Origin of the sequence: Plantactinospora veratri, assembly GCF_036421995.1 — a bacterium.
GTDB lineage: Bacteria > Actinomycetota > Actinomycetes > Mycobacteriales > Micromonosporaceae > Plantactinospora > Plantactinospora veratri.
In genome coordinates this window covers 173,015-230,685 of the sequence record NZ_JAZGQL010000007.1, presented here as the reverse complement: position 1 = coordinate 230,685, position 57,671 = coordinate 173,015, and the positions used below count along the sequence as shown (strand labels likewise).

Annotated in this window: 40 protein-coding genes and 5 pseudogenes (1 of these 45 cut by a window edge); 21 read left to right on the top strand and 24 right to left on the bottom strand. The window is 73.6% G+C overall.

What is annotated here, in order from left to right; translation table 11 throughout:
• Positions 1-338: 338 nt before the first annotated feature.
• From V1634_RS11710 to V1634_RS11680, 7 genes are all read left to right on the top strand, one after another.
• Positions 339-650, top strand: a complete 312-nt coding sequence (locus V1634_RS11710; RefSeq protein ID WP_107257386.1) for a hypothetical protein — start codon at positions 339-341, stop codon at positions 648-650.
• A gap of 15 nt (positions 651-665) precedes the next feature.
• The gene (locus V1634_RS11705; RefSeq protein ID WP_331207775.1) at positions 666-1,028 is read left to right on the top strand and encodes a hypothetical protein; all 363 of its coding nucleotides are present in this window, start codon (positions 666-668) and stop codon (positions 1,026-1,028) included.
• A gap of 90 nt (positions 1,029-1,118) precedes the next feature.
• A complete protein-coding gene (locus V1634_RS11700) occupies positions 1,119-4,601 on the top strand; it encodes an ATP-binding protein (RefSeq protein ID WP_331207774.1) in 3,483 nt (1,160 codons plus the stop codon).
• Positions 4,602-4,603: 2 nt separating this feature from the next.
• The gene (locus tag V1634_RS11695) at positions 4,604-6,631 is read left to right on the top strand and encodes an MFS transporter (protein WP_331207773.1); all 2,028 of its coding nucleotides are present in this window, start codon (positions 4,604-4,606) and stop codon (positions 6,629-6,631) included.
• 4 nt (positions 6,632-6,635) lie between these two features.
• The gene (locus tag V1634_RS11690; RefSeq protein ID WP_331207772.1) at positions 6,636-7,181 is read left to right on the top strand and encodes a hypothetical protein; all 546 of its coding nucleotides are present in this window, start codon (positions 6,636-6,638) and stop codon (positions 7,179-7,181) included.
• 25 nt (positions 7,182-7,206) lie between these two features.
• Entirely contained in the window at positions 7,207-8,340 is a 1,134-nt protein-coding gene (locus V1634_RS11685; protein ID WP_331207771.1) for a peptidoglycan DD-metalloendopeptidase family protein, read from the top strand.
• A 16-nt stretch (positions 8,341-8,356) separates the two neighbouring features.
• Entirely contained in the window at positions 8,357-8,986 is a 630-nt protein-coding gene (locus V1634_RS11680; RefSeq protein WP_331207769.1) for a hypothetical protein, read from the top strand.
• 13 nt (positions 8,987-8,999) lie between these two features.
• On the opposite strand, the gene V1634_RS11675 is transcribed toward V1634_RS11680, so the two are convergent.
• A complete protein-coding gene (locus tag V1634_RS11675; RefSeq protein WP_331207882.1) occupies positions 9,000-9,557 on the bottom strand; it encodes a hypothetical protein in 558 nt (185 codons plus the stop codon).
• A gap of 194 nt (positions 9,558-9,751) precedes the next feature.
• Between V1634_RS11675 and V1634_RS11670 the strand changes: the two genes are divergently transcribed.
• Both V1634_RS11670 and V1634_RS11665 read left to right on the top strand, forming a co-directional pair.
• Positions 9,752-12,589, top strand: a complete 2,838-nt coding sequence (locus V1634_RS11670; RefSeq protein ID WP_407951760.1) for an FtsK/SpoIIIE domain-containing protein — start codon at positions 9,752-9,754, stop codon at positions 12,587-12,589.
• A complete protein-coding gene (locus V1634_RS11665; protein WP_407951759.1) occupies positions 12,586-13,026 on the top strand; it encodes a hypothetical protein in 441 nt (146 codons plus the stop codon). The genes V1634_RS11670 and V1634_RS11665 overlap by 4 nt, the downstream gene beginning before the upstream one ends.
• A 106-nt stretch (positions 13,027-13,132) precedes the next feature.
• Here the strand turns inward: V1634_RS11665 and folE are convergent, their stop codons facing one another.
• The 4 genes from folE to V1634_RS11645 all read right to left on the bottom strand — a co-directional run bounded on the left by folE (position 13,133) and on the right by V1634_RS11645 (position 17,146).
• On the bottom strand, positions 13,133-13,801 hold the full coding sequence (gene folE, locus V1634_RS11660; RefSeq protein WP_331207880.1) for a GTP cyclohydrolase I FolE: 669 nt from the start codon (positions 13,799-13,801) through the stop codon (positions 13,133-13,135).
• Positions 13,802-13,842: 41 nt separating this feature from the next.
• The gene (gene ftsH / locus V1634_RS11655) at positions 13,843-15,867 is read right to left on the bottom strand and encodes an ATP-dependent zinc metalloprotease FtsH (protein WP_331207768.1); all 2,025 of its coding nucleotides are present in this window, start codon (positions 15,865-15,867) and stop codon (positions 13,843-13,845) included.
• Between the two features lie 473 nt (positions 15,868-16,340).
• Positions 16,341-16,916 (bottom strand): hypoxanthine phosphoribosyltransferase, encoded by a 576-nt coding sequence (gene hpt / locus V1634_RS11650; protein ID WP_107257371.1) that lies wholly within the window; start codon positions 16,914-16,916, stop codon positions 16,341-16,343.
• Between the two features lie 98 nt (positions 16,917-17,014).
• On the bottom strand, positions 17,015-17,146 hold the full coding sequence (locus tag V1634_RS11645; protein WP_331207767.1) for a hypothetical protein: 132 nt from the start codon (positions 17,144-17,146) through the stop codon (positions 17,015-17,017).
• A 183-nt stretch (positions 17,147-17,329) separates the two neighbouring features.
• Here V1634_RS11645 and V1634_RS11640 point away from each other — a divergent pair, with 183 nt between their 5' ends.
• Positions 17,330-18,316 (top strand): GlxA family transcriptional regulator, encoded by a 987-nt coding sequence (locus V1634_RS11640; protein WP_331207766.1) that lies wholly within the window; start codon positions 17,330-17,332, stop codon positions 18,314-18,316.
• Between the two features lie 30 nt (positions 18,317-18,346).
• On the opposite strand, the gene V1634_RS11635 is transcribed toward V1634_RS11640, so the two are convergent.
• The 6 genes and pseudogenes from V1634_RS11635 to dacB all read right to left on the bottom strand — a co-directional run bounded on the left by V1634_RS11635 (position 18,347) and on the right by dacB (position 24,629).
• Positions 18,347-19,204, bottom strand: a complete 858-nt coding sequence (locus tag V1634_RS11635; protein WP_331207765.1) for a hypothetical protein — start codon at positions 19,202-19,204, stop codon at positions 18,347-18,349.
• Positions 19,205-19,267: 63 nt separating this feature from the next.
• Positions 19,268-20,914, bottom strand: a complete 1,647-nt coding sequence (locus V1634_RS11630; RefSeq protein WP_331207764.1) for a gamma-glutamyltransferase family protein — start codon at positions 20,912-20,914, stop codon at positions 19,268-19,270.
• A gap of 9 nt (positions 20,915-20,923) precedes the next feature.
• Positions 20,924-21,142 (bottom strand): annotated as a pseudogene (locus V1634_RS35450) (TilS substrate-binding domain-containing protein); the annotation flags it as partial.
• A 101-nt stretch (positions 21,143-21,243) separates the two neighbouring features.
• Positions 21,244-21,973 (bottom strand): annotated as a pseudogene (gene tilS / locus V1634_RS11625) (tRNA lysidine(34) synthetase TilS); the annotation flags it as partial.
• Between the two features lie 7 nt (positions 21,974-21,980).
• Positions 21,981-23,051 (bottom strand): zinc-dependent metalloprotease, encoded by a 1,071-nt coding sequence (locus tag V1634_RS11620; protein WP_331207762.1) that lies wholly within the window; start codon positions 23,049-23,051, stop codon positions 21,981-21,983.
• A 96-nt stretch (positions 23,052-23,147) separates the two neighbouring features.
• On the bottom strand, positions 23,148-24,629 hold the full coding sequence (gene dacB, locus V1634_RS11615) for a D-alanyl-D-alanine carboxypeptidase/D-alanyl-D-alanine endopeptidase (protein WP_331207879.1): 1,482 nt from the start codon (positions 24,627-24,629) through the stop codon (positions 23,148-23,150).
• A gap of 678 nt (positions 24,630-25,307) precedes the next feature.
• Between dacB and V1634_RS11610 the strand changes: the two genes are divergently transcribed.
• Complete coding sequence (locus tag V1634_RS11610; protein ID WP_107257365.1) at positions 25,308-25,814, top strand: inorganic diphosphatase; 507 nt, start codon at positions 25,308-25,310, stop codon at positions 25,812-25,814.
• A gap of 147 nt (positions 25,815-25,961) precedes the next feature.
• Here V1634_RS11610 and eccD read toward each other — a convergent pair whose 3' ends face one another.
• Positions 25,962-27,389: a type VII secretion integral membrane protein EccD gene (gene eccD, locus V1634_RS11605; RefSeq protein WP_331207761.1), complete on the bottom strand. Its 1,428-nt coding sequence runs from the start codon at positions 27,387-27,389 to the stop codon at positions 25,962-25,964.
• Between the two features lie 315 nt (positions 27,390-27,704).
• Between eccD and eccCa the strand changes: the two genes are divergently transcribed.
• Together eccCa and mycP are read left to right on the top strand one after the other, a co-directional pair.
• On the top strand, positions 27,705-31,685 hold the full coding sequence (gene eccCa, locus V1634_RS11600) for a type VII secretion protein EccCa (RefSeq protein WP_331207760.1): 3,981 nt from the start codon (positions 27,705-27,707) through the stop codon (positions 31,683-31,685).
• A 298-nt stretch (positions 31,686-31,983) separates the two neighbouring features.
• Positions 31,984-33,162, top strand: a complete 1,179-nt coding sequence (gene mycP, locus V1634_RS11595) for a type VII secretion-associated serine protease mycosin (RefSeq protein ID WP_407951770.1) — start codon at positions 31,984-31,986, stop codon at positions 33,160-33,162.
• A 104-nt stretch (positions 33,163-33,266) separates the two neighbouring features.
• Here the strand turns inward: mycP and V1634_RS11590 are convergent, their stop codons facing one another.
• The 6 genes from V1634_RS11590 to V1634_RS11565 form a co-directional block, all read right to left on the bottom strand.
• Positions 33,267-34,445: a MarP family serine protease gene (locus tag V1634_RS11590; RefSeq protein ID WP_331207758.1), complete on the bottom strand. Its 1,179-nt coding sequence runs from the start codon at positions 34,443-34,445 to the stop codon at positions 33,267-33,269.
• Between the two features lie 202 nt (positions 34,446-34,647).
• Positions 34,648-35,364, bottom strand: a complete 717-nt coding sequence (locus V1634_RS11585) for an NUDIX hydrolase (RefSeq protein WP_331207757.1) — start codon at positions 35,362-35,364, stop codon at positions 34,648-34,650.
• A complete protein-coding gene (locus tag V1634_RS11580; protein WP_331207756.1) occupies positions 35,361-36,005 on the bottom strand; it encodes a TlpA family protein disulfide reductase in 645 nt (214 codons plus the stop codon). The genes V1634_RS11585 and V1634_RS11580 overlap by 4 nt, the downstream gene beginning before the upstream one ends.
• Positions 36,002-36,862, bottom strand: coding sequence for an endonuclease III (gene nth / locus V1634_RS11575; protein ID WP_407951758.1), 861 nt, complete (start codon positions 36,860-36,862; stop codon positions 36,002-36,004). The genes V1634_RS11580 and nth overlap by 4 nt, the downstream gene beginning before the upstream one ends.
• 211 nt (positions 36,863-37,073) lie before the next feature.
• Positions 37,074-38,273 carry a CapA family protein gene (locus tag V1634_RS11570; protein ID WP_407951757.1) on the bottom strand — a complete coding sequence of 400 codons (1,200 nt, stop codon included), beginning with the start codon at positions 38,271-38,273 and terminating at the stop codon, positions 37,074-37,076.
• A gap of 220 nt (positions 38,274-38,493) precedes the next feature.
• Positions 38,494-39,171, bottom strand: coding sequence for an adenosylcobinamide amidohydrolase (locus V1634_RS11565; protein WP_331207755.1), 678 nt, complete (start codon positions 39,169-39,171; stop codon positions 38,494-38,496).
• A 255-nt stretch (positions 39,172-39,426) separates the two neighbouring features.
• Here V1634_RS11565 and V1634_RS11560 point away from each other — a divergent pair, with 255 nt between their 5' ends.
• The 8 genes and pseudogenes from V1634_RS11560 to V1634_RS11525 all read left to right on the top strand — a co-directional run bounded on the left by V1634_RS11560 (position 39,427) and on the right by V1634_RS11525 (position 49,879).
• Positions 39,427-40,104 (top strand): Crp/Fnr family transcriptional regulator, encoded by a 678-nt coding sequence (locus V1634_RS11560; RefSeq protein WP_101369128.1) that lies wholly within the window; start codon positions 39,427-39,429, stop codon positions 40,102-40,104.
• Positions 40,105-40,320: 216 nt separating this feature from the next.
• Positions 40,321-40,935, top strand: coding sequence for a TetR/AcrR family transcriptional regulator (locus V1634_RS11555; protein ID WP_331207754.1), 615 nt, complete (start codon positions 40,321-40,323; stop codon positions 40,933-40,935).
• A gap of 33 nt (positions 40,936-40,968) precedes the next feature.
• Positions 40,969-41,742 (top strand): annotated as a pseudogene (locus V1634_RS11550) (TIGR03084 family metal-binding protein); the annotation flags it as partial.
• A 164-nt stretch (positions 41,743-41,906) separates the two neighbouring features.
• Positions 41,907-43,589 (top strand): acyclic terpene utilization AtuA family protein, encoded by a 1,683-nt coding sequence (locus V1634_RS11545; RefSeq protein ID WP_407951769.1) that lies wholly within the window; start codon positions 41,907-41,909, stop codon positions 43,587-43,589.
• Entirely contained in the window at positions 43,586-44,788 is a 1,203-nt protein-coding gene (locus tag V1634_RS11540; RefSeq protein WP_331207752.1) for an acyl-CoA dehydrogenase family protein, read from the top strand. The genes V1634_RS11545 and V1634_RS11540 overlap by 4 nt, the downstream gene beginning before the upstream one ends.
• Before the next feature lie 86 nt (positions 44,789-44,874).
• Positions 44,875-46,413: an acyl-CoA carboxylase subunit beta gene (locus tag V1634_RS11535; RefSeq protein ID WP_407951768.1), complete on the top strand. Its 1,539-nt coding sequence runs from the start codon at positions 44,875-44,877 to the stop codon at positions 46,411-46,413.
• A 91-nt stretch (positions 46,414-46,504) separates the two neighbouring features.
• Complete coding sequence (locus V1634_RS11530; protein WP_331207750.1) at positions 46,505-48,598, top strand: ATP-binding protein; 2,094 nt, start codon at positions 46,505-46,507, stop codon at positions 48,596-48,598.
• Between the two features lie 63 nt (positions 48,599-48,661).
• A complete protein-coding gene (locus V1634_RS11525) occupies positions 48,662-49,879 on the top strand; it encodes an acyl-CoA dehydrogenase family protein (RefSeq protein WP_331207749.1) in 1,218 nt (405 codons plus the stop codon).
• A gap of 18 nt (positions 49,880-49,897) precedes the next feature.
• Here the strand turns inward: V1634_RS11525 and V1634_RS11520 are convergent, their stop codons facing one another.
• The 6 genes and pseudogenes from V1634_RS11520 to V1634_RS11495 form a co-directional block, all read right to left on the bottom strand.
• Entirely contained in the window at positions 49,898-51,028 is a 1,131-nt protein-coding gene (locus V1634_RS11520) for a hypothetical protein (RefSeq protein ID WP_331207748.1), read from the bottom strand.
• On the bottom strand, positions 51,025-51,966 hold the full coding sequence (locus tag V1634_RS11515; protein ID WP_331207747.1) for a transporter substrate-binding domain-containing protein: 942 nt from the start codon (positions 51,964-51,966) through the stop codon (positions 51,025-51,027). Before V1634_RS11515 ends, V1634_RS11520 begins: the two co-directional genes overlap by 4 nt.
• Positions 51,967-52,051: 85 nt before the next feature.
• Complete coding sequence (locus V1634_RS11510; protein WP_331207746.1) at positions 52,052-53,821, bottom strand: serine/threonine-protein kinase; 1,770 nt, start codon at positions 53,819-53,821, stop codon at positions 52,052-52,054.
• 31 nt (positions 53,822-53,852) lie between these two features.
• Positions 53,853-54,296 carry a hypothetical protein gene (locus tag V1634_RS11505; protein ID WP_331207745.1) on the bottom strand — a complete coding sequence of 148 codons (444 nt, stop codon included), beginning with the start codon at positions 54,294-54,296 and terminating at the stop codon, positions 53,853-53,855.
• A 201-nt stretch (positions 54,297-54,497) separates the two neighbouring features.
• A pseudogene (locus V1634_RS11500) lies at positions 54,498-56,720 on the bottom strand (adenylate/guanylate cyclase domain-containing protein); the annotation flags it as partial.
• A gap of 111 nt (positions 56,721-56,831) precedes the next feature.
• Positions 56,832-57,671, bottom strand: a pseudogene (locus V1634_RS11495) (adenylate/guanylate cyclase domain-containing protein); its annotated part runs 732 nt beyond the window's last position; the annotation flags it as partial.

The window sequence follows — 57,671 nt, the reverse complement described above, 5'->3', positions numbered from 1 at the left end:
GCCCCGGTCCCGCCGGTGGTCCTGCCGGCCCGCGCCGACCGCCCCGCCCTCGGGGATCGGCGCCGTCCCGGCGTCGGCGAGGCACGTGAAACCGGCCGGGGAGGAGCGATCGGTGGCACTCCGGGCCGCTTGTTCCAAACAGGCACGCGCCGTACGCTCGCATCAGCCAGATGCCAGAACTTAAGAGATGGGCCGAATCAGGACAAAGATGCCCACAAACCATCACCCTTTGCGGTGATTGCGAGACGCAGGGTCGATCAACACCCCACGACCGACCCGGTTGACCGGACTTGACAGCAGTGCGGAGGCGGGGCGTCACCGCACCGGGGAGGATTCCGATGTTCGCCATGGAGCTGGTGGAGACGGCATGGCCGGCTGCCACGCACGCGCTCCACACCCTCGCGTTCGTGACGGCGGCCGAGCCCGAGGGCAATATCGACACCGATGGGATCGTCGGCTTCTTCGCCACCAACATCGCGCCCATCCTGCTCGCCGTGCTCGGCGTGATCTTCATCGGCCGGGCCAGCAAGGGCGAGGTCTCGAAGGTGCTGACCAGCTCGGCGATCGCCCTGCTCGGCCTGGCCTTCATCGCCGGGGCGGCGACGCTGTTCTTCGTCGGCGAGAACCTGATCAACCTGATCTTCGAATAGACCGCGGAGCACGAGATGCGGCTGCGCACCGACGACGACATCTATCGGGCCCGCCTGGTCTACCTGGGGCCGCCCGGCTACACGCTGCCCGTCCACCTGCCTTACACGCAGTACGGGCTGTTCATGTTGCTGGTGCCGCTCTTCATGTTCATTCATTACCTCTTCACGCTCAAGGTCGAGCTGATCCCCGCCTGGGAGATCGCGCTCGCGATCGTCACCACCTCGTTCGTCTTCCGGTACGTCGACCCCGATCGGCCCGCCCGGATGGTCATCCGGACGGCACTGACCGACTGGCGGCGCACCCGCGAACCGGCGACAGAGCAGCGCGACCCCCGCCTGGTCGCGACCAGTATCCGGATCCGGGAGCAGTTGACATGACCGACCGCAGCGAGGTGACGGCGTGACCGAGCGAACCAGATTCCTCTGCCGCTCCACGGTGGAGCCCACCGGGCCGGGCGAGGCGGCGGCATGACCCGCCCCTCCCGGCCGGGCTCGTCGCACCCGGCAGGTCGCCCGGCCGACAACGCTGGTAACGGTACGCAGTCCTCCGGCTACAACCCGTCTGAGCTGGCCGAGGAGAGCGAGTACGACGCCGCGCTGCTCAGCAACACCGGGCACGGTGCCGTCGCGGTCTTCCAGGCGCCGCAGCCACCCGCCCGGAACCGCCCGGCCCGGCCCGCCGCCGCACCGCCGGCCCGGCCGCCGGCCCCGGTCGAGCACCCGGACATCGACTCCCCCTTCCTCGACCTCTTCGGTGCCGGCCCGGTCCAGCCGTCGCCGCCGAGCCCACCCGCCACGCCACCGCCCCGCCCCACACCCCGCCCGCCCTCGGCGCATCCGCGCGGGCGCTGGGGCGAGGAACCGGAGGCCGCCGTCGGCCTGCCGGCCTGGGAGCCGGACGAACTCCCGGCCGGCGGCACCGGGCAGCGGGAGATCGCAGCCGGGCAGCCCACCGCCCGGTACGCTCCGCCGGCCGCCCAGCCCGCCCTGCCGGTGCACGACGAGACCGTCGCCGACACCGGGCCCGCCGTTCGCCCGGTCGGACCCGCCAGTCTCGACCCCGGCCCGCCCGCCGGGTGGCCGGCCGACGCACCGGCTCTCCGACCCGCGCCGGGCAACACCGCCGGAGCCCTGCCCGGCGCCGCGGCCGAGGGATACCCCGGGCGGCCGAGCCCCGCGCCACAGCAGCGCGGCGGCGAGCACTCCGGTGCGCTGCCGATCGTCCGCGAGCCCGTCGAACAGCCGACCCGCCGCCACACCGAGCCGGACCGCCGGCCCGGCCGGCGACCGGAGCGGGAGACCGCACCGGTCGCCCCGAAACAGCGGCGGAGCACGCCGAAGCCGACCCGGCCGCAGCCGCTGACCAAACCCCAGCGGGTACGCGCCCCGAAGCTCCGCTTCGGCGACCGGGATCCCGCCGTCGAGCTGGCCATCACCGAGATCGCCGGCCACCTGACCTTCACCCCGAACACCGTCACCGCCTGGTACTGGCTGCCGGAGGTGCGCTGGGCCTTCCGGCCGGACGCCGAACGGGAGGCGCTGCTCTCGGCCATTTCCGAGCAGTACGCCGGCCTGGCCGGCTTCCGGCTGCACCTGCGCCGGACCACCCGGCCGTTCCCGGCGGACGAGTGGGCCCGGACGATCGACCAGCACACCCCGCACCCGCTCGCCACCGTCTCCGGCGCGCCGAGCTGGTCGGACCACCTGGTCGCCGCCCAGCGGCACCTGCTCTCGGTCAACCACGCCGAAGGGCAGACCTATCTCGGCGTCACCTTCGCCCGCCGGTCGCTCGGCAACTCGCTGGCGGAGCGGTTCCTCCGGGCCTTCGGCCGGGGCACGGCCGACGGGGAGCGCCGCAAACTGGGCCGGACGGTCGAGCAGTTCGACGAGGTGCTCGGCGCGTTCGGGATGCGGGGGCGGCAGGTCAGCGCCGAGGAGCTGGAGTGGCTGATGTACCGCTCCGTGGCGCTCTGCATGGCCCCGCCCGGCCAGCTCTCGCCGGTCACCAACGGCCGGTGGGAGCGCGGTGACCTGCTCGCCCTGACCGAGCAGGTGGAGCGCTACCGCAGCCCGTACGGGTCGACGGTGAAGCTGGTCAACCGGATGACCGGGGAGGAGCGGCACGTCGCCGTGCTGGCCGTGGGCCGGATGGAGCCGCTGGAGATCCCCGAGCGGCACGAGCCGTGGCTGCACTTCCACGAGCGGCTGCCCTGGCCGATGGAACTCTCCACCCGGGTCGACATCCTCGGCCCCGGCGACTCGTTCCGCAACCTGGAGCACCGGCTGCGGATGATCCGCTCCCAGCAGCTCGACTACGCCGAGCACGGCATCGACGCCCCGCCGGAGCTGGAGCGGCTGGCCAAGCGGGCCCTGGTGATCGGCGACGAGATGACCACCGGGCTGCCGGTGGAGTCGGCCCGGGCGCACGGCTGGCACCGGATCGCGGTCGGCGGGCGGACCCGGGAGGAGTGCCTGGAGCGGGCCCGGCGGCTGATCCAGCTCTACTCGCGGGAGCTGCGGATCTCGCTCCAGCACCCGAAGAACCAGGACTGGCTGGCCCGGGAGTTCATCCCCGGCGAACCGATCGCCAACACCGGCTACCTGCGCCGGATGCCGGTCAACCTGCTCGCCGCCGCGCTGCCGCAGGCCGCCTCCACGGTCGGCGACCGGCGCGGCGACCTGATCGGGCGGACGGCCGGCACCTGCCGCCGGCCGGTCTTCCTCGACCTGCACTTCCCGATGGAGGTGCGGGAGCGTTCCGGGCTCGCCGTCTTCGTCGCCGAGCCGGGCGGCGGCAAGTCCACCCTGCTCGGCGCGCTCGGCTACCTGGCCGCCCGGCGCGGGGTGCAGGTGACCCTGCTCGACCCGTCCGGCCCGCTGGCCCGGCTCTGCGCGATGCCGGAGCTGCGGCCGTACTCCCGGGTGCTGAACCTGACCGGCTCCGAGCACGGCACCCTGGCGCCGTACGCGCTGATCCCGACCCCGCTGCGCAGCGAGTTCGCCGCCGGCTCGGCGGGTGACCGGGAGTTCCAGATCGCCGTCTCCAACGCCCGCGCCGAGCGGCGGATGCTGGTGCAGGACATCTGCATGATGCTGGTGCCGCCGCAGGTGGCCCGGGAGGCGTCCACCGCGACGCTGTTCCGGCACGCGGTCCGGCAGGTACCGGCCGAGGAGACCTCCACCCTGGACGACGTGGTGGCCTGCCTGGCCGGGCTGGAGGACGAGGGCCGGGAGCTGGCCAACCTGCTGCTGGACACCGCCGAGATGCCGTTGGCGCTGCTCTTCTTCGGCCGCCCGCCGGAGGGGCTGCTCGGCGCCGACGCCACGCTGACCGTGATCACCATGGCCGGGCTGCGGCTGCCGGACCTGAAGATCGAGCGGGAGTACTGGTCGGCCGAGGAGGCCCTGGCGCTGCCGATGCTGCACACCGCGCACCGGCTGGCGGTACGCCGCTGCTACGGCGGCGCGATGTCGTCGCGGAAGCTGGTCGGCCTGGACGAGGCGCACTTCATGGAGGGCTGGCGCTCGGGCCGGTCGTTCCTGGTCCGACTGGCCCGGGACTCCCGGAAGTGGAACCTCGCCGCGCTGGTCTCCTCGCAGAACCCGAAGGACATCCTCGGGCTCGACGTGCAGAACCTCGTCTCCACCGTCTTCGTCGGCCGGATCGCCGAGGACGTGGACATCGCCTCCGAGGCGCTGCGGCTGCTCCGGGTACCGGTCAACGACGGCTACGAGGCGACCCTGGCCTCGCTCTCCAGCGTGGACGCGTCCTCGGCGGACCGGCTCGGCTTCCGCGAGTTCGTGATGCGTGACGTCGACGGCCGGGTGCAGAAGGTACGCGTCGACGTCTCGTACGTGCCCGGCCTGCTCGACCACCTGGACACCACCCCGGTCACGGCGAAGGCCGCCCCGGCCAACCTGCCCTCCCCCGTCGCGGACCTGGAGGCTTGACCATGAAGCTTCTTCAACCTCCACCCGAGGTCCGCCACGGCCGGCGAGCCCGCCCCGTCCGGGTTGAAGAAGGTTCGACGAGGATCGCGGCCCGGCTCGCCGCCCTGCTGCTCGCGATCGGGGTGCTGGCGACCGCCACCCTGGTCTGGCCGGTGATCGGCAACGCCTCGCCGGCCTCGGCCGCCGTGCCGGTGCCGAGCCAGGCCAAGGTCGCGCTCTGCACCACCGCCGAGTGGGAGGCGAACTTCCGGGACTGTGTCGACCGGCTCGCCAACGTCGGCCAGAACATCCGGGACTGTGTGAAGGCGCCCACCCCGAGCGCACCCGACCAGGGGCTCGGCGGTTGGTTCGCCACCCGTCCCGAGGCGAGCGGCAAGCCGGGCGTGAAGGGGATGTACACCGAGTACGGCAACGCCGGCTACAGCTACGAGACGTACGACGACTCCGGCGGCTGCGCCTCGGACGTGATCGACCCGGGCAGCAAGGTGTTCAACAAGATCGCGGACGGCGAGATCCGGATCGCCGCCGCGATCATCGGCGCCTCGAACGCGCTGCGCGAGCGGGCCTGGGATCCGAGCAGCATGTGGGACTGGGCCGACCCGCTGGTCGAGCAGGCCACCAAGGCGGTCTACGAGCGGGTCTTCAGCGTCTTCGGCATCATCACCCTCTGCGTCGTCGGGGTCTACCTGCTCTGGCGCTCCCGGCAGTCCGACATGAGCAACGCGATGACCACCGCCGGCTGGGCGGTGCTGGTGATGGTCGCGGTGACCGCGATCGCCGCCTGGCCGGTCCGGTCCGCCAACGTCGCCGACGGCACCCTGGTCACCACGCTGAACGTGGTGCACGAGGCGGTCGGCCCCCGGGACAAGAGCATCCCGGCCGACCGCTGCGGTTCGCTCAACCCGGCCGGCTGCAAGGACAACCGGCCACCGGCGCTGCGGGCCGGCGACACCGCGACCGAGACGATGCTCTACCGCAACTGGCTGCGCGGCGCGCTCGGCTCCTCGGACAGCGAGACGGCCCGCAAGTACGGCCGGGCCCTCTACGACGCCAAGGCGTTCACCTGGGAGGAGACGGCCCGGATCGCCGCCAACCCGGGCACCCGGCAGTCCACCGTCTCGGCCAAGCAGGAACAGTGGATGAAGGTCGCCGCGCAGATCCAGCAGGAGGACCCGGAGGCGTACGAATACCTGCGCGGCGCCCGCGACTCGGACCGGATCGGCGCCGGGCTGATCGCCATCCTGGCCGCGATCCTCTTCGCGATGTTCGACCTGACCGCCTCCCTGCTGGTGCTGCTCGGCTTCCTGCTCTTCCGGTGGGCGGTGATCGCCGCCCCGGTGCTCGGCACGGTCGGGCTGCTCCGCCCGGCCAGCGCCGGGCTGCGCCGGCTGGGCAACGCCGTCGTCGCCGCCGTCTTCAACATCGCCATCTTCGGCACCGGCGCGGCGATCTATCTCTTCGCCGTCGACCTGGTGATGAGCACCCCCACCATTCCCGGCTGGCTCCAGGTGGTGCTGGTCTGGCTCTGCGGCGTGGTGGGCTGGCTGCTGCTGCGGCCGTACCGCCGGATCACCCAGCTCGGCGGCAAGGACAGCACCGAGGTGATCGCCTCGGCCGGCTCCTGGCACCGCCGGTTCTTCCGGGACGTCCGGGCCGCGTCCCAGCTCGACGACCCGGACCACCGCACCGACATCCGGGTCAAGAACCGCAACGTGGTGATCCAGCAGACCAACGTGCGCCCGGAGGCCCGGCACGAGGACCCGGCGCAGACCGGTGCCGGCAGCCGCGTGGAGAGCAGCCCCGAGCGGGGCGGCGAGGCACCCGGCTCACCCCCGGCGGACGCCCCGGGTGGCGGCTCCGGCTCGCGTCCGGACCGGGCCCGGCCGTCCCGCCGCCGGCCGGCGGAGTGGACCGAGCCCGACGTACCGGTGGAGAACCCCTCCTATGTGATCTACCGGCCCGACTCCGCGCCCGCACCCGACCCGACGCCCGCCCCCCGGGCGCCCCGGATCCGTTCCGAGGCGAGGTGACGGGATGCGACGGGCCGTCGAGTTCCTCTTCACCCGGCTCCTCCGGTCCCGGCTCGGGATCGCGGTCGTCATCGCCGTGCTGGTGGTCGGGATCGTCGGCGCGGCCCGGCTGATCGCCGGCCCCGGCGACGACCGTCCCGGACTCGTCGGCGGTACGCCCGGCCCGATCAGCATCACCGACCCGGAGGCCGGTGACGACGGGCTGACCGTGACCGAGGAGCCGTCGCCGCGGACCAGTCCCGGCGCGCCCGAGCCGGTGCAGGTGGCCCGCTCGTTCGCCACCGCCTGGCTGGACCATCGGGACACCACCGCCGACGAGTGGCACGCGGGGCTGCGGCCGCTCGCCACCGAGAACCTCGCCGAGCAGTTGACCGGGGTCGACCCGGCCGCCGTACCGGCCGACCGGATCACCGGGGACCTGCTGGCCGTACCGCAGAACGACAGCCTGGTCGAGGTGGTCGTACCGGTGGACTCCGGCGAACTGCGGCTCGGCCTGGTGGCGGTGCAGGGGCGTTGGCGGGTGGACACGGTGGACTGGCAACGGCGCTGAGCGGGCGCGGGGAGGTGGGTGCGGGATGACCGACCGGGGTCCGGCCCGGCGGCCGGTACGGCGGGTCGCGCTGGCGGTGGTGCTGACCGGCGTACTCGCGCTGCTCTGCTGCGTCGGCGGCACCGGTGCGTTCCTGGTGACCATGTTCGCCTCCGAGGAGCAGAACCTGGCGGCGGTCACCTTCGGCTGCGGCGACACCGAACCGGTCAAGACCGACGGCGACCTGCCGCTGGTCGGACCGTACAAGCAGAGCCAGATGCGGAACGCGGCGATCATCATCAAGGTCGGCCGGGAGATGGGGCTGCCGCCCCGGGCCTGGGTGATCGCGGTCGCCACCGCGATGCAGGAGTCCGGCCTGACCAACCTGGGGCATCTCGGCGACCGCAACGACCACGACTCGCTCGGGCTCTTCCAGCAGCGGCCCAGCACCGGCTGGGGCACCCCGGAGCAGATCCGCAACCCGGAGTACGCGGCCCGGAAGTTCTACGAGAAGTTGAAGACCGTCCGGAACTGGCAGAGACGGTCGCTCACCCGGGCCGCCCAGGCGGTGCAGATCAGCGCCTTCCCGGACGCGTACGCCAAGCACGAGCCGCTGGCAACCGAGATCGTGAACGCGTTGACCGGCGGGGCCGCCCGGGCCGCCGGTACCGACCTCGGGCTCGGCTGCGCCGACGGGGCGGAGATCGCCGCCTCGGGCTGGACCGCCCCGATCCCCGGCGGGGTCGGCTCCGGATTCCGTACCGCCGCCCGGCCGGCGCACAACGGTGTCGACATCGGCGCGCCGAAGTACACCACGGAGATCCGGGCGGCGGCCGCCGGCCGGGTGTTGGTCTCCCGCTGCGACCCGGACCGGCGGGGCCGGTTGAGCTGCAACGTGGACGGCTTCCCGGGCAAGGGCGGTTGCGGCTGGTTCGTCGACATCCTGCACGCGGGCAACGTGATCACGCGGTACTGCCATATGGTCAGCAGACCGATGGTTTCGAAGAACGACATGGTGGAGGCCGGGCAGGTGATCGGGCGGGTCGGATCGAGCGGCAACTCCTCGGGGCCGCACCTGCACTTCGAGGTGCATCTGCGCGGCGACCGGAGCCGGCACGGCGCCATCGACCCGGTGCCGTTCATGCGGGACCGCGGCGCTCCGTTGACGGACGGCGGATGAGCCGGCGGAGCGACCCGTGAGCCACGATCCACTTCCCGATCCGTTCGCCGGCCAGCCCGACTGGGCGCCGGGGCCGCCCCGACCGATCGTGATCGCCGCCGCCGCGAACCGGGTGGACCTGCGCGGCCGCCGGGTGCTGGTCGGGCTTCCCGGGCTCGGCTGGCGCGCCGACCTGCGGGCGGACGAGCGGGTGGTGCAGGGCAGCCGCACCTACGTGCCGGTGCTGGCCGAGCACGAGTGGTACAGGGCCGAGGCGGAGCAGATCGAGGTCTTCGCCCCGCTGGTGCCGGCGGAACGGGTCTGGGTGGAGACCCTCGGCGAGGTCTCCCCGTGGGACGCCGGCACCCCGCCGATCCCCCGGCCGGCCCGGCCGGACGTCATCTCCCGGCTGGTCTCGCTGGACGCGCCGACGCACCGGGCTCCGGTGCCGGTGGTCGAGGCGGACGCGGTCGCCGGCCGCCGGGTGGTGCAGATCGCCGACGCGGTCGAGCGGCGCGACCTGCGCGCGGTCACCGAGGTCTACACCAGCGGCGACGGGGACATCTGCGTACGCGTCACCGCCGAACTCGACTGGTACCGCTGGGCGTGGAGCGGCCGGCCACCGACCACGCTGGAGGTCCCGGTGCACCTGCTCTGGATCGAGTGATCCGGCAGGCGCGTCAGGTCACCGGGTCGGCCGTGCAGACCCGCCAGCCGTCGTCCTGCTCGGTGCCGAAGCGCCACCGCTGGTGCTCGGTCTGCGACAGGTTGTCCACCAGATACGAGATCACCAGCTCCACGCCGACCTCGGCCCGCTCCCCCTGGGGGCGTACGTCCAGCGGCCCCCACTTGACCACGAAGGTGATCTGGAACTGCTGCTCCTGGGCCGTCAGGTCGGCGCGCAGCTTCCGCAGCGGGGCGAGCCCGGCCGGGTCGGCGCACTCGAACTCACCGGCGAGTACGTCGTTCTCGTCGACCAGGTAGGCCCGCAGGTAGTTGTGCACCACCACGTCGGGGGCGCTCCGGTCGGGCGCGGTGAACCGGTCGTAGGCGACGTACGCGACGGCGGCGCCGGCCAGGCAGAACAGTGCCAGTGCGCCGCCGACCACCGCCAGCACCAGGCCGAGACGCCGACGAGGTGGCGCCGGTGGCGGTGCGACCGGCTCGGGAGCGGCCTGTCCGGGCGGGGTCCGCTGGGTGGGTACCCGGGACACCTGGGAATCGGCCGGGGGATGCACTGATTCCACCCCCTGAGGCTAGCCGCTGCCGCCGCCGTACCCAATGGGCGTGAATTCCAGCTTGGTAACCAAAAGGGATCAATCGGTGACTGTCCGCCAGGTCCGGCTATCTGTGCCACGACCATCGCCGCAGGTCCGCGAAGATGCCGCCGCGCTGGGATACCGTCTCAGACCAGGACGAGGGAGTTGGTGCGGTGGACACCTGGAGGGGACCGACCGGGCACGCCGCCACGCTGCGCTGGCGGGCCGCCGCCGGCACCGCCGCCGTACTGCACCGCCGGGCCGCCGCCGCCACCGCCGCCGCGGCCACCGCCCTGGAGGCGATCCGGCCGATCCCCGCCGACCAGCGGGAGCAGCACGAACTCGCCGAACGGCTGCGCGCCGCGGCGAGCGAACTCGCCCCCGGCTGGCTGGGTGCGCCGCTGGACGCCCAGTCCGAGGACGCTCCGCTCGGCGGCCCCGCCCAGCCGGCCTTCGTGCGGATCGGCACCGCCCAGCCGCTGGACGACGCCCGCTTCCCGGTGCTGGTGCCGCTGCTCGGCACCGGGCACCTCACCGTCGACGCGGACAGCCGCGATCCCCGGGTGGCCGGGCTGCTCCGGTCCGTACTCCTCCGGCTGCTCGCCGCCGCCCCGGCCGGCTCGCTGCTGGTCCGGGGCGTCGACGCCACCGCCGGGGGCCAGCTCTTCGCACCGTTCGCCCCGCTCGCCGACGCCGGCCTGATGCCGCCGCCGGTCACCGATCGCACCGGCCTGCGGGCCGTGCTGGCCGAGGCCGAGCAGTGGGTACGCCCCACCCGGCCGGCCGCCGCCCGCTACAACCGGCACGACCGCACCCTGCTGGTGGTGGTCGGATCGCTGCCGGAGCTGACCGAGCCGAGCGACCTGGCCCGGATCGGTGCACTGGCCCGGGAGGGGCCCGAGGCGGGGCTGCACCTGGTCATCGCCGGCTGGCCACCTCCTCCGCTGACCGCCGAGACGAGCCAGGCGCCGCTCTCCCGATCCACCATGATCGCGATGCGCAACCCGTACGCGCTGGTCGGCGATCCGCCCGGTGCCTCGTTCAGCGCCCCGGTGCCGCACCTGCCGGGTACCGGCCTGAACGCGCCGGTCTTCCTCGACGAGTGCCCGCCGGTGCCGCTGCTGGACCGGGTCTGCCGGGACCTTGCCGCGCGGTTCCACGCCGACTACCGGCGTACCCTCGACGACCTGCTGCCGGAGCCGGCCGACGGATTCTGGACGGAGTCCGCCGCCGACGGGCTGAGCACCCCGGTCGGGCACGACGGCGACCGGACCGTGCCGCTCGGCTTCGACGAGCGCACCCCGCACTGGCTGGTCGGCGGCCGGGGCGGTGCCGGCAAGAGCGCGTTCCTGGTCAACGTCCTCTACGGGCTCTGCACCCGCTACCACCCCGACGAGCTGGCGCTCTATCTGATCGACTTCGCCGACGGTACGGCCTTCACCGAGTTCGTACCGGTGCCGTCGGACGGGTCCGACGGCACCGGGCCGGGCGGGCCGTGGCTGCCGCACATCCGGGCCGTCGGGGTGCAGGCCGACCGCGAGTACGGCCTCACGGTGCTCCGCGAACTCGACGCCGAACTGGACCGCCGCGGCGCGGCGGATCCGGTCGCACCGGCACGCCCGGCCGGTACGCCGCCGGTGCCCGCCCAGCGGGCCGGCGCCGACCGCCCGACCCCGCGGATCCTCTGCGTGCTGGACGGGTACCCGCTGCTGCTGGCCGAGGACGACGCGGTCGGTACCGAGGCGCTGGCCCGGCTGGAGTCGGTGGCCCGGCGGGGGCGGTCGGCCGGGGTACACCTGATCCTGACCGGCCGACCGGCGCCGGCGCTGGCCGCGCTGCGTGCCCGGCGGGACTCGTTCCTCGGGCAGTTCCCGGTCCGGGTGGCGCTGCCCGGCGGCACGGACGTGCTGGAGCCGACGAACGACTCGGCGGCGGGTCTGCCGCTGGGTACGGCGGTGGTGAACACCGCCGGTGGGTTGGGCGGGCCGCGCGGCGCGACCCGGGGGCACGAACGGACCGTCCGGTTCCCCGATCCGCACGCCGACCCCGGAATGCTCAGCGGGCTCCGGCACCGGCTCTGGGCGGACCGGCCCGCCGGGATGCCGGCACCGGCCGTCTTCACCGGTTATCTGACCCCACCGCCGCCTCCGGTCCCGGCCGACGACCCGGAGGCGACCGACGATCAGGACGCCGCCGACGGCCCGGACCGGATCGACGCCCCGGAACCCGCCGGCGAGCAGGTCCGGGCCAGCGAGCCGGACGAGGCCGTAACCGGCGGGCCAGCAGCGGCCGGCGGCCTGCGGCGGCGGGTCGCCGTGCCGGTCGGGCTGCTGGTCGACGTGTCGCCGCGCCCGGCGGAGTTGCCGCTCGACGGGACCCCGGGCCGGCACCTCGCGGTCCTGGGGTCGGATCCGACCGGCGCCGGGACACTGGCCGGCGCCGCCCGGGGGCTCGCCGCGCGGCATCCCGCCGGCAGCGTCGAGTTCGTCATCGCCGCGCCGGGCCCGGACCCGGTGGCGGAGGCGCTCGCCGCCGCGCTGTCCGGGCGGCACCCGGTGCGGCAGGTGGACGCCGCCGGGCTGGGCGGAGGGCTGGAGCTGGCCGGGCCCGGCTATCTGGTGGCCTTCGGGATGGACGAGCTGGCGGCGGCCTCCGGGCTGCCGGCCGAGCGGCTCCGGGCGATGCTGCGGGACGGGCCGGGCCGGGGCGTACACCTGCTGGGCTGGTGGCGGTCGGTGGGCCCGTTCGCCGACCTGGTCGCCGTACCGGCGGTGCCAGAACCGCCGGCCGCAGCGGTGCCCGAGGACGTCGCCGAAACGGCCGTCGCGGCTGCGGCCACCGTCGACGGGCTGCTCCTGCTCGACGTACCCGAGCCGGAGGCGGCCCGGCTGCTGGGCCGGCCCGTACGGTGGCGCCCCCGTCCCGGCCGGGCGCTGCTCTACGACCGCCGGACCGACCTGGCCAGCCTGGTCGTCCCGTACGGCCCGCCGGGCGGAGAGGCTGCGCCGTGAGCGGGGACGCCTGGCAGGAGTACCTGGCCGCCGCGCAGCGGCTGGACGCGGTACGCCGCTCCGCGGCCACCGCCGCCGCCGAGCAGGAGCGGGGCGTGCACAGCGCCCGGGAGGAGCTGGCCGGGATTCGGGCCCGGCTGGTGCCCCAGCAGTCGCGGCTGCGCGCGCTGGGTGTCGCCGAGGCCGATCTGGTGCCGTCCGAGCCGGAGGTGGCGGCGGCCGGTCTGGCGATGGCCGGCGGCCCGGAGGCGGTGCTCGCGGCGCTGCGGGACGCCCGGGCGACCGCGGACGCGGCGGACGCCGCCACCCGGCTGCCCGGTGCCGGCCCGCTGCCCCGGGGTCGGGTACTGCTCTACGGCGCGCTCGTGACGGCGTTGCTCGGCCTGCTGGCGGTGCTCTGCCTGGGCGGCGTCTACCTGGCCGGGTGGCGCGGCTAGCCACACCCTGCTGGCCGTGCCCTGCCTCGGCGGTGTGCACCCGACCGGGCGGCGCGGGGGTGGCCACACCGGCCCGGCGGCGGCCCGGGAAGGGCGGCTGGAGGGGTCAGACGGGGCGGCTGGCGTGGATCAGCGCCATCGCCTCGGCGCGGGACTTGGCGTCCCGTTGCAGCAGTCCGCGTACCGCCGAGGTGATGGTCTTGGCGCCGGCCTTCTGGATGCCGCGCATCGCCATGCACATGTGCTCGCACTCCAGCACCACGATCACGCCGCGCGGCTCCAGCTTGGTCATCAGCAGGTCGGCGACCTGCGAGGTCAGCCGCTCCTGCACCTGGGGCCGGCGGGCGTAGACCTCGACCAGTCGGGCCAGCTTGGAGAGCCCGGTGATCCGGCCGTTCTCGCCGGGGATGTAGCCGATGTGCGCCGAGCCACGGAACGGCAGCAGATGGTGCTCGCAGAGGCTCATCACGTCGATGTCCCGGACGAGTACGAGTTCCTCGTGGTTGGCCTCGAAGGAGGTGGTGAGCACCTGGGCCGGGTCGACCCGGAGCCCGGCGAAGAGTTCGGCGTACGCCCGGGCGACCCGGGCCGGCGTCTGGACCAGACCGTCCCGGTCCGGGTCCTCGCCGACGGCGATCAGGATCTCCCGGACCGCCTTCTCGATCCGGGCCAGGTCGACGGCGTCCTCGACCGGCCCGCCGCCGAGCTTGCCGTTGACCAGCCGGGCGGCGAGGTAGTCCAGCTCGTCGTCCGGCTCGGTGGCTGACGCGGACAGGCCGCCGACGTTTCCGCCGGCGGCCTGGTGATTCGCTGCGTTCAGTGTGTGCCGTCCGAGTTGGGCGTGGTGTTGTTGGTGTTGCCCCCGACGGTCGCCTGGACGCCGTCGGCCTCGGCCTGCGCCTTGAGCTTCTCCTTCTCGCCCGGGGTGAGCACCGGCGGCTCGGTCGACGGCTGCCGCTTGCCGAACCCGTTGTACGGGGCCATCGGCGGCCGCTTGACGACCCGGGCGCAGATCCGCGCCATGTCGGCCGTGGAGAGGGTCTCCTTCTCGATCAGCTCCAGCACGAGGTTGTCCAGGACGTCCCGGTATTCCACCAGGATCTCCCAGGCCTCGTCGTGGGCCAGTTCGATGAGCGACCGGATCTCGGCGTCGATCTCCGCGGCGACGGCGTCGGAGTAGTCCCGCTCGTGCCCCATGTTGCGGCCCAGGAACGGCTCGTCGCCGCTGGTGCCGTACTTGATGGCGCCGAGCTTGCTGCTCATGCCGTACTGGGTGATCATCGCTCGGGCCAGCGCGCTGGCCTTGACGATGTCGTCCGCGGCACCGGTGGTCGGCTCGTGGAAGACGAGTTCCTCGGCGGCCCGGCCGCCCAGCGCGTACGCCAGGGTGTCGATCATCTCGGCCCGGGTCTGGGTGTACTTGTCCTCGGTCGGCAGCACCAGGGTGTGCCCGAGCGAGCGGCTCCGGGAGAGGATCGTGACCTTGTGCACCGGGGCGGAGTGCGGCAGCGCCCAGGCGACCAGGGCGTGTCCGCCCTCGTGGTAGGCCGTGATCTTCTTTTCCTTGTCGCTCATCACCCGGGTCCGGCGCTGCGGGCCGGCGACCACCCGGTCGATCGACTCCTCCAGCGAGTCGTTGGAGATCGCCCGCTTGTCGCTGCGGGCGGTCAGCAGCGCCGACTCGTTGATCACGTTGGCCAGGTCGGCACCGGTGAAGCCCGGGGTACGCCGCGCCACCGCGTCGAGGTCGACGTCGGGCGAGAACGGCTTGCCCTTGGCGTGCACCCGCAGGATCGCCTTGCGGCCCTCCATGTCCGGGGTGTCGACGGCGATCTGCCGGTCGAACCGGCCGGGGCGCAGCAGCGCGGGGTCGAGGATGTCCGGCCGGTTGGTGGCGGCGATCAGGATCACGCCGCCCTTGGTGTCGAAGCCGTCCATCTCGACCAGGAGCTGGTTGAGGGTCTGCTCCCGCTCGTCGTGGCCGCCGCCCATGCCGGCGCCACGGTGCCGGCCGACCGCGTCGATCTCGTCGACGAAGACGATCGCCGGGGCGTTCGCCTTGGCCTGCTCGAAGAGGTCGCGGACCCGGCTGGCGCCGACGCCGACGAACATCTCCACGAAGTCGGAGCCGGAGATGGAGTAGAACGGCACGCCGGCCTCGCCGGCCACGGCCCGGGCCAGCAGCGTCTTACCGGTACCGGGCGGGCCGAAGAGCAGCACGCCCTTGGGGATCTTGGCGCCGAGGGCCTGGTACTTCGCCGGGTTCTGCAGGAAATCTTTGATCTCGTGCAGCTCCTCGACGGCCTCCTCCGAGCCCGCGACGTCCGCGAAGGTGGTCTTCGGGGTGTCCTTGGTGATCATCTTGGCCTTGGACTTGCCGAAGTTGAGCACCCGGGAGCCGCCACCCTGCATCTGCGACATGAAGAGCAGCAGCAGGATCACCAGGATGACGATCGGCAGCAGGTTGACCAGCAACGAGACGAAGAGGTTGTCGCCGGAGACCTCGGTGTCGATCGGGCCGCTGATCCGGCCGGCCGCCTTGGCGGCAGCCACCGAGTTCCAGACCTCGCCGCCCACCTCGTAGGGGAACTGCGCCTGGATCTTGTCCGTGTCGGTGTCACCGAACTTGGCCGAGTTCTTCAGGTCGAGCTGGAGCGTCTGCTCCTTGTCCTGGAAGATGGCCTTCTCGATGTCACCCTTGTTGAGCTGGTCGAGCACCACGTTGGTCTCGACCTTGTGATAACTCGGGCCACCGCTGAAGAATGAGCTGAGCGCTATCGCACCGATGATCACCAGGATGATCCAGACCACCGGGCGGCGGAAGAAACGCGTACGTTCCATGCTGTTGTCGAGCGCCGTAACGCCCGGACCCTCCTGATCGACGTCCTGATCGTCTGGTTGCCTTCTGCCGCCGCCGGAGCGGCGGGCCGAAGCCGCCCCCTGCGAGCCGGCCTCGACGCCGGGCGCTTGGTACCGCGCCGCGGTCATTCGACGGTACACCGTGAACGCGAGGAGCGAGCCCGCGAGCCCTGGGGTAACAGGTCCGCTTCCGCCGGGGTGCCGGGTGGCCACGGACCCGTGCCGGACGCCTGGCCCCGTACGGCCCCATCTTTCGGGTCAAACTGGGCAGGAGACCCGGCGCGGGATGCTTCCGCGCCACCACCGCATACCGTAACCGCGTTTCCTGGGAGCGCGCTGTACGTCGACTCGATATTTCGGCGACGACATTCAGGATGGTCAGGGCGTACCGGACATCGGTTCGCGTTGAAGACGGGACGAGGGGGTCGGAACCGGACCGAAAAGTCCGGGCCGGATCAGGACCGGGCGTAGACCTCCGGCTTCAGGACGCCGACGTACGGCACCTCGCGGTAGCGCTCGGCGAAGTCCAGCCCGTAGCCGACGACGAACTCGCTCGGGATGTCGAAGCCGACGTACTTCACCGGCACGGAGACCTTGATCGCGTCCGGCTTGCGGAACAGCGCCACCACCTCGACGCTGGCCGCCGAGCGGGATTCCAGATAGCGCAGCAGCCAGGAGAGGGTGAGCCCGGAGTCGACGATGTCCTCCACCACCACCACGTGCCGGCCGGCGATGTCCCGGTCCAGGTCCTTGCGGATCCGAATGGTGCCGGAGGAGGTGGTGCCCTGCCCGTACGTGGAGAGGGCCATGAACTCCAACTCGGCCGGCGGCCCGTGCCGGCCGAGTGCCCGGGCGAAGTCGGCCATGAACATGACCGCGCCCTTGAGCACGCACACCAGGATGATCCCGTCCGTCGTGCCGGCGTGGTCCGCTGCCACCTGTTTGGCCAGTTCCGCGATCTTTTCCCGAATCTGCTCCTCCGAGATGATCACGTGGTCGATGTCGGCGTCGTACCAGGAGCCCTGAGCCATGCGCCTAGCCTGCCGTACGCCGGTTCGCGCCCGTCGCCGGGGCGGCACCTTGCTGCGGTGCTCACCCCGGCTGGCCAGGCGGACTCTTGGCACGGTTCTCAGCCACGGGGCGACGACCGCCAGCCACCTTCGCTGGGTCGCCAGTCGGCCGAGTCGCGGGTGTCGGCGGTGAGGCCGAGGACGGAGGCGAGGAGCAGGACGAGGAAGAAGAGGGAGACGACGAGTTCCATGGCGGCGTGACCTCACTTTCGATGTGGCCGACCCGAGAATGTCGGGCTGACCAGGTCTTTTGGTTCGCCGCCGGTGCGCACCGGCTGTTATGAGTCAAGTCTGCGCCGCCGGGTCCGGTCCGGACAGTGGCAGCTTTGCCATGCACCATCGATTTTCTGCCAGTTCTCGGTTATCGTCGATGCATGCTTCGCAACGTGGCCGTGATCGCCCTGGACCCGGTGGCTCCCTTCGAACTCGGCGTGCTCTGCGAGGTCTTCGGGACCGACCGGGTCGCCGACGGCTTCCCCGGATACCGCTTCGACGTCTGCACCCACGACGGCAACCCCGTCCGCACCCGCTCCGGCTTCGGCCTGACCCCGAGCGCCGACCTCACCCCGGTGGAGGACGCCGACCTGGTCGCCGTGCCGGCGATGCACAGCATCGGCGCCCCGATCCCGGAGACCGTGCTGGCCGCGCTGCGCCGGGCCGCCGACCGCGGGGCGTACGTGCTCAGCGTCTGCTCCGGCGCGTTCGTGCTGGCCGCCGCCGGCCTGCTGGACGGGCGCGAGTGCACCACCCACTGGAAGTACGCCGACCGGCTCGCCGAGATGTACCCGCTGGCCAAGGTGCGGTGCAATTCGCTCTACGTGCAGGACGGCAACCTGCTCACCGGCGCCGGCACGGCGGCCGGGATCGACGCCTGCCTGCACCTGGTCCGCCAGGAACACGGCTCGGCGCTCGCCACCAAACTGGCCCGGCGGATGGTGGTGCCACCGCACCGCGACGGCGGGCAGGCGCAGTACATCGAGGCGCCGATCGCACCCACCCCGGCGGCACCCACCCTGGAGCCCGTGCTGACCTGGCTGATCGAGCACCTCGACCGTCCGGTGACCGTGGACGACCTGGCCGGACGGGCCCACATGGCACCCCGGACCTTCGCCCGGCGGTTCCGGGCCGAGACCGGCACCACGCCGCACGACTGGATCACCAACCAGCGGGTGCTGCTGGCCCGGCGGCTGCTGGAGGAGACCGAGTTGAGCATCGAGGCGGTCGCCACCCGGGCCGGCTTCGGTGACGCGGCCACCCTGCGGCACCACTTCGGCCGCCGGCTCGGCGCCACCCCGCACGCCTACCGGTCGACCTTCCGGGGCCGGCTCCCGGCGGCCGAACACGAGCCGGTCACCGTCTGAGCATCCGCCGGGCCGGGCGGTCGCGGGCGGTCAGGAGGTGGCGACGAGCCCCACGTCGATCACCGTCGGCCGGTTCACGTCCACGGTGAACGGACCGATCCGGCCGTACTGGTAGTAGGTGGTCTCCGAGTACGGCACCAGGTCCGAGTCGGTCGCGTCGCTCCCGACGTTCGGCCGGGTGAACCGCCACTTCGACTTCGAGAGCTGCACCTCGACGTAGTACCGCTTCGCCGGCACCTGGATCCGGTACGGGCCGAAGCTGTTCGACCAGCCGTAGCCGTCCTCGTCGTCCACGCTCCGCACCGAGTATTGCGTGGGGTCGACGATCGGCTCGCCGGTCTCGCGCACGCCGTCGGCGTCGACGTCGTGCCAGAACACCCCCTGGATCAGGCCCTCGCCCACGATCGTGAAGACCTGGTCGTCGGTGTTGTTGCCGGTGTTGCCCTCGCGCGGCGTGCTGACCGTCGCCCGGCCGGTGAGCGGCTGCCCGACCGTGCCGCCGTAGAGGCCGACGGTCAGCCGCACCGGGTACGCCTCGGCGCGCGGCGCGAGTTCGCGCAGGTAGACGCAGTCGGCGCCGGCCGGTGCGACGAACTCGCAGTCCCAGTCGCTGGACGTGCTCAGTTCCGACGCCTGGAACGGCACCGGCAGGGTGAGAGTGACCCGGGCGCCCCGGGCCGGCAGCGCGCCGACGTTGCGGACCACGGCGGAGACGCTGCTCCAGCCGCCGGTCGGCAGGATGTTGCGGGGCGCCTCGACCGTGACGGTCACGTCGGCGGACTTCAGCGGATTGGCCGTGGCCGGCGTGCCGACGGCACCGACGGTGACGGCGACGATCCCCAGGACGGCCAGCGAGCGTGCCGGCCAGGCGATGGACGGTCGGGGCAAGGGATCCTCCTCGGCGCACAATTGATCACCAAGGTTAGGCGATCCCGGCAAGCCCGGAACGGCTCAGTACCCGACCGCGCAGCCGTCGGCCCGGGGCTCCGAACCAGCCACGTAGCCGCCGTCGGGCAGCCGCCAGATCGCCTGGCCGTACCCGAAGGAGGACGCCTCGGGCTCGACGGTGATCTCGTGCCCCCGGGCGCGCAACCGCTCGACCACGGCCCGGCCCGCCCCACCGGCCAGTCCCGGCTCCACCAGCACCGAGCGGCCGGCGTGCCAGTACCAGCGCGGCCGGTCCAGCGCGGCCTGCGGGTCCAGCCCGTCGTCCAGGGTCGCGGAGACCACCTGCACGTGCCCCTGCGGCTGCATGTGCCCGCCCATCACCCCGAACGGGCCCACCGGCTCGCCGCCGTCCCGGCTGAGGAACCCGGGGATGATGGTGTGGAACGGGCGCTTGCCCGGCGCCACCACGTTCGGGTGGGCCGGGTCGAGGCTGAACCCGGCACCCCGGTTCTGCAACCCGAAGCCGAGCCCGGGCGGCACGACGAACGAACCGAAGCCCAGGTAGTTGGATTGGATCAGGCTCACCATCATCCCGCCCGCGTCGGCGGCGCAGAGATAGACGGTGCCGCCCCGGGCCGGGTCGCCGGGCGCCGGCGTGCCGGCCGTGTCGGTGACCAGCGCCCGGCGGGCGGCAGCGTACTCACGCGTGAGCAGTTCGGCGGTCGGCACGTGCACCCGTTCCGGGTCGGCCACGTACGCGTGCGCGTCGGCGAAGCCGAGCTTGACCGCCTCGATCTGCCAGTGCAGCCGCTCGGCCGGGTCCAGTGCGGCCAACTCCACCCCGTCGAGGATGTTCAGCGCGAGCAGCGCGGCCACGCCCTGCCCGTTCGGCGGCAGCTCCCACACCTCGTGCCCCCGATAGCCGGCCCGGACCGGATCCACCCAGGTCGAGGCGTGCCCGGCCAGGTCGTCGCCGGTGAGCCGGCCGCCGGTCCGGGCCGCGTACCCGGCCAGGCTCTCGGCGATCCGGCCGGTGTAGAAGTCCGCCGCACCGGTCGCGGCGATCCGGCGCAGCGTGCTGGCGGCGTCCGGGTTGCGCCACCACTGCCCGACCCGGGGCGCCCGTCCGCCGTCGACGGTGAAGACCCGGCCCCACTCGGCGTACTCCTCGCCGGACAGCCCGGTGTGCACCTCGACCGAGCGGGCCCAGCTCGCCGCGACCCGGGGCGAGACCGGGAAGCCGTGCTCGGCGTAGCCGACCGCGTCGGCGAAGAGCTCGGCGAAGGGCAGCCGGCCGAACCGCTCGTGCAGGTCCCGCCAGCCGGCCGGGGCACCGGGTACGGTCACCGGCAGCCAGCCGCGCGCCGGCATCGCCGGCCCGGTCGCCTGCGCGCCACCGTGTCCCGGGGTCGGCTCGGCGCCCCGCCCGCCGGTCGCGGCGAGCACCAGCTCCCGGGTCAGCCCGGCCGGTGACCGGCCGGAGGCGTTCAGCCCGTGCAACCGCTCCCCGTCCCAGACGATCGCGAAGAGGTCGCCGCCGATGTCGTTGGAGCCGGGCTGGACCACCGTGAGGGTGATCGCGGTGGCGAGCGCCGCGTCGACGGCGTTGCCGCCCCGGCGGAGTACCGCCAGTCCGGCGGCCGCGGCGAGCGGCTGACTGGTCGCGACGGCACCGTGCGGCGCGAAGAGCGGCTGTCGGGGGGAGGACATCCCCCATGTCTACTCCGCGACCAGCACCCCGCCGCGCCGGGTCGCCCGGATGCCGCCGGGCAGGTGCGTCGCGCCCTGGCCGCGCCAGGCCGTGACCAGCGCGTTCAGCGCCGCGATGTGCCGGTACGAGAGCGCGGCCGGCGGCGCGCCGAGTTCGCGGCACCACAGGTGCAGCACCCGGGTACGCACCGCCGGCGGCATCCCGGCCAGCACCGGTACGGCCAACCCGTCGGCAGCCCCGCCCACGCTCCCCGGCCCGGCCACGCTCCCCGGCCCGCCCACGCTCCCCGGCCCGGCCGCCGGGATCCGCGCCTCGGCGTAACCGGCCCGGGCCAGGTCGTCCAGTGCCGCGCCGTCCTCGGCCGCCAGCCGGGCGGTCCGGGCCAGGTTGTCCAGCACCCCCGGGCCGAGCGCCCGGACTAGCACCGGCAGCACGTCGGAGCGGACCCGGGCCCGGGCGTACCGGTCGTCGGTGTTGTGCGGGTCCTCCCACGGGGTCAGCCCGAGCAGCGCACACGCCTTGCGGGTCTGCTCGCGGGTGATCTCCAGCAGTGGACGGGCCAGCGTCACCCCGGCGTACTCCCGGGTGGCCGGCATCCCGGCGAGCCCGCGCGGGCCGGCGCCCCGGGCGAGCGCGAGCAGCACCGTCTCGGCCTGGTCGTCGCGGGTGTGCCCGAGCAGCACGGTGCCGGCGTCGTAGCGGTGGGCGGCCTCGACCAGGGCGCGGTAACGCGCCTCCCGGGCCGCCGCCTCCGGACCGCCCGGCCGGCCGGCGACCTGGACGGTCGCCACCTCGATCGGCGCGAACCCCTGCCCGCCGGCCCAGCGCGCGACGTCGGCGGCCCGACGCGCCGAACCCTCCTGGAGGCCGTGGTCGACCGTGACCAGGCCGGCCGGCACACCCAGCCGGGGCGCCACGAAGGCGGTACCGGCGGCCAGCGCGAGCGAGTCGGCACCGCCCGAGCAGGCGACCAGGACCGGCCGGTTCCGGGGTACGCCGTGCAGCGCCCGCCGGACCGCGACCCGGATCGCCGCGACCGGCGGCGGCAGGGCTGCCACGGTCGGGTCAGCCGGTGGCGGCGACCGGGCCGACCGGGCCGTGCACCCGGGCCACCCAGGCGTCCGGGTCGGCGAGCTCCTCCAGCCGGGGCAGGGTGAGCGGCGAGCTGAAGATCTTGTTGAAGCCCTCCATGCCGACCCGCTCCACCACACCGTGCACGAACTTGCGACCCTCGGCGTACTGGCGCATCTTGACGTCGACGCCGAGCAGCTTGCGGATCGCCTTCTCCAGCGGGTTGCCGGACTCGCGGCGCCGGTTGAACTTCGCCCGGATCGCCTCGACGCTCGGGATGACCTCCGGCCCGACCCCGTCCATCACGAACTCCGCGTGCCCCTCCAGCAGCGTCATCAGCGCGGTCAGCCGGTCGAGGACGGCCCGCTGGCCGGGCGTCTGCACGATGTCCAGCACGCTGGCCCGGCTCTCCGGATTGCGGACCGAGTCGGAGAGGGTGCCGACACCCCGACGGATCCGGTCGAGGAAGTTGTCCCCGCCGGCCTGGGAGGCGTCCACGAACGCCTGCACCTCGCCGAGGAAGTGCCCGCGCATCCACGGCACGGCGGTGAACTGGGTGCGGTGGGTCACCTCGTGCAGGCAGACCCAGAGCCGGAAGTCCCGGGGGTCGGCCTGGAGCTTCCGCTCGACCTCGACGATGTTCGGGGCGACCAGCAGTAGTTGGCCGGGGTCGGCGGAGAAGACCTCGTACTGGCCGAGGACCCGGCCGGAGAGATAGGCCAGCACCGTGCCGGCCTGCACCCCGGTCAGCCGGGAACCGATCGTGTCGGTGATGACCCCCGGCGGTTTGTCCCCGGAGAGGCGGTTGATCAGCGGGGTGATCACCTCACGCAGCCCGGCGATGTTGGTCGCCGCCCAGTCCCGCCGGTCCACCACCCGTACCGGTGGGTGGGCCACCTGCGAGCGCAGCCCGGTGTACGCCAACACGTGACCGGCCGCCTCGTCGGTCAGTCGACGCAGCTCGGACACCACCTCGGTCGCCTCGTCGTACGAGACCCGCGGTCCCGACTTTCCCAACGCCCCTGCGGTGGCGGCGGCCAGATCCCAGTCCACGAACTGCGCCATACCACCACCGTACCCGGGCGCTCACACCGCTACGCGGGTGAAAGGAAGGGCCCCCGCTTATCGGATTCTGTAGAAGCGGGGGCCCTTCCTAACGCGTCAGCGGCAGCCGCACCGGGCCAGCGTGGTGGCGATCCGGTCCAGTTCCCGCTGCGCCTCGTCCTGCCCCACCGGCACCTTGTTGGCGAGTACGGCGAAGGCCAGCAACCGGCCGTCGGCGGTGGTCAGCACGCCGGAGATCGCGTGCACCCCGCTCAACGTCCCGGTCTTGGCACGCACCACGCCCGCCCCGGCCTTGGTCGCCTTCGCGCCCGACCGGTCGAACCGGTCGCGCAGCGTGCCCGACCAGGCCGCCACGGGCAGCCCGGGGAAGAGGTCGGCGAGTTCCGGCCTGGTCCGCTTGGCGGCCATCGTCAGCACGTCGGTCAGCAGGCTCGGAGTGACCCGGTTGGCCCGGGACAGCCCGCTGCCGTCGGCGAGCGAACTCTCCGCCGCCGGCAGCCCGAGTTCGCCGACCATCTCGTCGACCGCCTCCGCCGCACCGACGAACGAGGCCGGCTTGTCCCGGCTCAGCGCGACCTGCCGGGCCAGCGCCTCGGCCACCACGTTGTCGCTGTCCCGGAGCATGAACTCGACCAGCCGGATCATCGGCGGTGAGGAGACCCGGCCCAGCTCGGTGCCGGCGCTCTGGCTACCGGGGCTGGCGCTCGCCGCCGCGGCCGGGGCGGTCGCGGCCGCCGCCGGCGCCTTGCCGATCACCACCGCCGAGTTCGGCAGCCCGAGCAGCTTGGCGAAGGCACGCCCGGCGGCCTCGTCCGGCTTCGCGTACCGCTCCTGGCCCCGCCCCTTGTCCTCCGGATCCTTCCGCGCGCCGTCGGTCATCAGCGGCGTGATCACCGCACCGAACCCGCCGGTGGGAATGTCCGGATCCCAGGCCGGTTCGAGGACCGGACCGGGGAAGAGGGTGTTGTCGACGATCACCTTCGTCGGGGCGGTGCCGCCGAGCGCCTTCTTGACCTGCGCGGCGAGCCGGTCGAGCCGCCCGGCGCCCGGGTACCAGCCGGTGGCGTTCACCGCCAGCGTCGGGTCACCGGCGCCGATGATCACCACTTCGCCCGGGTTCGCCCCGGCCACCGCCCGGGTGGTGATCCGGTACGCCGGGCCACGTGCCGCGAGTACGGCCGCCGCGGTGACCAGTTTGGTGGTCGACGCCGGCACGGTCGGGGTGTCCTGGCCGTTCTCGTAGAGCGCCTGCCCGGTGACCGCGTCGACGACCGAGATGTTCACCTCGTTGCCGAGCGTGGAGGAGGTCACCAGCGGGCCCAGTACGGCCCGTACGCCCTCCGGGGTGGGGGCCGGAGCGTTCGCCCCGGCGGCCGCGAGTACGGGTGGTGGCGGCGGTTCGGTCGGGTCTGCGGCGCCGGGGGTCGGCGAGGCGTCCCCGCCCAGCCAGCCGTCCACCGGGCCGGGGCGGACCACGGCCACCCCGGCGAGGGCGAGCGCCAGCACGAGGACGGTCGCGAGCACGCCGAGCAGCCTGCCCCGGCCCCGCCGTCCGGTCGGCGGTACGCCACCGGGCACCGCCCCGCCGACCGGTAGCCCCGACGGCGGGCTGCCGGGTGGCGGCGTACCCGGTGGAAGGGTTCCGTTGCCGGCAGCCGGCGCGTCGGCGCCCGGCCGGCCGGGCCAGGCCGGCGGCGCGGGCCGGTCCGACCAGGCGGAGGGCTCCACGGGCCGGTCCGACCAGGCGGACGGGTCGGTCGGAGCCTTCCCGGGGCCACCGGGCGGCACCGGCGGGACCTGCCCGGGCCGGCCGGCGGTGCCGGGCGGCGGGATCGGCAGGCTCTGCCCCGGCCAGCCGGCGGCACCCGGCGGCGGGGTCGCCCGGCCGGACCCGCCGGACGGTCCCGGTGGGGGACCCGGAGTGTGCGACGGCGGGATCGGTAGGCTGGCCGGCAGCGGCACGACGGCACGCCCCCGAACAGGCGCGGACCCGGCGGGCGGCTGCGGCCCGCTGGCGCCCGGCACCACCACCCGGCCCTGCGCCGGGTGCTCCGGCGGGTTCTCTCCGGTCAGGTCCGAGTGTGAATCTTCACTCCCCACCGGCCCCTCCTCCCCGTCGAATTCTGCCTAGGCGACACTACTTTGGTCCGAACACCGCACGGGGGCCGGCGGCAAGGTGAATCGCGAGATCACCCGCGCAGGTGCCGATCGTTGTGGTTCCGTTGGCCAGCGCCGGCAAACGAGGGAGCGTGCGAGATGGATTTCGACGTCACGGTTGAGATCCCCAAGGGTCACCGCAACAAGTACGAGGTGGACCACGCGACCGGCCGGATCCGGCTGGACCGTACCCTCTTCACGTCGACCCAGTACCCGGCGGACTACGGCTTCATCGAAGGCACGCTGGGTGAGGACGGCGACCCACTCGACGCTCTGGTGCTGGTACCCGAACCCACGTTTCCAGGTTGCCTCATCCGGTGCCGGACGATCGGCATGTTCCGGATGACGGACGAGAAGGGCGGCGACGACAAGGTCCTCTGCGTGCCGTACGAGGACCCGCGCCAGGAGCACCTGCGGGACATCCACCACCTCGGCGAGTTCGACCGGTTGGAGATCCAGCACTTCTTCGAGGTCTACAAGGACCTGGAACCAGGCAAATCGGTCGAGGGCGCCACCTGGGTCGGTCGGACCGAGGCGGAGGCGGAGATCCGGACGTCCTTCCGCCGGCACCAGGAAGCGGTCGAACGGGGCGAGTCGCCGCACTGACCCCCGGCCCGCACGGCAACCGGCCGGTGGCATCCCGTCAGGGGCCACCGGCCGATCTCGATTCCGCCAAGCCTTCGATTCGGTAGAGCCGGCCGCCCGGCTCCCGTCGGGCCGGGCGGTTCCCCGCGGGGCACGCCGGGCGGCGGGTCAGCCGAGCAGGCCCCGTGCCTGGGCGTACAGGCCGAGTACGGCGCAGGCCACCGGCACCACCGCGATCACCATCAGGGTGTCGATGATGTCGGCGGTCCGGCCCAGGTAGGGCCCCGGCTCCCGCTTCGAGTAGGTCGCACCGGCCCCGATCACCACCAGGGCGAGCACCAGGCCACCGGCGGTGAGCAGCAGCAGGCCGGTCTCCTGCATCCGGAACAGCAGGGAGATACCGAGCACCACCGCGCTGCCGATCCCGGCCGCCATCAGCGGCACCCGCTGGCGGACCGTGACGAAGAGCCGGGAGCGCAGCAGTAGCGCCGCCGCCGAGACCGCGACCATCAGCCGGCCGGAGAAGCCGCCCGCGACCACCAGCACCAGCGCCGCCACCACGGCGAGGACGGCGTGCCCCACCAGCATGCCGGTGAGCATCTCCTCGGTCCGGGCGACGGCCGCGAAGACCCGTCCCCGGTCCGGCCGCTCCCGCATGGCGCTCTGCTGCGGAGTCGACGCGGTGAAGCCCTCCGCCGCCTCGGCGCCGGTCGGCAGCGTGATCGGCGGCATCGGCAGCTTGCCGAAGCGGATCGCCAGCAGCGGCAGCATGCCGATCGCACAGACCAGCGCGGCCATCAGGATCGCCGCCGACCCGGCCGCCGAGACCACGAACCCGACCAGCGCGGTCAGCGCGCCGAGCAGCCCGACCGAGACACCGGCGGCGTAGACCCGCAGCCCGGCGGCGACCCCGACCATGCCGAGCACCGCGATCAGCAGCAGCGCGACCGAGCCGGCCAGCGCCTCCGGCGCACCGAGCCAGCGGATCCAGCCGACCACGCCCACCGGGTCGCCGGAGGCGACCAGCAGGGCGCCGCCGAAGAAGGCGAACGGCATCGCGTACCCGCCGAGGGCGGCACCGGCGGTGGCGTCCCCGTACGCCCGGGAGGCCACCACCGCACCCAACGACAGCAGTACGGCCGCGCCGAGCGCGACGAAGGCGCCCAGTTCCCACAGCGTGCCGCCGGCGATCACCGCGAAGAGGCAGACGGCGAGCAGGGCACCCGCCGCGGTCAGCGTGCCGATCCGGGTGTTCCGCCCGGACCACGCGCTGCCCCGGCGCCTCGCCCCGTCGGCGATCGCCTCGACCACGTCGTCGTACTCCAGCTCCGGCCACTGCGCCCGGGCCGGCACCAGGTGCAGCACGTCGCCGTCGCGTACGCCCTGCGGCAGCAGTGCCTTGCCGGCGGCCAGCGGTTCGCCGTCGGTGCGGCGCAGCAACCACCCGCCGTGCTTCTCGCCGTCGTCGGCCAGCCCCTCGCCGGCATGCCGGAGAACCTCGGGCAGGAGTTCGGCCAGCGGCAGGTGTTCGGGCAGCGCGACGTCCACCCGTCGTTGCGGCGCGCTGATCGTGACGCGGGCGAGCCCGGTACTCATCGACAGTCCTCCATCGAGGGGGCAACCCATGGCTGCGCGGACGACCGCACTTTACCTAGGATGGGTCACACTCGTCCGACCGAGCGCGATGACATTTGCGACGCGGGGGCGTCGGATGGCCCGCCAGGACGGCAACCAGCAACCGTCGGCGTGGCCTTAGGGGAGGTCTGGAATGGACACGGGTAGCCAGGGCCGGGGCGGCACGGACCGCGCCGGAGCAGCCCCGGAGCTCGGCGTACGGCCCGATGGCGGCCGGTCCGGGCCGGCGGGCGACGGCCGGCGGGCCAGCGCGGAGCGGGCGGCGGGAGGCGACCGGTGAGTACCGTCGTCATCAAGCGCCCACCGCGCCGTCCCGCACCGGAGATTCCCACCGGCGAACTGGCCGTCGAGGCGCCGCCCGAGATCCCGCAGGCGACCGGCGGCAAGTGGCAGCAGATCATGATGGTGCTGCCGATGCTCGGCGGCTCGGTCGCGATGGCGATGATGTTCGGCCGGGGCGGCGGCGCCTACTCGTACGTCGTCGGCGCCATGTTCGGCGTCTCCTCGCTCGCCATGGTGGCGTCCTCCTGGGGCAGCGCCTCGGGTTCGCCGAAGAAGTCGGAGATGATGCAGGCCCGCCGGGAATACCTGCGACACCTGGCAACCCTGCGGCGGCGGGTCCGGGAGACCGCGTCGAAGCAGCGGTCCGGCCTCTTCTACCGGCACCCCGACCCGGCCCAGCTCTGGTCGACTGTGGGCAGTTACCGGGTCTGGGAGCGGCGTCCCAGCGACGGCGACTTCGGCGTCGTCCGGGTCGCGGTCGGCCCGCAGACCCTGGCCACCCCGCTGGTGCCGCCGGTGACCCGGCCGCTGGAGGACCTGGAGCCGATGACCGCCGGTGCGCTGCGCCGGTTCCTCGACGCGTACTCGGTGGTGCCGGACCTGCCGGTCGCGCTCTCCATCCGGGGCTTCGCCCGGGTCTTCGTCCGCAACGCACCCCACCAGCGCGACCAGTCCCGCGAGCCGGCCGGCGGCGACCCGCAGGCGCTGGCCCGGGCGGTGCTCACCCAGCTCTCCGTCTTCCACGCCCCGGAGGAGCTGCTGATCGCGATCTGCGCCGGTCCGGAGCGCCGGGCCCGGTGGGAGTGGGTCAAGTGGCTGCCGCACGCCCACCACCCGACCGCCGTGGACGCGCTCGGCCCGGTACGCCTGGTGGCCAGCTCCGCGGTCGAGCTGGAGAAGCTCATCGACGACGTGGTCGGCAACCGGTCCCGGTTCAGCCTCTCCGGCCCGGCCACCGACGGCCCGCACGTGGTGATCGTTCTCGACGGCGGCGACCTGGCCGGCGCCGGCTACCTGGCCGGCGACAGCGGCATCGACGCGGTGACCATCGTCGACCTGGACAGCCCGCCGCCCCGGCTGCTGGACCGGGCCATGCTGGTGCTGGAGACCGACGGCGGCCGGCTGAACACCTACTCGATGGACGGGCAGGCCGAGGTCGGCACCCCCGACCGGCTCAGCGTCGAGGAGGCCGAGGCGGTCGCCCGCCGGCTCGCCCCGCTGCGGCTCGCCGCCGCCCAGAAGGGCTCCTCGGACGACTCCCTGGTCAAGGAGATGACCCTGGGCGAGCTGCTCGGGGTCGGCGATCCGGAGAACTTCAGCACCGTGCAGGGCTGGGCACCCCGGCCCAACCGGGACAAGCTGCGGGTGCCGATCGGCGTCGGCGGCGACGGCGGCGTGGTCGACCTCGACCTCAAAGAGTCCGCACAGGACGGTATGGGCCCGCACGGCCTGCTCATCGGCGCCACCGGTTCCGGCAAGTCCGAGCTGCTGCGTACCCTCGTGCTCGGATTGGCGGCGACGCACTCGTCCGAGGCGCTCAACTTCGTACTGGTCGACTTCAAGGGCGGCGCGACCTTCGCCTCGCTGGACCGGCTGCCACACACCGCCGCCGTGATCACCAACCTCGCCGACGAGCTGCCGCTGGTCGACCGGATGGTCGACGCCATCAACGGCGAGATGATCCGCCGGCAGGAACTGCTCCGCAAGGCCGGCAACTACGCCAACCTGAAGGACTACGACAAGGCCCGCTCCGGCGGTGCGGCGCTGGCACCGCTCCCCTCGCTGCTGATCATCTGTGACGAGTTCTCCGAGCTGCTCAGCGCCAAGCCCGACTTCATCGACCTCTTCGTGCAGATCGGCCGGCTGGGCCGGTCGCTCGGGGTGCACCTGCTGCTCGCCTCGCAGCGGCTGGAGGAGGGGCGGCTGCGGGGGCTGGACACGCACCTGTCGTACCGGATCGGTCTGCGGACCTTCTCCGCGCTGGAGTCCCGGGCGGTGCTGGGCGTGCCGGACGCGTACGAGCTGCCCCGGGCGCCGGGACACGGCTACCTGAAGTTCGGCACCGAGCCACTGGTCCGGTTCAAGGCGGCGTACGTCTCCGGGCCGTACCAGAAGGCCACCACGGGCGGGCCGGGCGCGCAGGGGTACACCGGTCCCCGGCTGCTGTCGTACTCGACGCACTTCGTGCCGGTACCCAAGCCGGTGGTACAGGCCGCCCCCAAGCCGGCCCCGGAGGACCCGGCGGCGCAGAGCCTGCTCGACGTGATGGTCTCCCGGCTGGTCGGCCAGGGTCCGCCGGCCCACCAGGTGTGGCTGCCGCCGCTGTCCCAGGCCCCGGCGCTGGACGAGATCCTCGGGCCGGTGATCACCGACCCGGCGCGCGGGCTCACCTTCGGCAACCCCGAACTGCACGGCGCGCTACAGGTGCCGGTGGCGATGATCGACAAGCCGTTCGAGCAGCGCCGCGACCTGCTCTGGCTCTCCCTGGAGGGCGGCGCCGGGCACGTCGCGGTGGCCGGCGGTCCGCAGTCGGGCAAGTCGAGCCTGCTGCGCACCATGATCTGCGGGCTGGCGCTCACCCACACCCCGGCCGAGGTGCAGGTCTACTGCCTCGATTTCGGCGGTGGCTCGCTCGCCGCGCTCCGCGACCTGCCGCACGTCGGTGGGGTCGCCGGCCGGTCCGAGGCGGCGGCGGTACGCCGTACCGTCGGCGAGATCTCCACCCTGCTCAACGAGCGCGAGCAGCGCTTCGCCGAGCTGGGCGTGGAGTCGATGCCGGCGTACCGGAAGCGGCGGGCCTCGGCTGGCGGTGTCGGGGTCGGCGCGGACCCGTTCGGTGACGTCTTCCTGGTCATCGACGGCTGGCCCACCCTGCGCGGCGAGTACGACGACCTGGAGCCCCTGGTCACCGACATCGCCACCCGGGGCCTCTCGTACGGCGTGCACGTGGTCGCGGCGGCGCCCCGCTGGATGGACTTCCGGCCGGCGATCCGGGACCTGTTCGGCTCCCGGCTGGAGCTGCGGCTCGGTGACCCGACCGACTCGATCATCGCCCGCAAGGCGGCGGCGAACGTGCCGGAGAAGACGCCGGGTCGCGGCATCACCGCCGAGAGCCTGCACTTCCTGACCGTGCTGCCGGAGCTGTCCAGCCTGGGCGGCGGGCAGACCCAGGCTCTGGTCAAGGCGGTCGCCGGCAACTGGAGCGGCGCACCGGCCCCCCGGGTCCGGCTGCTTCCGCCGGTGCTCCCCTACGCCGACCTGGACGTCGCCGGTGTGGCCGGCCTGCGGCTGCCGATCGGCATCTCCGAGGCCGACCTCCAGCAGGTGTCGATCGACTTCGCCTCCGAGCCGCACTTCCTGCTCTTCGGCGACGCCGAGTGTGGCAAGTCGTCCTTCCTGCGGGCGCTGGCCACCTCGATCACCAGCCGGTACACCCCGGAGCAGGCCCGGATCATCCTGGTCGACTTCCGGCGCAGCCTGCTCGGCGTGATCCAGTCCGACCACCTGATCGGGTACGGCACGGCCGCCCAGGCCACCAGCGAGCTGATCGAGTCGGTCGCCGGTTACATGCAGCGCCGGCTGCCCGGGCCGGACGTCACGCCGCAGCAGTTGCGGGACCGTTCCTGGTGGACCGGGCCGGAGCTGTTCGTACTCGTCGACGACTACGACCTGGTCGCCACCGGCCCGAACAACCCGCTGCTGCCGCTGGTGGAATACCTGCCGCAGGCCCGGGACGTCGGTCTGCACCTGGTGCTGACCCGGCGGTCGGGTGGCGCCTCCCGGTCGCTCTACGAGCCGATCATCCAGCGCCTCCGGGAACTCTCCTCCCCCGGTCTGGTGATGTCCGGCAGCAAGGACGAGGGCGCCCTGATCGGCTCGGTACGCCCCGGCCCGATGCCGCCCGGCCGGGGCCGGCTGGTGACCCGGAAGGAAGGGATCCGGCTGGTGCAGCTGGCCTACCTTCCGTCGACCTGACCCTTCCCGTCGAGCCCGAGGGCCCGGCCGACCCGATCACTCGGGTGGCCGGGCCCTCGGTCTCGGGGCGGTGGACAGTGGATCTCAGATCGGTTGCAAAGTTTCACCACGCGACAGGGGTGAAACGGGGTAACCTCCGTGCATCATGTGTCCCCCGGGGTGAAATGACCATGCTGTGACCAGGCTGCCGCAGATACCTGAACGTGCTGTCGCCCGGGTCGCCGGAGTGGCGCTGCTCGCCACGGCCGGGATCGCCGGATCGCTGTTCGGTCCGCGTCCGGCACCGGCGACGGCCGCCGTGCCGGCGCCGCCGGTCAGCCTGCCCGTGCTGGCCGACGCGGTGCGCGACGAGCAGTGGCAGTTGGCCGAGTTCAACGCCAAGGCCGTCTGGAAGGTCGCCGCCGGCAAGGGCGTCACGGTGGCGGTGGTCGACTCCGGAGTGGACGCCTCGCACGCCGACCTCGCCGGGCAGGTGCTGCCCGGCATCGACCTGGTCGAGGGGAGCGGCAACGGGCAGACCGACCCGGTGGGGCACGGCACCACCGTCGCCGCGCTGATCGCCGGCCGCAGTGACGACACCCGGGGCGTCGCCGGGCTCGCACCCAAGGCCAAGATCCTGCCGGTCCGGGTGCTCGACGAGGAGAACCGCTACGACGACGCGCTGATAGTCGCGAAGGGCGTCCGGTGGGCGGTCGACAACGGTGCCCAGGTGGTGAACCTGTCGCTGGGCGGCACCGGGGAGAGCCCCGCGCTCGCCGCCGCCCTCGACTACGCCTTCGCCCGGGACGTGGTCGTCGTCGCCTGCACCGGCAACCTCGGCTCGTCCGCCGGCAAACGCGTCTGGTACCCGGCCCGCGAGCCGGGCGTGGTCGCCGTGGCCGGCCTGGAACGTGAGAGCGACGCGCTCTGGTCGGGCTCGATCACCGGTGCCGAGACGGTGCTCTCCGCTCCGGCCACCGGCCTCACCGGCGCCCGGCCGGGCGGCTTCTGGCGGGTCCAGGGCACCAGCTTCGCCGCGCCGCTGGTGGCCGCGGCGGCGGCCCTGGTCAGGTCGCACTGGCCGAAGATGTCCGCCGGGGACGTGGTCAACCGACTGATCAACACCGCCCGGGACGTCGGCCCGTCCGGCCGGGACGACCGGTTTGGCTTCGGCGTCGTCGACCCGGTCGCCGCGTTGAACGGCGAGGTGTCGAGCGTACGGAGCAATCCGCTGGACGACGGCGCGGCGCCACCCGGCGTCGCCGGCTTCGGCTCCGCGCCCGGCCAGGAGTCGGCGACTCCGCCGCCCAGCGACGATGCGGAGAGCGTGGGTACGGCCGCCTCCGGCCGCTCCGCCGACTGGACAGCCCAGGCGGCGGGCAACCAGGTCGACGACCCGTTGCCGAGTTTGTGGAGCGGTGGCGGGCTGCTCTTCCTCGTGGTCGTCGCCGGGGCGGTGCTGGTGGTCCGGCGCCGCTTCCACCGCGAGCGCCCCTGACAGCGACATCGGCCGCCGCAGACTCGTAACCGGCCGGGAGAGCGTTGCCGCCGGGAGCCCGTTAGCGGCCGGAGAGCGTTCCCGGTCGGGAAGCCCACCACCGGTCAGGTGCAGGCGCCGGTGTTGGTGACCTTGGTCCGTTCCAGGCCGGTGCTGGCGGTCGAGCGGGCCTCGTCGGCCGTCACCGCGAAGCCGGTGTTCGGGTCGTCGGCAGCCGCCGCGAAGATCACCCCGAGCACCTGGCCGTCCGGGGCGACCAGTGGCCCGCCGGAGTTGCCGCTGCGGACCAGGCCCCGGATCGTGTAGATCTCCCGGTTTACCCGGCCCGACTCGTAGATGTCCGGACCGGCGATCTCGCCGACGTCACGGATCCGCGCCGGCTGGGCGTTGTAGGGCCCGTCCAGCGGAAACCCGAGCACGATGGCGTCGTCCTCGATCGCCGCCTCACCCGTGGCGAACCGCATCACCGGGGCGGACAGCTCCGGTACGTAGAGCACCGCGAGGTCGCGGTCAGGGTCGTAGACGACGACCCGGGCGCTGTGCCGCTCACCGGCAACCTCGACCTGGACGCTCCGGGTGCCGGCCACCACGTGCGCGTTGGTCATCACCCGGTTCTCGGCGTAGACGAACCCGGAGCCCTCGATCCGGCGGGAGCAGCTTGGCGCGTTGCCGAGCACCTTGACCACCGAACGCCGCCCGTTCACCACCACCTGCGAGCCGGCCAGCGCCGGGTCGGGCGAGGCCACCTCGCGGGACCGGGTCGGGGCCAGCCCGCCGAAGACGTCCGGGAAGCCGTTGGTGTCGACGGTGTCCCGCAGCGCCCGGGACAGCGCCTGCGCCTCCGGCGGCAGTACCCGGTCCACCACGGTCAGCAGCGCGCTGTTGCGGACCGCACTGGCCAGCCAGGGCAGCGAGGAGGAGGCCAGCGGTACGGCCACCAGCCAGGCCACCAGGAGTACGGCGAACAGCGAGACCACCGCCCCGCCGACGTCGTCGGCCGTCCGGCCGGCCTGGCTGGTGATGGCGTGTCGCAGGTGTGAGCCGAGCCACCCGGCGAGGGCCTGGCCGAGCACCGCCAGGCCGAAGATCGAGACCAGCGCGACCACTACCCGGGTCGAGTTGCTGGTGAACTGCTCCGCGAGGAGCGGACCGACCTGCAACCCGATCAGGGCGCCGCCGAAGAAGCCGGTGAAGGAGAGCAGACCGATGACAAATCCCTGCCGGTAGCCACTGATCGCGAACAGCAACATGAGCAGGATCAGAACGACATCCACCACCGACACCCGTTCAGGGTACGGGGGAGAACTGGGAATGGCCTGGGCCACCGACGCTTACCGCCGAATCGGTGCCCCGCACCGCTTCCCGCCGCAGGCTCTCCGCACCGCCCGCCGCAGGGCTTGCCCACCGGCTCCTGGCAGGGCTTGCGCACCGCCCGGTCCGGGCGCCGTCGGCTCCCGCCAAATCGGCTCCCGTCGGATTTCCGGTTCAGGAGGGTGTCGTCGGCCGGGTCAGCTGGTCGGCCTCGTCGGCCTCCTCGATCCCGGGCGCGGAACTCGGCGGCGGGCTGGTCGGCGGCAGGTCGAGAATCCGGTCCTGCGGCCAGGGTCGCGCCCAGCCGGCCATCTCCAACAGCGTGGCGAGCACCCCGGCGGTGAAGCCCCAGACCAGCATGCCCCGGGCCTGGAAGGCCGGCCCGACCCAGCCGCTGGGATGGCGTACCCGGACCCGGTTGGCCGGGTCGACGAGTTCGGCGACGGGCAGCCGGGCGACGTGCGCGACCTCGGCCGGCTCGCGCGAGTGCACCGGATGAGGTCGGTGCCACCAGGCGAGTACCGGGGTGACGACGAAATCGCTGACCGGAATCCACAGCCGGGGCAGTTGGGCCAGCACGGTGACGCTGGTCGGGTCGAGGCCGACCTCCTCGTGCGCCTCCCGCAGGGCGGTCGCCGCCGCGTCCTCGTCCTCCGGATCGCACGCCCCGCCGGGAAAGGCCGGCTGCCCGGCATGGGTACGCAGGGTCGCGGCCCGTTGCAGGATCAGTACGTCGAGCCCGTGCTCCGGCTGCTCGCCGAGGAGCACCAGTACGGCACTGTCCCGTCCGCCGTTGGCCGGGGTGCGTACCCGGGTGAAGTCCTCGGTGCGGGCCGACCGGACGCGGGTGAGCAGTGGCTCGCACCATGCCGGAAGTTCGTGCTCGGTCACGACGGCACCGCCACCCCCAGGTGCCGCCGGACCAGTGTGGCCAGCTCGGCGTCGTCGAGGGCGCCCGTCTCGTCCCGGTGCCGGATCCGTCCATCGGCGTCCACGAGGAGCGTGACCGGCAGTACGGCCCGACCGCCCAGCCCGGTCAGCAGCTTCTTGTCCCGGTCGTAGAGGTTGGGAAACTCCAGTCCGAAGTCCTCGCCGATCGACTGGGCGGCGGGACGGGAGTCCCCGCTGTTCACCCCGACCACCCGGAGCCGGTCGCCGGCCCGCTCGGCGAGCCGCTGGAACGCGGGCAGCTCCTTGCGGCAGGGCGCGCACCACGAGGCCCAGAGGTTGAGTACGGCCGGCCCGCGCAGCTCGCCCACGGCGACCTCGCCGCCCCCGACGAAGCAGGGCAGGTCCAACGCCGGCAGCGACCGTCCGGCTGCCGGCGTCGCGCCGGATGCACCGGCCGTGCCCGCCGGGGTGCCGGGTGCGGCGGCCGAGGCAGTCAGCGCGGCGCAGTCGGTGAAGGCGGTCGTCGTGCTGCTCTCTCCGACCGGCGCCGGTCCGGTCTCCGGCTCCGCGTCCCGGCCGGTGCAGGCGGTGGCGAGCAGCAGCAGTGCCAGCAGCGGCCCGCCGAGTACCAGCCGTCTCACGGGGTGTCGCCGACGGTGGCGGTCGCCGGCACCAGGTCGGGATCGACCCCGGCCTGTACCGCCAGCTCACGAGCCCGGGGGCCCTTGAGTAGTTTCGCGGCGGCGGCCGGGTCGGTCGGGCCGAGTCCGTAGGAGGGGCAGAGCCGGGCCAGGGTGCAGGCACCGCAGGCCGGCTTGCGGGCGTGGCAGACCCGCCGACCGTGGAAGATCACCCGGTGCGAGAGCATGGTCCAGTCGCGCCGCTCGAAGAGCGCGCCGACGGCGTGCTCGATCTTGACCGGGTCGGTTTCGGTCGTCAGCTCCCACCGATGCATCAACCGGTCGAAATGGGTGTCGACGGTTATCCCGGGCACCCCGAAGGCGTTGCCGAGGATGACGTTGGCGGTCTTGCGGCCGATCCCGGGCAGGGTCACCAGGTCTTCGATCCGGCGGGGCACCTGGCCGTCGTAGCGCTCGACGAGCTGGCGACCAAGGTTGATCAAGGAGTTGGTCTTGTTCCGGAAGAACCCGGTGGGCCGGATCATCTCCTCCAGCTCGGCCCGGTCCGCCCCGGCGTAGTCGGCCGCCGCCGGATAGCGGGCGAACAGTTTCGGCGTCACCTCGTTGACCCGCTGATCGGTGCATTGCGCGGAGAGGATGGTCGCCACCGCCAATTGCAGCGGACCCTGGTGGTTGAGCTCGCAGTGGGCGTCGGGGTGCGTCTCGGTCAGCACCCGGCCGATCCGCCGGGCCCGCCGCTTGCGGCCCAGCTCTGATTCGACGGTACGGCGGGTCGGCCGCGCCGTCCGGATCGCCCGGGTCGCCTCGCCGGGCGCGACTCCGACTCCGGTCTGCGCGGAGTCGTCAGTGGCACTCACGCCGGCCAGCCTACGTCGCGGCGACGACATCAGTGCTGGGGAGCCCGCCCCGGCCTGAACCCTGGGAAAGCCCCCGCACTCAGGGCCGGCACTCCGGACCCCGCCGCCCCGGCTCGCGCCGGACCGGCACGCGGCCCGCTCTCCTCAGGCTCCGGGCGGCCAGCCTCAAGGCCTGGCGCTTGACGGCCAGCCTCAGGGCCTGGCACTCGCCTCAGCTCGCGGCGGCCGGCGGCGTGATCTTGCCGTCTGCGGCCACCCGGGCACCGGTCTTCGGAAAGTCGGACCTGCACAGGTCCCGGACGAGACCAGCGGCGCGCCGCTGCGAGTCCATCGTCGGCCTGCCCGCGCCGTTCATGTACGTCGAGATCAACTGCCCACCCGCCCACTCGCCCTCGGAGGTCAGCGAGACCTTGAGTACGGCTCCCCAGCCGAGCCGGCCGTTGTTGCTCAGCGTCCCCTCGCCACCGGCGAAATTGCCGAGGCTGTACGCGATCAGCCGGCCCTTGTAGAACTCCAGCGCCCGCATCACGTGCGGCCCGTGCCCGACGACCAGGTCGGCACCCGCGTCGATCATCGAGTGCGAGAACTTGATCGGATCACCCCGGTTCTCGCCGAGGAAGAGCTCCGTGCCGGGACGGACCCGGGTCTTCTCCGAGCCCTCGCCGCCCATGTGCACCTGCACGACGACCAGGTCCGCCATGGTGGCAGCCTTCTGGATCACCTTCTTCGCCGAGCTGATGTTGGTCAGGCTGTTCGACCAGGCGTACGACGAGAAGCCGGCCACGGCCACCTTGACGCCCTCGACGTCGACCACGGTGATCTGGTTGGGCGCGCCGGTGTGCTGGAGGCCGTACTTCTCCAGGGCCTCCTGGGTGTTCTCGTAGCCGGCCTTGCCGTAGTCGTACCCGTGGTTGTTCGCCTGGTTGAGCAGCTCGAAGCCGGCCTCCTTGAGATGCCCGGCGTACGACGGCGGGGCCCGGAACTGGTGGCAGCGGGTGGAGTTGGCCCCGCACTTGGAGGTGCCGGTGTCGTCGGTCAGCGGCTCCTCGAGGTTGCCCATCACCAGATCGGCGGCGAGCGCCTTCTTGACCGAGTTGAAGAAGCCCTTGCCACCGTTGGCCGGCAGCCGTCCCGGGGCGTTGCCCATCACGATGTCCCCGGTGGCGGACATGGAGATGACCCTGGGTGCCGGCTCACCGGTCGGCGACGGGTCGGCCGAGGCCGAACCGGCGGCGCTGGGCGCGCTCTGTGGCCCAGCCGGATCGTCGCCGCCGAACATGTTGAACGCGGCCACCGCGGCCACCCCGGTACCGAGGAGCACGGCCAGGACCGCGGTAACGACGAGGACGGTCCGGCCGGCGCTGCGGGGCGCCCGACGGGACTTGGGTGTGGTCGGCTCGGTGTCGTACATCGCCCGGTGACAGTACCGGGATCGGGCAACCGGAGCGACCGTCGACCGGCCGATGTTCCCCCGCCGCCCGTCCGTACTCCCTCGGACGGCCGACTCCGCCCCCGGCCCCGACCATCCGCTACCGGCCCGTTCCGGCATCCACGACCGGACCGTCGCGCCGGCTTCAGTCGCGCCGGCTACTCCGGCGGCGGCATCCGGCTGTCCGGTCGCGCGGCGGGGTTCACCGCTGCGACCAGGGGACGGTTGGTCGGGCCCCGCCCTCGCGTACCGCCCGGCAGGCGGCGCGGGCCAGCGGGGCACCCCAACGCGACCGTGGACCGCCGTACGGTGCGGCGGGCCCGTCCGGTGGGCAGAGCACGGTCACCGCGTCGGTGGCGGTACCGGTGGCGGGCAGGCCCAGCTCGCGCAGCGCCTGGGCCTTCGCCTCCGTGATCGTCGCGACGGCGTTGACCAGGGCGGCGTCGCCGAGGCGCTCGGGCAACAGCGCGACGATGTTGACCGTGCCGACCCGGTGCACCGTGCCGCCCGGCCCCGCCGGCTCCAGCGGCGGTCCGGGGGCGTCGGCCGCCCAGATCGGGGCACCTAGACCGACGGTGGCCCAGATCCGGACATCGCGGTCGTCGGCGGTCACCACCTCTGCGACGTCGACGCCGGTGAGCAGTCCGACCCCGGGTCCGCGCAGGTCGAGCCGGTCGGCCAGCTCGCCGAGGTGCGCGTCCGGGTCGTCCCGGCGGTACGACATCGGCACGGTCGCGTTGACCACCCAGTGCCGTACGCCGATCCCGCCGCCGAGCGGGCCGGAGCTGATCGCCAGCGCGGGTCGGTCGAGCCGCCAGACCAGCAGCGGAGCCTCCCGCCCGTCCTCGACCCGGTAGGTCAGCTCCAGTTCGCGCAGCACCGCCCGACCCTACGGTCCGGCGGACCGGGAGCCTGGCGGAGGACCCCGGGTGGAGGCCGGAGACCCGCCCGGGCGGACACGGCAGGCGTCAAACCGGACGTACCCCCGGGTCATCCGGGGTTACGGGTACCGGCACCGGATCAAGATTCCAGGGGTGCTCCTCCGATTACTCTTCACATGCGCCTAGACTTGGCGGGCGCGCCGATCACCGGCCGGAACCCGGCCGCGGGCGGCTCGCGTGGGCGGAGGTGCGCGATGGACGAGGTGTTGGCTCGGAGCGGGATCTTCCAGGGCGTGGACCCCGAGGCTGCCGAGGCACTCGCGAAGGACATGGAGACGCTTGAGGTCCGTAAGGGCGAGATCGTCTTCAACGAGGGCGAACCGGGCGACAGCCTTTATATCGTCCTGAGCGGCAAGATCAAGGTCGGTCGCCGGGCCGCTGACGGCCGACAGAACCTGATCGCCGTGATGGGCCCGTCCGACATGGTCGGCGAGCTTTCGCTCTTCGACCCCGGCCCGCGTACGGCGACCGCCACCGCCGTGATCGACACCCGGCTCGCCCGGCTGCGCAAGCAGGCGCTGCGCCCGTGGCTGAACAACCGGCCGGAGATCGCCGAGCAGTTGCTCCGGGTGCTCGCCCGCAGGCTGCGCCGGACGAACGACAACCTGGCCGACCTGATCTTCACCGACGTGCCCGGCCGGGTGGCGAAGAACCTGCTCCAGATGGCGGGCCGGTTCGGCACCCGGGACGGCGGCGTACTCCGGGTTACCCACGACCTGACCCAGGAGGAGATCGCCCAGCTCGTCGGCGCCTCCCGGGAGACCGTCAACAAGGCGCTGGCCGACTTCGCCTCGCGGGGCTGGCTGCGACTGGACGGCAAGAGCATCATCATCCTCGACCCGGAGCGTCTGGCCCGCCGCGCCCGGGTCTGACCGCGCCCCCTACGCCCTCGGCCCCGCATCACCTGGACTGGATGATGCGGGGCCGCTGCGTGCCGCCCCCACCCGGCCTCATTCCAGACCGGTCCACCGGGTCGGCCCCCGACTTCGGTCGCCAAGATTCCTTGGAGACCGATGGTGGACCCGACGCACCAGCGACGAGAAACAAGCAGTCTTGACTGTTTGTTTGTGGCGGGGCAGGCTGTCTCCGTGCCCACCACACCGACCCGTACGCCCCAGCGGGAACGCAGTCGGGCCACCCAGGCCCGGGTGCTGGAAGCCACTGTGGAGTGTCTGGTCGAGCGGGGTTGGTCCGGCACCACCACCACGGTGGTGGCGGCCCGGGCCGGCGTCTCCCGGGGCGCTCAACTGCACCACTACCCCACCAAGAGCACCCTGGTGATGGCCGCTGTCGAGCACCTCGCCGAGCGCCGGGCGGCGGAGATCCGCGCCGAGGCGGCCGACCTGCCGGCCGGCCCGGAGCGGCTCGACCGGGTCGTCGACATGCTGGCCAGCGCGTTCACCGGTCCACTCTTCGTCGCCGCCCTCGAACTGTGGGTCGCCGGCCGGACCGACCCGGAGCTGCGGGACGCGCTGGTGCCGCTGGAGGCCCGGGTCGGCCGGGAGATGCACCGGCTCACCGTCGACCTGCTCGGCGTCGACGAGCGGCAACCGGGGGTACGCGAGGCGATCCAGGCGACCCTCGACCTGCTCCGAGGGCTCGGGGTGGCCAACCTGCTCTCCGACGACTCGACCCGGCGCGCCGCCCTGCTCGCCATCTGGAAACGCCAGCTCGCCGCGATCGTCACCACCGCACACCACTGACCCGTACCGCAACCGGCCGCAAGGAGCCCGCGCATGGTCGACCTGGACAGCCTGCTGACGGACCTGGCCGCCGAGTCGGCGGCGCTGGAGACGCTGGTGGTGAAGCTGCCCGAGGCAGGATGGGCCCGGCCCACCCCCGCGCCGGGCTGGACCGTCGCCCACCAGATCGCGCACCTCGCCTGGACCGACCACGTCGCCACACTGGCCGCCACCGATGTCGACGCGTTCGCCGAGTCGATCCGGCACGCGGCGAACGATCCGGACGGCTTCATCGACCGGGGCGCCACGGAGTTCCTGGCACCCGTACCCGAACTGCTGGACCGGTGGCGGGCCGGCCGGTCGACCCTCGACCGGGCGCTGCGCGGCGTTCCGGCCGGGACAAAGATGCCCTGGTACGGCACCCGGATGTCGGCCACCTCGATGGCCACCGCCCGGATCATGGAAACCTGGGCGCACGGCGAGGACATCGCCGACACCCTCGGCATCACCCGTACGCCGACCGCCCGGCTCCGGCACGTCGCCTACCTCGGCGCCCGTACCGTCGGGCACGCCTTCGCCACCCACGGCCGCCCGATCCCCGACGCGCCCGTACGCGTCGAGCTGACCGGTCCCGACGGCGAGCCCTGGCACTTCGGGCCTGCCGGCGCGGTGGACCGGGTCTCCGGGCCGGCACTGGACTTCTGCCTGCTGGTCACCCAGCGGCGGCACCACGCCGATCTCGCCCTGGTGGCGACCGGACCCGTCGCCACCGAATGGCTCGGCATCGCCCAGGTCTTCGCCGGCCCACCCGGCCCCGGCCGCCGCCCCGCCGACCACGGCGAGCCTGGTGAACACGGCGGATCAGCCGACCACGGCGAATCGGCTGAACGCGATCGACCGGGCGGGGTGTCGTGATCGGCACCAGCCCGGAGGTGCTGCGGATCGGCAACGCCTCCGGGTTCTACGGCGACCGGTCCAGTGCCTGGCGGGAGATGCTCGACGGCGGCGATCTCGACGTGTTGACCGGCGACTACCTGGCCGAGCTGACCATGCTGATCCTCGGCCGCGATCGGCAGCGCGAACCGGAACTCGGCTACGCCCGGACCCTCCTCCGGCAACTCGAACCCTGCCTCGGCACCGCGCTGGACCGGGGCGTGCGGATCGTGACGAACGCGGGTGGGCTGCATCCGGCCGGGCTGGCCGCCGCGCTGGCTACCCTCGCCGACCGGCTCGGGCTGCCGGCCCGGATCGGGTACGTGGAGGGCGACGCGCTGGACCGGCCCGGCGCGCTGACCGCGAACGCGTACCTGGGGGCGTTCGGCATCGCCGCCTGTCTCGATGCCGGGGCGGACGTGGTGGTCACCGGGCGGGTCAGCGACGCCTCGCTGGCGGTCGGCCCCGGGATCGCCCACTTCGGCTGGACCCGGGACGATCTCGACCCGCTCGCCGGGGCGACCGTGGCCGGCCACCTGCTGGAGTGCGGTGCCCAGGTCAGCGGTGGGAACTTCAGCTTCTTCACCGAGTTGCCGGACGGTGGGCGCCGCCCCGGCTTCCCCCTCGCCGAGCTGCACCGGGACGGCTCGGCGGTGCTCACCAAACATCCGGGTACCGGCGGAGCGGTCACCCGGGAGACCGTCACCGCCCAACTGTTGTACGAGATCGCCGGTCCCGACTATCTGGGCCCGGACGTGGTGACCCGACTCGACTCGGTCACCCTGACCGACGCCGGACCCGACCGGGTACGCGTCAGCGGGGCGCGTGGCGCACCCCCGCCGCCCGCCCTCAAGGTCGGGGTCACCCGGCTCGGCGGCTTCCGCAACTCGATGACGTTCGTCCTCTGTGGACTTGATATCGAGGCGAAGGCGGCACTGGTCCGGGCACAGCTCACCGACGCGGTCGGCGCCGAGGGGCTGGAGTTCACGCTTGCCCGTACCGACCATGTGGACGCGGTCGACACGGAGACGGCGAGCGCGCTGCTGCGCGTACACCTCCGCGACGGTGACCCGAAGCGGGCCGGGCGGGCCTTCTCGGCCGCCGCCGTCGAACTGGCCCTGGCCTCCTACCCCGGCTGTACCCTCACCACCCCGCCCGGCGACGCGACCCCGTACGGGGTGTTCACCGCCGAGGAGGTGGCCCAGGACCGGGTACGACAGGTCGCCGTGCTCCCCTCCGGCGAGCGGATCGAGATCGCACCTCCCACCGTCACCGCAGCACGCCGCGAGGAGCCGACCGCCTCGGCGCGCCAGGACCAGCCGGCCCCCGAGCCGGGCGGGCAGGCGCTGGGCGGTGGTGGCCCGACCCGGCGGGCACCGTTGGGTACGGTGCTCGGCGCCCGCTCGGGCGACAAGGGCGGCGACGCCAACCTCGGAGTCTGGGCCCGGTCGGCGGCCGGGCACCGTTGGATGCGCGGCTGGCTGACCGGCGAACGGCTGCGCAGCCTGCTGCCGGAGACCGCCGCACTGCCGGTACGGCGATACGAACTGCCGCACCTGCGGGCGGTCAACTTCGTACTCACCGGGCTGCTCGGTGCGGGGGCGGCCGGCTCGACCCGGTTCGACCCGCAGGCCAAGGCGCTCGGCGAACTGCTGCGCGCCCGCCTCGTCGACCTGCCGGTCGAGCTGCTCGACGGGCCGACGGCCCCACCCGACGGGCCGGCCGTCGAGGACCCGGCGTGACGACCGAGCCGGAGACGCTGGAACGCCGGCAGCTCCGCGACCTGACCCGGCGGTTCGTCACGCGCGACGTGCTGCCCCACCTGGACGGGTGGGAGCGGGCCGGCGAGGTGCCCCGGACGCTGCACGACACCGCCGCCGGGCTGGGACTGCTCGGGCTCGGCTTTCCGGAGGCGGTCGGCGGCAGCGGCGGCGACCTGCGGGACAGCCTGCTGGTCACCGAGGAACTGATCCTGGCCGGCGGCTCTTCCGGACTGGTCGCCGCGCTCTTCACCCACGGCATCGCCCTGCCACACATCGTCGCCGCCTGGCAGCGGGACAGCCGCCCCGGACCCGGCTCCGGAACGGGACCCGCACCGGGACCGGGCGCCGCCGCCGAGCTGGTCGACCGGTACGTCCGGCCCGCCCTCGCCGGAGCGCGGATCGGGGCGCTCGCGGTGACCGAGCCGGACGGCGGCTCGGACGTGGCGGCGCTGCGTACCACCGCCCGGCGGGACGGGTCCGACTACCTCGTCAACGGCACGAAGACCTTCGTCACCAGCGGGATACGGGCCGACTTCGTCACCACCGCCGTCCGGACCGGTGCACCGGGTGCGGCCGGCATCTCCCTGCTGGTGATCGACACGGACGCACCGGGCTGCACCGTCGACCGCCGGCTGGACAAGCTCGGCTGGCACTGCTCCGACACGGCCACCCTCTCCTTCGTCGACGTCCGGGTCCCGGCGGGGAACCTCGTCGGCGTCGAGAACGGCGGCTTCGCCGCCATCATGCGCCAGTTCGGCACCGAACGGCTCTCCCTGGCCACCCAGGCGTACGCCACCGCGCAGCGCTGCCTCGACCTGACCCTGGCCTGGTGCCGGGACCGGCACACCTTCGGCGGTCCGCTCGTCGGGCGGCAGGTCGTGCGGCACCGGCTCGCCGAGATGGCCACCCGGACGGCGGCGGCCCGCGCGTACGTCCGGCAGGTCGCCGACCGGGTGGCGGCCGGCGAGCCGGTACCACACGAGGTCGCGATGGCCAAGAACGCCGCCGTCTCGGCCTGCGACTGGGTGGTCGACCAGGCCCTCCAACTGCACGGCGGCCACGGCTACCTGCGCGACGCCGAGGTGGAACGGCACTACCGGGACGCCCGGATCCTGGGCATCGGCGGCGGCACCACGGAGATCATGAACGAGATCATCGCCAAGGGCCTGGGAATCTGAGGCGTGGACAGGAGGAACCGGTCGTGACCGTGTTGCGGACGGCCGTCGATCCGGCGGCTGCGGCGTACCAGCAGAACCGGGCGGCGATGCTGGACCGGCTGGCGGAGCTGGAGGGCGCGCTGGACGCCGCCCGGGCCGGCGGCGGCGAGAGGTACGTGACCCGGCACCACGAGCGGGGCAAACTCCTGGCCCGCGAACGGATCGAGCTGCTGCTGGACCGGGACGCGCCGTTCCTGGAACTCTCCCCGGTCGCGGCCTGGGGGACCGACTTCCCGACCGGTGCCGGCGTGGTCACCGGGATCGGCGTGGTCGAGGGCGTCGAGTGCGTCGTCGTCGCCAACGACCCGACGGTACGCGGCGGCGCGGTCAACCCGTACACGCTGCGGAAGACCCGGCGGGCCGGCGAGATCGCGTTGGCGAACCGGCTCCCGATGATCAATCTGGTCGAGTCGGGCGGTGCGGACCTGCCCAGCCAGGCGGAGATCTTCATTCCCGGCGGCCAGGTCTTCCGGGACCTGACCCGGCTATCGGCGGCCCGGATCCCGACCCTCTCGGTGGTGTTCGGCACCGCGACGGCGGGCGGGGCGTACGTGCCGGGGATGTCCGACTTCACCATCATGGTGCGCGGCCGGGCGAAGGTCTTCCTGGCCGGGCCCCCGTTGGTGAAGATGGCCACCGGCGAGGAGGCCGACGACGAGTCGCTGGGCGGTGCCGCCATGCACGCCGGCACCTCCGGGCTGGCCGACTTCGTCGCCGCCGACGAGCGCGACGGGCTGCGGCTGGCCCGGCAGTGCGTACGCCGGTTCGCGTGGCGCAAACACGGCCCGCCGCCCCGCACCACCCGGCCCGAGCCACCGAGGTACGACCCCGAGGAACTGCTCGGCATCCCCAACGGTGACCTGCGGGTGCCGTTCGACCCGCGCGAGGTGCTGGCCCGGATCCTGGACGGCTCGGAATTCGACGAGTTCAAGCCCGCCTACGGCCGCGCCCTGGCCACCGGGTGGGGCGAGTTGCACGGCTATCCGGTCGGCGTACTGGCGAACGTCCAGGGGGTCCTCTTCTCCGAGGAGGCGCAGAAGGCGACCCAGTTCATCCAGCTCGCCAACGCCGCCGACGTCCCGCTGCTCTTCCTGCAGAACACCACCGGTTACATGGTCGGCACCGAGTACGAGCAGCGCGGCATCATCAAGCACGGCGCACTCATGATCAATGCGGTGTCGAACTCGACAGTGCCGCACCTGACGGTCAACCTCGGCGCCTCGTACGGGGCGGGCAACTACGGCATGTGCGGGCGGGCGTACGAGCCGAGATTCCTCTTCACCTGGCCGAACGCCAAGTCGGCGGTGATGGGCCCGGCACAGCTCGCCGGAGTGCTCTCGATCGTGGCCCGGCAGGCGGCGCAGGCCAGGGGCCGGCCGTACGACGAGGACTCCGACGCCGCCATGCGGGCCATGGTGGAGCAGCAGATCGAGACGGAGTCGGCCGCGCTGCACCTCTCCGGCCGGCTCTACGACGACGGCGTCATCGACCCCCGGGACACCCGTACGGTGCTCGGGCTCTGCCTCTCGGCAATCCACAACGGACCGCTCCGCGGCGCCGACCACTTCGGCATCTTCCGACTCTGATGTGTAAGGAAGGGCCCCTTCCTATCGTTTTCTGTTGCAGAAGGGCCCCTTCCTAACAGCTCAGCCCGACCCAACCAAGGAGGAGCGGCGGATGATCCGCAGACTGCTGGTGGCCAACCGGGGCGAGATCGCCCGGCGGATCTTCGCCACCTGCCGGTCCCTCGGCATCGAGACCGTCGCCGTGCACTCCGACCCGGACGCCGACGCGCCGTACGTCGCCGAGGCCGACGTCGCGGTCAGGCTGCCGGGCGCCGCGCCGATCGACACGTACCTCCGGGTCGACCGGCTGGTCGAGGCGGCCCGGCGGACCGGGGCGGACGCGGTACACCCCGGTTACGGCTTCCTCGCCGAGCACGCCGGCTTCGCCGGTGCGGTCGGTGACGCCGGCCTGACCTGGGTCGGCCCGCCCGCCAGGGCGATCGCGGCGATGGGTGACAAGACCGAGGCGAAGACGCTGCTCGCCGACGCGGGCGTGCCGATGCTGCCGACGTACACCGCTGCCGACCAGGTCGAGGCGTTTCCGGTACTGGTCAAGGCGGCGGCCGGCGGCGGCGGGCGCGGGATGCGGATCGTCCGCGATCCGGCGGACCTCGCCGGTGCGATCGAGGCGGCCCGCCGGGAGGCCGCCGCCGCGTTCGGCGACGGCACGGTCTTCGTCGAGCCGTACGTCGAGCGGGCCCGGCACGTCGAGGTGCAGGTCGTCGCCGACGCGCACGGCACCGTGCTCTGCCTCGGCGAGCGCGAGTGCTCCATCCAGCGCCGGCACCAGAAGATCGTCGAGGAGACGCCCTCGGTCGCGGTCACCGCGCGGTTGCGGGCCGGGCTGGAGAGCGCGGCGGTGGCCGCCGTCCGCGCCGTCGACTATCTCGGGGTCGGTACCGTCGAGTTCCTGCTCACCCCGACCGGGGAGTTCCACTTCCTGGAGATGAACACCCGGCTCCAGGTCGAGCACGCGGTCACCGAGTGCGTCACCGGGACCGACCTGGTCCGGCTGCAACTGCTGGTCGCCGAGGGCGGCCGGCTGCCGGCCGCCGCCCCGCCGGCCACCGGGCACGCCATCGAGGTACGCCTCTGCGCCGAGGACCCGGCCGCCGACTGGCTGCCGGCGACCGGGACGCTGCACCGGTTCGCGGTGCCGGGGGTGACCGCCGAGTTCGGCACCGGCCCGGGGCGCGACTTCGGACTGCGGCGTGCCGCCGGACTGCGGCTCGACTCCGGGGTGCGGGACGGCTCGGTGGTCGGGGTGCACTACGACTCGATGGTCGCCAAGCTGATCGCCTGGGCACCGACCCGGGACGAGGCGGCCCGGGCCCTGGCCGCCGCGCTGCGCCGGGCGGAACTGCACGGCGTGACCACCAACCGGGACCTGCTGGTCCGGGTACTCCGCTCGGCCGAGTTCCTGGCGGGCGAGATCGACACCGGTTTCCTCGACCGGCATCCGGAGGTCTTCGCCCCGCTGCTGCCGCCGGACCGGGTCGGGCTGGCCGGGCTGGCCGCCGCGCTGGCCGGGGCCGCCGAACGCCGGGCCGCCGCACCGGTGCTCGGCACGCTGCCCTCCGGCTGGCGCAACGTCCCCAGCACGCCACAGACCATCGGGTACGCCGGCCCGACCGGCCCGGTCGAGGTCGACTACCGGCTGGACCGTTCCGGTGCCCTGCTCAGCTGGGCGGTCCGACCTGCCGGCACCGACCCGAGCCGACAGCCGGAGCCGAACAGGCAGCCGGAGCCGAACAGGCAGCCCGAACCGAACAGGCAGCCCGAACCGGGCCGACGGCCCGAACCGAGCGGGCAGCCGGAGGTGGTGCTGCTCGCGGCCGAGCCGTCCCGCGTCGTGCTGGCGCTCGACGGGGTGCGGCAGGCGTTCGTCGTACACCGGGTCGGCGAGACGTCCTTCGTGGACGGTCCGGACGGCTCGGTGGTGCTGACCGAGCTGCCCCGGTTCGCCGAGCCGACCCCCGAACTGGCCGAGGGCTCGCTGCTGGCGCCGATGCCCGGCACGGTCAGCCGGGTACTGGCGACGGCCGGGCAGCCGGTCGCCGCCGGTGAACCGCTGCTCGTGCTGGAGGCGATGAAGCTCGAACATCCGGTCACCGCCCCCGCCGCCGGGGTGGTGGCGGAGCTGCCGGTCGCCGCCGGCGCCCAGGTGGAGACCGGTGCGGTGCTCGCCGTCGTCACCCCGGAATAGTCCGGCCACCCCATCGTCCCGGTACCCGTCGGACCCCGGTCCGCTCGTCGGAAGGCATCCCGCATGGACTTCGACCCCACCCCCGAGCAGCGGCAGCTCCGTGAGGCCGTCCAAGCGCTCGGGAAGCGCTACGGCCACGACTACTTCGTCGCCAAGGCGAAGGCCGGCGAGCACACCACCGAACTCTGGGACGAGGCCGGCCGGCTCGGCTACCTCGGGGTGAACATCCCCACCGAGTACGGCGGCGGTGGCGGCGGCATCACCGAACTGGCCATCGTCTGCGAGGAACTGGCGGCGGCCGGCTGCCCGCTGCTGCTCCTGGTCGTCTCGCCGGCCATCGCCGGTACGGTGATCGGTCGGCACGGCACCGAGGCGCAGCGTCGGACCTTCCTGCCCGGACTCGCCGACGGTGCACTGAAGATCGCCTTCGCGATCACCGAGCCGGAGGCAGGCTCCAACTTCCACCGGCTCGGCACCGTCGCCCGCCGGGACGGCGCGGAGTGGGTCCTCTCCGGCCGGAAGTGCTTCATCTCCGGCGTGGACGAGGCGCCGTACGTCCTGGTCGTCGCCCGGGTACCCGACGCGACGGCCGACCGGGACGGCGGCGGTGCCGGTACGCCCGACGAGCGGCTCCGGCCGGCGCTCTTCCTCGTCCCGACCGACGCCCCCGGGTTGACCAGGTCCAAGCTGGAGATGGAGATCGTCTCTCCGGAGAACCAGTGGCTGCTCTACTTCGACGAGGTACGGCTGCCCGGCGACGCCCTGGTCGGCGGGTCGGCCGAGCCGGGCGACCGGGACGGGCTGGACGCCGGGCTGCCGGCGCTCTTCGCCGGGCTCAACCCCGAACGGATCACGGTCGCCGCGATGGGCGCCGGCACCGGCCGGTACGCGATCGAGCGCGCCTCCACCTACACCGCCACCCGCCGGGTCTGGGGGCGGCCCGTCGGCGCCCACCAGGGCGTCTCGCACCCGCTGGCGCACGCCGCCGTCCAGGTCGAACTGGCCCGGTTGATGATCGCCAAGGCCGCCACCCTGTACGACGCCGGGCGGGACGTCGAGGCCGGCGTCGCCGCGAACCTCGCCAAGTACGCCTCGGCGGAGGCGGCGGCGCTGGCCGTGGACACCGCCATCCAGGTCCACGGCGGCAACGGGATGACCACCGACTACGGGGTGGCCACCCTGCTCGGCGCGGTACGGGCCGGCCGGATCGCCCCGGTCAGCCGCGAGATGATCCTCAACTTCGTCGCACAGCGGGTCCTCGGCCAGCCGAAGAGCTACTGAACGCCTGCGGGAGCGGCCTCAGAACGCCGGGGTGGCCGTACGGCACTCCGCGTCGATCCGGTGCACCGGGCGTACCCGCCGACCCATCCCCTCCAGCAGCGAGTCCTCGACGTGGAAGCCGTGGATCCGCAGCCGGTAGCGGGGCAGCTCCTCCTCGGTCGGGCAGAGCACCTGCGCCTCGACCCCGCCGGTCGGCACGTACCGGACACCGCCACGCTCCTGGAGGATCACCATGCTGACGTCGTCCACCGTGATGACGTGCCCCCGGATCCGCTCGACGCCGCCGGCGGTCGGGGCCGGTACGGCCGGCCCGCTCTCCGGGCCCGGCGGGGTGGGGGTGCCGGTGCCGTCGTCGGCGGTCCGGACCGTGGTGACGGTCAGCGGCAGCACCGGAGTGGTGATCACCGGCAGCGCCGCCCAGCAGAGCATCACCAAGACCGCCACCTGCACCGTCATGGCGAGCGGTCGCACCACCGCCACCGGTACGGGCCCGGTGACGAGGAGGGCGAGCAGCGGCGGGGCGGCGATCACGAGTACCGCGAACACCTCCCGCTGCCGCCACGCGGCGGCCAGGGTCGGCAGCATCAGCACCGCGTAGCCGGCCAGCAGCGCGGCGAGGAGCAGCACCCGGGGTGTCCGCCGCTCGTCGAGCCGGGCCGGACTGAACTGGAACGCGGCCGTGAACGCCGGCAGCAGCAGCGGCAGGTAGAGGATCGGCCAGGTGGCGAGCGCGACGGCGAAGCTGGCGATCACCACCCACGGCGGGGTGATCGCCCGCCAGCGGGCGAAGAGCGGCGGATGCCGGCCGATCCGGTGCGCCGGATTCGCCTCGGCGCTGGCCAGCAGCACGGCGCCGATCGCGAAGACCGCGACCAGCCCGGCCGAGACCAGCCGGGCGGCGGTGGTGACCAGCGCGGCGGCCAGGTTCACCGGGTTCACGTTGGCGACGAGCAGCAGGGTGGTCTGCAACTCGCCGCCGGCCTCGACCCCGAGCCGGAGTACCGAGAAGATCGCCGGCACCCCGACGACCAGCGTCCAGAAGGACTGGCTGGCCCGGGACCTCCGCTCGGCGGCGTCGGCGGCGGACGGCCAGCCCGGCGCCGGCACGTCGGTCGCCGGGCCGCTCCGATCCCGCTCGGCGAGGGTCACACCGGCGCCTTCTCGTCGAAGTCGACCAGGTCGGGCACGTTCAGCGGCGGCGGCTGCTGACGGTCGGCGCCGAGCCACGGTCCCAGGTTCCGGTGGTACGCGCTGAGCCACGGACTGGTCCGGCCGGCCCGCCCCTGCTGGTAGCTCTTCTGGAGGAAGAAGGCGACCAGGTCGCGCAGCGCCGGATCGCTGATCGGCACCCCGACGCCGAGCTGCTCGCTGGTGCCGAAGGGCATGTCGACGATCTCGAACTTGCCCGGATAGTGGGAGCGGAACCCGGCGAGGATCGTCTCGTCGGAACTCACCGCGTCGTATCTGCCCTCGATGATCCCGTCGACACAGTCCCGGACGTTCTTGACCACCAGCGCCTTGACCTCGTGTTTCTCCAGTTCGGCTTCGGTGGTCGACCCGCCACCGACACAGATCCGGAAGCCGGGGGTACGCAGGTCCTCGATCGTGCGGATCCGGCTCTTCAGCGCGACCGGGATCATCACCTCCTGGGTGGTGACGAAGTACGGCCCGGCGAAGCTGACCAGCTTCTGGCGTTCCTCGGTGATGGAGAAGCTGGAGACCACCATGTCGACCTGCCCGCTCTGTAGCGCGGGGATCCGGTTCTCGGTGGCGAGGTGGACGAACTCGATCCGCTCGTCCCCGGCGTAGCCGAGCGACGCCGCGATGTAGCGGGCGATGTCGATGTCGAATCCGACGTACTTGCCGCTGTCGTCCAGTACGCCCATCAGTGGTTCGTAGGTGGCGACCCCGATCCGCAGCTTGCTCTGGCCGTGGATGTGCGACTGCTTGAGCTTCTCCTGCACCGAGGGCGGTTCGGGACCGCGACGGCTGTCGCACCCCGCTCCAGCGGCGAGCAGCAGGGTGAGCACGACCGCCATGGTCGTGCCGAGGAGGCGTATCCGGCCTCTGGGTGATGTCTCGGTCATCGGCGGACCCCGGTCTGCAAGAGGGGGATGCTATCGCCGAGCGTAGCGGTCAACGTCCACTTCGGTGCTACCCACCGCGCGGGGGTCAGCTCGCCGTGAGGGTTGGCCCGGTGAGCCGGTCGACGCCCTTGCCGGCCAGGCAGCGGAAGGTCCGCCCGGTCCCGCCGGCCGGCGGCGGAAGTACCTCGAAACGCCACGGTGCGACGTCGATCAGGGTGGTGGTGTGCCGGAAGACGGTGGCGTTGCAGACCTGGCGGACGGTGGTGTCGTCCTTCACCGCCGCGTGGTCGGCCGGGTCCAGCCCGAGCGGCAGGTCACCCTCGGCATAGGACTCCCAGGTGTGCCGGCCGGCGCAGGAGGTCTCGGGGGCCTCCGCGGCGGTCCCCCGGAGCCGGACCGGGCCGAAGCACTCCAACTCGGCCGGGCAGCGGGCGACCTCGGGCAGCGGCAACTGGCAGCCCGGCAGCGCACCGACGCCGAACGGCGGCCGGGTGGCGGTCGGACCGGCCGTCGTCGCCACCGCCCGCCCGCTCGGTGACGGGCCCGGCAGGGCGCGGGTGGCGACGAACCAGGAGCCGCCGACGATGCTGGCGAGCAGGGCCAGCACGCCGAGCCCGCCGAAGATCCAGTAGCGCCGCTTGCGGCGGCTGGGCCGGGAGACGGTGGGCTCCCCGTCCACCTCCGGCGGGCCGGAGCCGGACCGGGGTGGTGGCGGCGTGTAGGACTTCGAGAGATAGACGCTGGGCGGGGCACCACCGGAGGTCGGCGCCCCCGAGACGGGAACCCCCGAGACGGGAACGCCGGAGACCGGCGCACCCGAGGTGGGGGTGCGGGGTGCGGGCGTACCGGCGGGAGCCGACGTCGTCCCGGGGCCCGCCGGTGCCGCGCCGCCGCGACCGGCCGGGTCGCCGGGCGGCCAGGACCCGCCGGAGACCGGAATCCCGGAGACCGGAATCCCGGAGACCGGGATCCCCGACACCGGCACGGCGGCCACCACGGTCGGGTTCGGCGTCGTCGCCGCGGTCGGCGGATCCAGCGGTACGGCCGCGAGCAGGTCCCGCAACTGCTCGGCGCTGGGCCGGTCGGCCGGGTCGTTCGCCATCCCGTAGCGAAGCAGGTCTAGCAAGCGGCTCGGTACGCCCGGCAGCTCGGGGATCGGCTCGGTGAAGAGTTCCAGCAGGGTGAGCAGTCCGGGATTGCGGTCGGCCTGCCAGCGTGGCGGCTTGCCGTGCATCACCGCGTAGAGGGTGGCGCAGAGTGCGTAGACGTCGACGGCGGGCGAGGGCGGGCTGTGCCGGAACATCTCCGGTGGCGCGTACGCCGGGGTCAGCACCTCCAGGGTGATCGCCGAGTCCCGGGCCTCGGCGAGTACGGCCAGCCCGAAGTCGGCGAGTGCCGGCTCGTTGAACCGGGAGTAGAGGATGTTGGCCGGTTTGACGTCCCGGTGCAGCACCCCGAGCTGGTGGGCGTCGGCGAGGGCGTCGGCGATCTTCACCCCGACGTCGCGGGCCTCGACCGGGCTCAGCGGCGAGGTACGCATCCGCTCGGCGTACGACCCGTCGCAGAGTTCCATGATCAGGTATGGGTGCTGGTCCTCGGTCACCCCGGCGTCGAAGAGGTCCACCACGTGCGGGTGCGACGACATCCGGCCGGCGGCCCGCGCCTCGCGGAGGAAGCGGCGCTGGTCCCGCTCGCTGTCCAGGGTGCGGTTCTCGACCTTCACCGCGACCTCGCGCCCCACGGACTGCTGGGTGGCCCGGTAGACGGTGGCGTAGCCGCCCCGGGCAAACACCTGCAAATCCGTCAGACCGGGCACGACGGGCAGCGGCAGCGCGCCTGGCGGGGTGTCGGTCACAGAGTCGAAAATACCGGGAACATGAGCCGGTTCAGCCCCCCGCACCCGTGGCTGTTACCGGCTGGTTGCCAATGCGGTGCCGGTCGTACCAGAGTCCGGCGGCGGTGGCAACCGCACCCAGGCCCTCCCAGAGCGCCACACCGAGGAACCGCCCCGGCGCCACCTCGGTCAGCACCAGGACGGTGAAGACGGTGAAGGTCAGCGCCCGGAACAGCACCGTGAACGCGAAGAATGGCCGCCACTGGGTCCACGCGGCGAGCAGGTAGTAGACGCCCATGTTGAACGAGGCCATCGACGACGCGGCGACGAAGGTCCTGGTGTAGTCGCCGTCGGCCCGCTCGGCCGGGGCGAGCACCTCGAAGCCGAGCATCGCCAGCAGCCACTCCGGGCGGACCAGGCCGACCGCACCGAGCAGCAGGGCGAGCCCACCGAAAACGGCGATGGTCCAGCCTGCGACCGAGCGGGGCAGCCTCACCTGCGGTCCTCCGTGCCGGCGCCGGTCCGCTGTGGACGGCAGTGGATCTAGGCTAACGGCTGACCGGCCCGGACGGTATCCCGAAGATCGATGGAATCGGAACCGGCGGCACGGCCTGACCGGCGCCACGACCGGGCCGGCCCTCGGCGACTGCGAACTCGGCCCCGACCGAACTCGGCCCCGACCGACCCGCCGCCCGCGCTACGCCGGAGTCTCCCCGGCCAGCGCCGTCGGCGTCGGAACCTCCCCGGCGAGCCGCTGCCGGACCACCACCAGCCGCTCCGGAGCGGCACCCGTCGACGACCGGGCCAGCCGGTCCCGCAACTCCTCCGCCCCGGCCCGCTCACTGGTCTGCTGCGTCGAGTACGCCAACCGGACCGCCTCCTCGGCGACCTCGACCGCCTCCGCCGGCTGCCCCGCCTCGGCCAGCGCCTCGGCGAGCACCCGCGCGGCGATCACCCGACTGCGGATGTCCTCGCCCGGAGCCTCCACCGCCTGCCGTGCCCAGTCGAGCGCGGCCGCCGTCTGCCCGTCGGCGAGCAGCGCGGACGCGTACCGGGCCAGGGCCTGGCGGCGGCTGAACAGCACCGACGGCACCGCACCGGCCGCCGCGATCGGTTCGAGCAGGCTCACCGCGGTCGCCGCGTCACCGTCGGCCAGCCGGCTCGCGGCGAGCAGCATCCGGGGACCGAGCTGGGTCGGCGCCAGCGGGTTGTGCGGCTCCACCGCCGCCAGCACCGCCTCGGCGTCCCGTTCCGCCGCCGCGACGTCGCCCCGGTCCAGCGCCACGAACCCGCGCAGCGTGCCGGCGAGCCCGGTCAGCAGCGGGTGCGAGGTGCGCCGGCCGTGCCCGAGCGCGTCGGTGAGCAGGTCGGTGGCGTGCTCCGGCTCGCCGACACCGCGCGCCACCGCGCCGCGTACGACCAGGGCGAAGCCCCGGCCCCAGTCGTCGGAGGCGGCGACGAAGTCCCGGTACGCCCGCCGCGCCTCACGGTCGGCGTCGGCGAGTTCACCCAGCTCGGCGGCGGCGAACGCCTCCACGGCGCGCAGCGTGCCCACCGCCCACGCCTCGCTGACCCGCTCGCCGAAGGGCAGGAAGACCTGGGCCAGTCGGCGGGCCTCACCGAGCCGGCCGGCGAGCAGCCGGGCGAACGCGGTCGTGCCGCGCAGCCAGGCCCGGCCCACCGGATCGTCGATCTGGGCGAAGAGCCGGGCCGCCCTGCCCAGCACCGCGTCGGTGCCGGCGAAATCGCCCCGGGTGGTGGTGACCCAGGCCAGGTTCTGCAGTGACCAGGCCTGCCCCCGGGGATCGTCGGCATCCAGGTTGACCTGGTACGCCCCGGCGAACCGGCTGCTGGCCTGGCTCAGCCGGCCGCTGACGAAGTCGGCCATCCCGAGCCGCCGCATCGCCGAGGCGCGGGGCCCCGGCAGATCGGCCCGGGTGGACACCTGCAACGCCTCCTGCCAGGAGTTCACCGCCCGCGCCTGGTCACCCAGGGCCTGGTACCCCTGACCGACCACGAGCAGTGCCCCGGCCCGTACGGCGACGTCGTCCCCGGCGTTCGCCCCGATCTTCTCGGCGAAGGCGAGCGCCTCGGCGATCCGCCCCACCTGAAGCAGGGCCCGGGCGTGCACCAGCCGGTCGCCGCCGGGTACCGACTCTCCGGCGAGCCGGGCGGCCCGCTCGGCGTACTCGACGGCCTGGGCCGGCTCTCCGGCGGCGAGTGCCCGGCGGGCGGAGCGGCCCAGCGCCGCCATGCCGAGCGGTGCCACGTTCCGGGCGGTCGCGTCGGGGCGCAGGCTGACCACGTCGGCGAGCGCCCTGGCCCGCTCGGCGTGCTCGGCGATGAAGGCGTCGCGTTCGGCGACCGGCAGCCCGCTCGCCCCGGTACCGGTCCGGCCCGGCTCGCCCGGACCGGTGCCCGGGTCCGGCGGCGCGGCCCATTCGGCGAGGGCGGCGTGCCGGTCGGCGAGGTCGGCCTTGCCGATGCCGGCGTAGACGGCCTCCCGCATCAGCGGGGTGGCGAAGATGTAACCGTCCCGGTTGCGGTGCAGCATCCGGCGCTGGAGCAGCTCCTCGACGGCCCGCTCCTGCTCGACGGCGAGGACCGCGGTCGGCCGCCCGTCGCGCCCGGCCCGCCGCTCGCGCAGCGCCTCCAGGGCACCGGCCGGCACCGTGTCCCCGACCACCGCGGCGTCCCGAAGTGCCGCCCTGGCGTCCGGCGGCAACGCGTCGATCCGGGCCGCCAGCACGGCGGCGAGGTCCCGGGAGAGCAGCCGGCTGCCCAGCGAGCCGGGCGCCAGCCGCCAGATGACGCTGGCCCCGGTAGCGGCGGCGGCCGGACTCGGCGAAACCGTGCCGGATGCGGGCTTGGCTCCCCGGCCATCGTCCGGGCCGACCGGTCCGCCGTTGCGTCCGCCGGCCCGCTGACCCGGGACGGCGGTGCCGGTCGCACCCGTCCGCCCGGCGGAGCCGGCACCCTGGTCGACGGCCGGACCGGCGGGGGATCGGGCCGGCGCCCGGCCCAGCACGGTGGTCAGCGCACCCCGCTCCATCAGCAGGGTGACCAGCTCCGCGAGGTAGAAGGGGTTGCCCTGGGCGGTGGCGAGCAGCCGGTCCACGTCGGCCTGCGGCAGCCGCCCCCCACCGAGGTAGGCGGTCAGCAGCCGGGCGGCGTCGGCACCGCGCAGCGGCGGCAGGGCATGCACCTCGGCGTCGGCCAACCGGGTCAGCGCACCGGCGGTGCGGACCAGTTCGGGGCGACCGAGCAACAGCACCAGCACCGGCCCGGTCAGCCGGGAGAGCGTCACGCCGAGCGCGTCGGTGGTCTCCGGGGTGGCGTCGTGCAGGTCGTCGACGATGACCGCGAGCGGCCTCTCGGCGGCGAGCGCGCTGAGCAGTTCCGCGACGGCGGCCGGGATCGCGTCGGCGTCCGGGCCGGTGTCGCCGGCCGACCACTCGGCCGGGCCGGCCGGCACGGTGCCGTGCGCCGCCGGCAGTTCGGCGTAGCCGAGCAGGGCGAGCAGGAGGTCGACGGCGACCGGTGCCGGGTCGGGCCGGTACCGGGACAGTCGCTGGCCGAGCCGGCGCAGCCGCTCCTCGACCACCGGCCGGGTGACGGCGGTGGCCGGGCCGTCCGGCAGGCCGACCGCGGCCCGGACGAGGTCGGCGAGCGGGGCGAGTCGGCGCCGCTCCCCGAACGCCGCGCACTTGACCGAGAGCACCCGCGCGCCGGTGTGCGTCGCGTACCGGCCGGCGCCGACGTCGTACCCGGCGGCCAGCCGCTCCACCTCGGCGGCGAACCGGGACTTGCCGATCCCCGCCTCGGCGGTCATCAGCAGTACCCGGGGCTGGCCCTGGTCGACGACCTCGGC

Excerpts from the sequence above, each read along its gene's own strand:
- V1634_RS11710 (WP_107257386.1), top strand. The coding sequence starts at position 339 with ATGTTCGCCATGGAGCTGGTGGAGACGGCATGGCCGGCTGCCACGCAC.
- V1634_RS11705 (WP_331207775.1), top strand. The coding sequence starts at position 666 with ATGCGGCTGCGCACCGACGACGACATCTATCGGGCCCGCCTGGTCTAC.
- V1634_RS11700 (WP_331207774.1), top strand. The coding sequence starts at position 1,119 with ATGACCCGCCCCTCCCGGCCGGGCTCGTCGCACCCGGCAGGTCGCCCG.
- V1634_RS11695 (WP_331207773.1), top strand. The coding sequence starts at position 4,604 with ATGAAGCTTCTTCAACCTCCACCCGAGGTCCGCCACGGCCGGCGAGCC.
- V1634_RS11690 (WP_331207772.1), top strand. The coding sequence starts at position 6,636 with ATGCGACGGGCCGTCGAGTTCCTCTTCACCCGGCTCCTCCGGTCCCGG.
- V1634_RS11685 (WP_331207771.1), top strand. The coding sequence starts at position 7,207 with ATGACCGACCGGGGTCCGGCCCGGCGGCCGGTACGGCGGGTCGCGCTG.
- ftsH (WP_331207768.1), bottom strand. The coding sequence starts at position 15,867 with ATGGAACGTACGCGTTTCTTCCGCCGCCCGGTGGTCTGGATCATCCTG.
- hpt (WP_107257371.1), bottom strand. The coding sequence starts at position 16,916 with ATGGCTCAGGGCTCCTGGTACGACGCCGACATCGACCACGTGATCATC.
- V1634_RS11645 (WP_331207767.1), bottom strand. The coding sequence starts at position 17,146 with ATGGAACTCGTCGTCTCCCTCTTCTTCCTCGTCCTGCTCCTCGCCTCC.
- V1634_RS11640 (WP_331207766.1), top strand. The coding sequence starts at position 17,330 with ATGCTTCGCAACGTGGCCGTGATCGCCCTGGACCCGGTGGCTCCCTTC.
- V1634_RS11630 (WP_331207764.1), bottom strand. The coding sequence starts at position 20,914 with ATGTCCTCCCCCCGACAGCCGCTCTTCGCGCCGCACGGTGCCGTCGCG.
- V1634_RS11620 (WP_331207762.1), bottom strand. The coding sequence starts at position 23,051 with ATGGCGCAGTTCGTGGACTGGGATCTGGCCGCCGCCACCGCAGGGGCG.
- V1634_RS11610 (WP_107257365.1), top strand. The coding sequence starts at position 25,308 with ATGGATTTCGACGTCACGGTTGAGATCCCCAAGGGTCACCGCAACAAG.
- eccD (WP_331207761.1), bottom strand. The coding sequence starts at position 27,389 with ATGAGTACCGGGCTCGCCCGCGTCACGATCAGCGCGCCGCAACGACGG.
- V1634_RS11570 (WP_407951757.1), bottom strand. The coding sequence starts at position 38,273 with ATGTACGACACCGAGCCGACCACACCCAAGTCCCGTCGGGCGCCCCGC.
- V1634_RS11560 (WP_101369128.1), top strand. The coding sequence starts at position 39,427 with ATGGACGAGGTGTTGGCTCGGAGCGGGATCTTCCAGGGCGTGGACCCC.
- V1634_RS11545 (WP_407951769.1), top strand. The coding sequence starts at position 41,907 with ATGCTCGACGGCGGCGATCTCGACGTGTTGACCGGCGACTACCTGGCC.
- V1634_RS11535 (WP_407951768.1), top strand. The coding sequence starts at position 44,875 with ATGCTGGACCGGCTGGCGGAGCTGGAGGGCGCGCTGGACGCCGCCCGG.
- V1634_RS11530 (WP_331207750.1), top strand. The coding sequence starts at position 46,505 with ATGATCCGCAGACTGCTGGTGGCCAACCGGGGCGAGATCGCCCGGCGG.
- V1634_RS11525 (WP_331207749.1), top strand. The coding sequence starts at position 48,662 with ATGGACTTCGACCCCACCCCCGAGCAGCGGCAGCTCCGTGAGGCCGTC.
- V1634_RS11515 (WP_331207747.1), bottom strand. The coding sequence starts at position 51,966 with ATGACCGAGACATCACCCAGAGGCCGGATACGCCTCCTCGGCACGACC.